Origin of the sequence: Burkholderia sp. MSMB1498, from assembly GCF_001526245.1 — a bacterium.
GTDB classification, from domain to species: Bacteria; Pseudomonadota; Gammaproteobacteria; order Burkholderiales; family Burkholderiaceae; genus Burkholderia; species Burkholderia savannae.
The window spans coordinates 1-41,408 of the sequence record NZ_LOYJ01000001.1 but is presented as its reverse complement, the minus strand read 5'-3'; the positions used below and the strand labels follow the sequence as shown (position 1 = coordinate 41,408).

Annotated in this window: 31 protein-coding genes and 2 pseudogenes; 23 read left to right on the top strand and 10 right to left on the bottom strand. The window is 65.3% G+C overall.

Features of this window, described 5'->3' with window-relative positions:
• The first annotated feature begins 576 nt into the window (after window positions 1–576).
• From WS91_RS00150 to WS91_RS00135, 4 genes are all read left to right on the top strand, one after another.
• Window positions 577–1,584, top strand: a complete 1,008-nt coding sequence (locus WS91_RS00150; protein ID WP_059574913.1) for an N-acetylmuramoyl-L-alanine amidase — start codon at window positions 577–579, stop codon at window positions 1,582–1,584.
• Window positions 1,585–1,847: 263 nt separating this feature from the next.
• A complete protein-coding gene (locus WS91_RS00145) occupies window positions 1,848–3,023 on the top strand; it encodes an autotransporter strand-loop-strand O-heptosyltransferase (protein WP_082717446.1) in 1,176 nt (391 codons plus the stop codon).
• 138 nt (window positions 3,024–3,161) lie between these two features.
• Window positions 3,162–4,532, top strand: a complete 1,371-nt coding sequence (locus tag WS91_RS37725) for a YadA-like family protein (protein WP_082758046.1) — start codon at window positions 3,162–3,164, stop codon at window positions 4,530–4,532.
• A 49-nt stretch (window positions 4,533–4,581) separates the two neighbouring features.
• Window positions 4,582–4,941, top strand: a complete 360-nt coding sequence (locus WS91_RS00135; protein WP_059574904.1) for a hypothetical protein — start codon at window positions 4,582–4,584, stop codon at window positions 4,939–4,941.
• A gap of 221 nt (window positions 4,942–5,162) precedes the next feature.
• Here the strand turns inward: WS91_RS00135 and tssA are convergent, their stop codons facing one another.
• From tssA to WS91_RS00120, 3 genes are read right to left on the bottom strand one after another with little or no spacing between them, the layout of a single operon-like run.
• Window positions 5,163–6,869, bottom strand: coding sequence for a type VI secretion system protein TssA (gene tssA / locus WS91_RS00130; protein WP_059574903.1), 1,707 nt, complete (start codon window positions 6,867–6,869; stop codon window positions 5,163–5,165).
• On the bottom strand, window positions 6,860–7,594 hold the full coding sequence (locus tag WS91_RS00125; protein WP_059669540.1) for a response regulator transcription factor: 735 nt from the start codon (window positions 7,592–7,594) through the stop codon (window positions 6,860–6,862). Before WS91_RS00125 ends, tssA begins: the two co-directional genes overlap by 10 nt.
• On the bottom strand, window positions 7,591–9,393 hold the full coding sequence (locus tag WS91_RS00120) for an ATP-binding protein (protein WP_059669539.1): 1,803 nt from the start codon (window positions 9,391–9,393) through the stop codon (window positions 7,591–7,593). The genes WS91_RS00125 and WS91_RS00120 overlap by 4 nt, the downstream gene beginning before the upstream one ends.
• A 279-nt stretch (window positions 9,394–9,672) precedes the next feature.
• Between WS91_RS00120 and tssB the strand changes: the two genes are divergently transcribed.
• The 17 genes from tssB to WS91_RS00035 all read left to right on the top strand — a co-directional run bounded on the left by tssB (window position 9,673) and on the right by WS91_RS00035 (window position 33,883).
• Entirely contained in the window at window positions 9,673–10,167 is a 495-nt protein-coding gene (gene tssB / locus WS91_RS00115) for a type VI secretion system contractile sheath small subunit (protein ID WP_059669538.1), read from the top strand.
• 23 nt (window positions 10,168–10,190) lie between these two features.
• Window positions 10,191–11,705: a type VI secretion system contractile sheath large subunit gene (gene tssC / locus WS91_RS00110; protein WP_082758047.1), complete on the top strand. Its 1,515-nt coding sequence runs from the start codon at window positions 10,191–10,193 to the stop codon at window positions 11,703–11,705.
• A 183-nt stretch (window positions 11,706–11,888) separates the two neighbouring features.
• On the top strand, window positions 11,889–12,377 hold the full coding sequence (locus WS91_RS00105) for an Hcp family type VI secretion system effector (protein WP_059574893.1): 489 nt from the start codon (window positions 11,889–11,891) through the stop codon (window positions 12,375–12,377).
• Window positions 12,356–12,826, top strand: a complete 471-nt coding sequence (gene tssE / locus WS91_RS00100) for a type VI secretion system baseplate subunit TssE (RefSeq protein ID WP_059574891.1) — start codon at window positions 12,356–12,358, stop codon at window positions 12,824–12,826. Before WS91_RS00105 ends, tssE begins: the two co-directional genes overlap by 22 nt.
• Window positions 12,827–12,851: 25 nt before the next feature.
• Window positions 12,852–14,585: a type VI secretion system baseplate subunit TssF gene (gene tssF / locus WS91_RS00095; protein ID WP_059574889.1), complete on the top strand. Its 1,734-nt coding sequence runs from the start codon at window positions 12,852–12,854 to the stop codon at window positions 14,583–14,585.
• Entirely contained in the window at window positions 14,573–15,592 is a 1,020-nt protein-coding gene (gene tssG / locus WS91_RS00090; protein ID WP_059669537.1) for a type VI secretion system baseplate subunit TssG, read from the top strand. Before tssF ends, tssG begins: the two co-directional genes overlap by 13 nt.
• Window positions 15,579–18,287, top strand: a complete 2,709-nt coding sequence (gene tssH / locus WS91_RS00085; RefSeq protein WP_059669543.1) for a type VI secretion system ATPase TssH — start codon at window positions 15,579–15,581, stop codon at window positions 18,285–18,287. Before tssG ends, tssH begins: the two co-directional genes overlap by 14 nt.
• A 26-nt stretch (window positions 18,288–18,313) precedes the next feature.
• Complete coding sequence (locus WS91_RS00080) at window positions 18,314–21,298, top strand: type VI secretion system Vgr family protein (RefSeq protein WP_059574886.1); 2,985 nt, start codon at window positions 18,314–18,316, stop codon at window positions 21,296–21,298.
• Between the two features lie 25 nt (window positions 21,299–21,323).
• Window positions 21,324–23,885 carry a type VI secretion system accessory protein TagAB-5 gene (locus WS91_RS00075; RefSeq protein ID WP_059669536.1) on the top strand — a complete coding sequence of 854 codons (2,562 nt, stop codon included), beginning with the start codon at window positions 21,324–21,326 and terminating at the stop codon, window positions 23,883–23,885.
• Between the two features lie 8 nt (window positions 23,886–23,893).
• Entirely contained in the window at window positions 23,894–24,958 is a 1,065-nt protein-coding gene (tagB-5, locus tag WS91_RS00070) for a type VI secretion system accessory protein TagB-5 (protein ID WP_059574881.1), read from the top strand.
• Window positions 24,937–25,677 carry a DUF3540 domain-containing protein gene (locus WS91_RS00065; RefSeq protein ID WP_059669535.1) on the top strand — a complete coding sequence of 247 codons (741 nt, stop codon included), beginning with the start codon at window positions 24,937–24,939 and terminating at the stop codon, window positions 25,675–25,677. The genes tagB-5 and WS91_RS00065 overlap by 22 nt, the downstream gene beginning before the upstream one ends.
• Window positions 25,678–25,705: 28 nt before the next feature.
• Window positions 25,706–26,098, top strand: coding sequence for a DUF4150 domain-containing protein (locus tag WS91_RS00060; protein WP_059574877.1), 393 nt, complete (start codon window positions 25,706–25,708; stop codon window positions 26,096–26,098).
• A 9-nt stretch (window positions 26,099–26,107) separates the two neighbouring features.
• Window positions 26,108–26,836, top strand: a complete 729-nt coding sequence (gene tssJ, locus WS91_RS00055) for a type VI secretion system lipoprotein TssJ (protein ID WP_059669534.1) — start codon at window positions 26,108–26,110, stop codon at window positions 26,834–26,836.
• A 23-nt stretch (window positions 26,837–26,859) separates the two neighbouring features.
• The gene (tssK, locus tag WS91_RS00050) at window positions 26,860–28,272 is read left to right on the top strand and encodes a type VI secretion system baseplate subunit TssK (protein ID WP_059574921.1); all 1,413 of its coding nucleotides are present in this window, start codon (window positions 26,860–26,862) and stop codon (window positions 28,270–28,272) included.
• Complete coding sequence (locus WS91_RS00045; protein WP_059574873.1) at window positions 28,269–28,934, top strand: DotU family type IV/VI secretion system protein; 666 nt, start codon at window positions 28,269–28,271, stop codon at window positions 28,932–28,934. Before tssK ends, WS91_RS00045 begins: the two co-directional genes overlap by 4 nt.
• 11 nt (window positions 28,935–28,945) lie before the next feature.
• Window positions 28,946–32,635, top strand: coding sequence for a type VI secretion protein IcmF/TssM N-terminal domain-containing protein (locus WS91_RS00040; RefSeq protein WP_059669542.1), 3,690 nt, complete (start codon window positions 28,946–28,948; stop codon window positions 32,633–32,635).
• Window positions 32,636–32,692: 57 nt separating this feature from the next.
• Complete coding sequence (locus WS91_RS00035; protein WP_082717443.1) at window positions 32,693–33,883, top strand: Ig-like domain-containing protein; 1,191 nt, start codon at window positions 32,693–32,695, stop codon at window positions 33,881–33,883.
• On the opposite strand, the gene WS91_RS00030 is transcribed toward WS91_RS00035, so the two are convergent.
• The 5 genes from WS91_RS00030 to bopA all read right to left on the bottom strand — a co-directional run bounded on the left by WS91_RS00030 (window position 33,874) and on the right by bopA (window position 38,834).
• Window positions 33,874–34,929: a helix-turn-helix transcriptional regulator gene (locus WS91_RS00030; RefSeq protein WP_059574868.1), complete on the bottom strand. Its 1,056-nt coding sequence runs from the start codon at window positions 34,927–34,929 to the stop codon at window positions 33,874–33,876. The genes WS91_RS00035 and WS91_RS00030 overlap by 10 nt on opposite strands.
• Window positions 34,930–35,253: 324 nt before the next feature.
• Window positions 35,254–35,667, bottom strand: a complete 414-nt coding sequence (locus tag WS91_RS00025) for a hypothetical protein (protein WP_059574919.1) — start codon at window positions 35,665–35,667, stop codon at window positions 35,254–35,256.
• Window positions 35,668–35,937: 270 nt separating this feature from the next.
• On the bottom strand, window positions 35,938–36,582 hold the full coding sequence (locus WS91_RS00020) for a LuxR C-terminal-related transcriptional regulator (RefSeq protein ID WP_059669541.1): 645 nt from the start codon (window positions 36,580–36,582) through the stop codon (window positions 35,938–35,940).
• A 154-nt stretch (window positions 36,583–36,736) separates the two neighbouring features.
• The gene (gene sicP, locus WS91_RS00015; protein ID WP_059574866.1) at window positions 36,737–37,216 is read right to left on the bottom strand and encodes a chaperone SicP; all 480 of its coding nucleotides are present in this window, start codon (window positions 37,214–37,216) and stop codon (window positions 36,737–36,739) included.
• 70 nt (window positions 37,217–37,286) lie between these two features.
• A complete protein-coding gene (bopA, locus tag WS91_RS00010; protein WP_059574863.1) occupies window positions 37,287–38,834 on the bottom strand; it encodes an autophagy evasion T3SS effector BopA in 1,548 nt (515 codons plus the stop codon).
• Here bopA and WS91_RS35325 point away from each other — a divergent pair.
• Together WS91_RS35325 and WS91_RS00005 are read left to right on the top strand one after the other, a co-directional pair.
• On the top strand, window positions 38,827–39,450 hold the full coding sequence (locus tag WS91_RS35325; protein ID WP_156432251.1) for a hypothetical protein: 624 nt from the start codon (window positions 38,827–38,829) through the stop codon (window positions 39,448–39,450). The two genes, bopA and WS91_RS35325, sit on opposite strands and share 8 nt — an antisense overlap.
• Window positions 39,408–40,190: a type III secretion protein BopE gene (locus tag WS91_RS00005; RefSeq protein ID WP_269434491.1), complete on the top strand. Its 783-nt coding sequence runs from the start codon at window positions 39,408–39,410 to the stop codon at window positions 40,188–40,190. Before WS91_RS35325 ends, WS91_RS00005 begins: the two co-directional genes overlap by 43 nt.
• Window positions 40,191–40,262: 72 nt before the next feature.
• Here WS91_RS00005 and WS91_RS37065 read toward each other — a convergent pair.
• Both WS91_RS37065 and WS91_RS38070 read right to left on the bottom strand, forming a co-directional pair.
• Window positions 40,263–40,511, bottom strand: a pseudogene (locus tag WS91_RS37065) (tyrosine-type recombinase/integrase); the annotation flags it as partial.
• Window positions 40,512–40,623: 112 nt separating this feature from the next.
• Window positions 40,624–40,896: pseudogene (locus WS91_RS38070) on the bottom strand (tyrosine-type recombinase/integrase); the annotation flags it as partial.
• Between the last annotated feature and the right edge of the window lie 512 nt (window positions 40,897–41,408).

Below are 41,408 nucleotides of genomic sequence, written 5' to 3'. Positions count from 1 at the left end.
GAAATCTCCCTCCGTCACCGGCGTCTTCGGCCCCATCCAGACCTCGTCAGAATTTGCAGGAAACACGCGTCAATATGACTGCACCTTGCAATTCCCACAACACCGCTTCAGCCCACGAGCCTTGCTGTATAAGCCTTGGCGGATTGTTCAGGGCCGACTATCCAGGCGCAGGACGCTCGCACTTTCACGTTCATTCTCTCCACGAACATGCGCGACCGAATCGGGAAAACACTTGATTTTCCGGGCGAGCGATTACGATTCACACCCCGTATACGCGGCCGGAGCCGGACATTGCACCCGATGCATCGACCTCGATCGTTAGTAGATGCCGTTCATTCCTGTTCCTTTCATTTGAACACGTTTCGACTTCGATCAAAGCGACGCCGCCGAATAGCCAAATATCGGTTGTTTCCCCGACGCCCGGACATCAATTGCCTGAAACAATTGTGCCTCTGAATCGCCTGCTGAATGACCTACTTCTGTCATCGAGGCTGCGCCGCACGCACTCTCCGATACGAACAACAGTCATCCAGGTATCCGAATCACTTCGGATGGTGGCAAAAAGGGACCTACTGCATGAGCAAACAACGTCAAGCGCCACGCAATGGCACCGCTAACGCGGAACGGCGCCATTTCCTTGCGCGCGCTCCGCTATTCGCCGCAGGCACGCTCGCGTTGCCCGCGGTCACTGCATATGCTGCTGGTGAGGACGCACGCAATGCACGTTACGCGATCGACAAGTCAATCTCGTCGCCGAATCAGGACTCGCGCGTACGCACGCTCGTGCTGCATTACACCGCACAATCGCTCGCGCGCTCCGTCGCGCTGCTGACAGATCCGGCGCGGCCGGTGAGCACGCACTATCTCGTGCCCGATGCGGCCGATGACGGCAAGCGCTTCGGTGTCTATGAACTCGTGCCGGAATCTGGCCGCGCGTGGCACGCCGGCGTCAGCTATTGGCAAGGCGAGCGACTGCTGAACGCGAGTTCCATCGGCATCGAGATCGTTAATATCGGATTCCCGGAAGATGATGAACATATCCCGCTGATGAAGCGGCGATGGTCTCCATATCCCAGCGCGCAGATTGTGGTGATCGGAGAACTCGCAGCCGATATCGTAGCGCGCCACCAAATACCTCCCCACCGGGTTGTCGGCCATGCGGACATCACTCCTGGGCGCAAGGTCGATCCGGGGCCGCGATTCCCGTGGAAAGTGCTGTACGAACAATACGGCGTGGGAGCATGGCCTGATGCGGAGGCCGTTGAGTACTACCGCAATCGCCGGCCATTCGACTGGAATTTCAGCGAACTACAGGCCAAGTTACTTGCGTACGGGTACGACACGCCGCAAAGCGGCATTTTCGACGCACAGACGAAGGATGTTGTCACAGCATTCCAGATGCACTTCCGCCCTACGCAATACGACGGTTTTCCTGATACCGAAACCGTCGCGATTCTCGATGCGCTCCTAGAAAAGTACTTCGGCCGCGACAACCCGCGATTGCGCGACACGATGGCGCCCGAGCCCAAATCAGGCGATCACCCCCTCGCGGGGAATTCGCAGGATGCGGGCCCGGCCGCCTAGCGCCTATCCAGCGCGCTGATGCCGCGAACGGGAAGTAGCGCATCGACGATTGCGGCGCGGACGTACCTGCTTCCGCCCGCGTTACGACACGCCACTGAGTAACAATTGTAATCATGCACTTATCCCCGTCGTATTCCGATGTAAATACCAAGCAAAACGCACACAACGTACCGAAAGTCACGTTCTCCGGTTCGTCACCGAAGCTGGATGGACAGGCGCCATCGGCACTCGACCCTCATCCACCTACACGTCAGCCGTCGGTCATGACGAACAAAGTGGACCCGCGGGGTTTCGTGGCGCCTCCAGACATGCCGACGTGGTCCGGCACCGAAGGTATGCATTTCGACTTCAACGACGGCTGCCGCGTGCTGCTGCCGGACGGTGACTGGACGGTCCGCCTGTGCGACATACACACTGATACGCCACTGTTCGACACGCAGATCGGCGCAGGCATCGTGACGAGCACGAGGAAGCACTTCGTACCGTTCCTGATCGAAATCGACTCGGGCGGCAAGCGCGTGTTCAAGCATCAGCTCGACGCGCACGGCAAGCCCGTGCTCATTCAGTTCGAAGCGGGCCGGCTCGGCGAAGCGCTCGGCTGGTTCGGCTATGCCGTGAAATTTCAACGGCAACATCGCTGCAAGCTGACGTGCTCGATGCACGCGTCGCTGATCTCGCTGCTGAAGCCCGGCTATCCGGACATCGAGTTCGTGACGCCCGACCTCGTCAAGCCCGAGTGCTACTACGCGACATACCGACTCGGGCGCTTCGTCGGCGACGAAGCGCGCGCGTACCAGCCGAGCGCACCGCAGCTCGTCGGAATGCACCGCAGCGCCGCATACATGCTAGGCGTCGATCCGCGCGAGGTGCCGCCACGCATCGAGTTGCTCGACGATAGCAGGCCCTTTGCAGGCCGCTATGTCTGCATCGCCGCGCAAAGCGCGCTGCGCTGCGCGCGCTGGGAGCGGCCTGGCGGCTGGCGGGAATTGCAACGGTTCCTGACGGCGACCGGCTACCGGATCGTCTGCGTCGACTCGCCTTCGCCGGATGTCGTCGACGAAAGCAGCGCGCTCGCGGATGTCGCGCATTGCCTGCCGCCCGACGCGCCGTGGACCGAGCGCGCGCGCTGGCTGCGCCACGCGGCCTGCCTGATCGGCGTGCCCGGCGATCTCTCGTGGCTCGCGTGGGCGGTCGGCACGCCAGTCGTGCTGATCAGCGGGTTCACGCATCCGGTCAGCGAGTTCGACACGCCGTACCGCGTGATCAACTTCCATGCATGCAATAGCTGCTGGAACGACGCGAGCGCGCGCTTCGACGATGCCGATGCGTCGTCGTGCCCGCGTCATGCGGGGACGTTGCGGCAGTTCGAATGTGCGCGGCTCGTGAGCGTCGAGCAGATCAAGCATGCGATTCGATCGATTCCTGGTATCGCCGGCTGATTCCGGCAACCGACAATCAGCCTCGCTCATTCCGTACATCCTCACCGTATGAAATATCACCGCCTTCCTCTCGCTCATTCTCGACAAGACGCCGGGCAAGCTGCATCGACTGTCCAATCTCGGCGATTCGCACGTTTGTTGTGCTCGTCCATCGCTCCGCTGGTGCTTGGATTTCCCACGGACGCATTCACCGCCGATGAAGCAGTGACTTCGCCTTTCAATCGAGACACGTCGAATGGTGCACGTGGAAATCTGCTCGATGAGATAAGGAGAGGCGTGCAGCTGAAACATGTTTCAGTCCCCGAACGAAATCCGAATGGCTCGGGCGGCTCGGCAATCGCGGAGATGATGAGGCGAGCGATGAACGCACGCTTCTCGGCATTCGAATTGTCACCGCCCCCCTCCCCATCACCCTCCACGCCATGGTCGGACGACGAGTCTTCCCCACCGACGCCGATCCCGACGCAACCGGTATCGCGCCTCGAGTCTGCGGTGATCACCCCGCATCATCCCTCGTTCCCGAGTTCGCCTCACGTTTCCGTCGAGTCGCCCTCGCCGCAACCGTCAAATGCGTCGTCTCCGCGAACGCCGCCATCTCCGCTCGCGATGTCTTCGCCATCGCGAGAATCGCCGGAGTCCGCATTCACGCACTGGCCAGATCCGCCGACACCGCTGCACGAAAGCCCGGAACGATCGCCGATTGCGTCGCCGCATGCCGCGTCGCCCGTCATGTACCCTGACCGAACGCAGCGAAGACCGTTCGCGTTGCAAAAGCCCCCGCAGGGGCCATCATGGCGTAAGAGAGCTGTGCCTGGAGCACACCCCGGTCCGCAATTGTCCGCTCAGCCGATACCGGCCCATCTCGCCGCGCCAGCTTCCGAATCCGCGAAATATGTCGCGATCAATTCCGTGTCGGCCGGCGCATCAGCAACAGGCACCAACGCGATTGCGATCGGTGCCGACGCACGAGCGCCAGGCCACGAATCGCTTGCGCACGGTCGGCGCGCGCAAGCTGGCGGCGCCCGTTCAGTCGCGATCGGCGTCGGAGCAATCGCATCCGGTCAAAACACCGTTGCGCTCGGCGCCGATTCCGTGGCGGACCGCGACGATACGGTATCCGTCGGCCAACGCGGCCGCGAACGCCAAATCGTCCACGTCGCGCCCGGCACCGAGCCCACCGACGCCGTCAACGTCACGCAACTCCGTGCGGCGATGTCGGATACGACCGCCTACACGAACCGGCGCATCGGCGACCTTCAGCAGAGCATCACCGACACCGCGCGCGACGCGTATTCCGGCGTCGCGGCCGCGACCGCGCTGACGATGATTCCAGACGTCGACCGCGACAAGACGTTGTCGATCGGCGTCGGCGGCGCAGTCTACAAGGGCCATCGCGCCGTCGCGCTCGGCGGCACCGCGCGCATCAGCGAAAACCTCAAGGTGCGGGCGGGCGTCGCGATGAGCGCGGGCGGCAATACGGTCGGCGTCGGCATGAGCTGGCAATGGTGAGCACCCTCCGGCGCGCACCGCACACATCGTCAAGGAGGCACACGACACGATGAAACTCCCAATCCGTCGTCTCAAAGCCCTCCTGGCGCTCGCGTTGTCGATTGCGAGCCTCAGCGGCTGCAATCGCGACGCCGAATCCATGCCCGCCGCGAATGTCGACGCCGGCGCGTCAGCCTCGCGAGGTTGGCCCATCTACATGGAGGAGTTCAACGAAAGCATCCGATCGATGAGCGGCGAGCACAAGACTGGCGTGTACATCAATCGCGGCTGGGGCGTCTTCAACACGGCCAAGACGGTGCCATCCACCGACTCGGCGCCCGCTCCGCCGACCGACGCAAGCGGCACTCACCTCACGCCCTTGCATGCGCATCGGTCGAATGCGCCGGCCGCCAATTCGCAGCTCCCCTGATCCGGTCGCGCCGTGACGTTCCGCCCGCGAGTAGTCGGGCCCGTCGCGGCGCGCTCTTCGCTCGCCGCTTGCGCAACGCATACCGTACAACGACTACCGCGCTCCCGTCTCGCACGATCGCCGTCCAACCGACACGCGAGCGACCGGAACGGGCTGGCGCCGGCATGCTCCGTGCATGTGCGCACGAGCACTACATCGCGTGTCGTTCCGCACACCTCGTTTCACGTCGACAACCGCATCGCCCGCGCCGCGTCGACGCTCGCGATATCGTCGAGCACCCCCTGCGCGTGCACCGAATCACGATCGCGCCGAATCAGCAGCGCGTATGCAGCCGACAGGCCGTCGAGCGCCAGCCCGGGATCCCACGCGAGCAAGTCGTGCCGGCGGATCGGATCGATCACGCCGCGCGCGAACGCTTCCGGGATCTCGTGCGCCCAATGATCGCGCACGAACTCGCACAATCGGATGCGCGCCTTCAGCCGGCATTCCGCGCTCGGTGCGCGATCGATCGCCTCCTGAATCGCATGCAGCGCGCGATCGAGCTGACCGTTTGCGGTGAGCGCACGTGCACGGTCGACGGCATCGTCGGCGCAAGTTTCGTGCGCGTCGCTCCGCGTACGATCCGGTTCCTCTGTCATCGGTGAAGACGACGGCGACGCCGCGTCCGCCGCGCCGATCGGCGCAGAAAGCCCGGCGAGCCACGCACGCGTGGCATCGTCGGCAAACGGCGTGCCGTCCGCGAATTTCAACGCGTCGAGGCCCGGCAGCCGTCCAAGCAGCGCTCGAACTGCCGTCTCCACTTCGCGTTGCGCATCAGCGCAGTCGCTGCCCGCGCGCGCGAGCGCGCACGCAGCGATCCGTTGCAAATCCAGCCAGAGCGGAAACGCCTGGGCGTGCTCTTCGGCGAAGCGAATTGCATCCGCGGGCTCGCCGTGCACGTCGATGCCTTTCGCCACGTCGACGATCTGCGCATTCGGCGCTGGGATCCGCGTCCGCCCGCCGTCCACTTCCGTATCCGGCAATGCGCGCACTTTCGACCAGCAGGCGAAGCGGCGCAGGCGGAAGCTGCGCGCGTCGGTCCAATCGGCTTGCGCGAACGCCATCGCGATGCGATGCAAATGCGCAAGCACATCGTCGAGCGCGCGCTCGCGGCCAGTCGCGTCGTTGAGCAACACCGGTTGCCTGGCGGCGTCCACGTTCGCGCGCCTCCCCGTGCGACCGGCCAACTCTGCCGATACATGCTCGGCAGAGGCATCCGCGATGTTCGCGGACGCTTCGTCCATCGCATCGAGCACGTTCGCTGCATCCGTTTCATCCGGATCGACAGGCAGCCGGTCCGCGAACGCGGTCACCGCGCGCATCGTCGGCGCATCGTCGTCGCGCTCGGCCAGCAGCGCGTCGATCCGCCGCGCGGCTGCACGCAATTGATCGATCAATTCGGTAGGGCAAGCACCGCCGCATGCGACGGTCCCCGCGTCCCGCATCGCGTCGAGGCGATCGAGCAGCCACTGCAGCGCCCCTCGCCTCGCCCGCATCCGTGACAAGGGCGGCGACATCGCATCCCAATGGCGTTCGATGAGATCGCCGACCACCTCGAGGCCGCAGCGCAGCCCGGCTGCGCCGCCGATCTGCAGCAGCGCTCCGGCCAGATAGCAGCCGACGAGCAAATCCTTGCCTCTGTCGCGAAGCAGTTCCGTCGCGACGTTCGCCACCGAGCTCCAGTCAACCCGCCCGCCCGCGCCCGGCGATGCGAGCCTCGCGACCTCCGTCTGCAGCGCGTCGAAGCGCGCGTCGTTGCGCACGTCGCCCCCCGTGGGCGCGTCCGGATCGACGTCCGTGCGCCCCAGCACTAAGAGCGCTTCGAAATCCACGTTCATACACGCGCCCGATGACGCACTCCCGAGCTGACGCCGTGCGCTCACGCCCATACCGTCTCCACGTCCTTTGCTGCGAAGTAGTACCCGACGCCGCGTTCGGTCTGAATCAGTTCGGGACGCTTCGGATCCTTCTCGATCTTTTTGCGCAACCGCCAAATCTGCACGTCGACCGCGCGATCGAACACGTCGTCGAATGCGCGAGTGCATTCGAGCAATTGCGCACGCGTGACGATGCGCGACGGCGAACCGAGAAAGAACGCAAGCAGATTGAATTCGCCGACCGTCAGCGGGACTTCGCGCGCGTCGCATGTCGATAGGCGACGCGTATTCATGTTCAGTGTCCAGCCGTCGAAACGGTATGCGCGCGGATGCCTGCCGCGCCGCACGGGGGCCGTCGACGGCTCGGCTCTACGCCACAGCGCACGCATCCGTGCAAGCACCTCGCGCAGTGAGTACGGCTTCACGACGTAGTCATCCGCGCCGAATTCTAGGCCTATGATGCGATCCGCCTCTTCGTTTCGGCCCGTCACGCAGATGAGCGGGAAGCGCTGCGAATCGCGCCAGCTCAACAGCACGTCGATGCCATCTCCGTCCGGCAGGCCGAGATCGAGCAGCACCATTTCGTATTCGCGCCGACCAACCGATTCGACGGCCGCCGCAGCCGTTCCTACGCCGTCCACGGACATACCGTGGCCCGACAAATAATTGCAAAGCACACGCCGCAACGGCTCGTCGTCCTCGACGACGAGCACCGCTGGCAATTTTGTCGTATTCATCGTTCCATCTCCTGTGCTGCGTCGCACGCGCCGATGTCGGTTTCGCCAGACGCACCTGTCCAGCGCGCCGCCGGCAACGTGAGTCGGAAGCGGCTACCCGCGCCGCGCTCAGTCGCGACGGCGATTTGTCCGCGATGCGCGATCGCTGCCCCCGCGACGATCGCGAGGCCGAGCCCCGTGCCCGGTGCGCCGCGCCGGTTCGAATAGAACGGCTCGAAAATGCGGTCGAGCGGTTCGACGTCGATACCGTCGCCGTCGTCGCTCACCTCGATCCATACGCCGTTCGACATCGACGGCTCGCCGATCGCGACATCGAATTCGTCTGGGGCCAGCGCGTGGCAATCGCTCGCGCCGATGCGCACGACGACCGTCCCACGCGCCGCGCGCACCGCATTACCGACGAGATTGAGGACCGCGCGCGCGATCTGACTGCGATCGGCAAATACGATGTGTCGCGCTTCACCACACAGGGCATCATCACACCTCGCGTCGCCGCATGCGTCATCGCCACACCGAACGATCTCGACGCCGCGCACGGCTGCCGCACGAGCCGAGCCAAGCGCCTCGTCAACGACCTCATCGACACTCACCCTCGTCAACACGGGTTCGCCGCGGCGCGCGGCAAGCTGGATCTGCGTCGTCAGATCGCGGCCACGTTCGACCACGCGATGAATTTCGTCTATCGATTCGTCCGCACCCACGCCAGCCGCGAGCCGATCGGAAGCGTATTCGGCATAGCAGTTGATCGTCGTCAGCACGTTATTGAAGTCGTGAACGATTCCGCCCGCGAAAAAACCGAGCGACTCGAAGCGGCGCGACCGCTCGATCTGCCTCGCGAGCCGTCTGCGCTCGCCGGTCGCGATCGCGATGCACATCGACAGGATCGCGACGCCGATCAGATCGACCTGTAGCGCCCATACGCCACGGCCATCGTAATGAAATGCATACGGGCCGCGACCACCAAGCGTCATCGCGATGAGGCTGATCGCCGCGCCCGCATTGAGCTGAGACGCGAGCACGAGCCCGCCTTCGAGCGCCGCCCAGCACAACGACAGCGCGAGCAACGCGCGCGCGACTTCGCCCTGGTCGCTCCAAATCGACGCGAAGCATAGCGAACCGAAAGCCGCGAGCGCGGGCAGCCAGTTGCGGTGCTGCGCCCATATCGTAAGGCAAGCGCGCGCTTGCCACGTGATGAGTGCGGGCAACAACGTGAGCAGTGCGAGCGCGTTTGCTGCATAGGCGCGCGACCATTCGTTCAACCACTCGCGATCGTTCATCCACATGGACAGAACCGCCGCGGCGAACGTCGCGTGCATTGCCGCCGCGCCAACCGGCAACAACAGCACGAACATCGCGAAGCCGCGCAGCGTATTCACGCCGCCGTCCGGCATCACGTAGCGCCGCACAAGCCACGCACCCACCACAGCCTCGACGACGTTGACGGCCGCGAACAGCGCGTCGACGCACCACGGCACCCAGTCGAGCGAGCCCGCGATCAGCAGCGTGACATACAGCGAAGCTGCGCCCAGCCATCGCGTCAGCGGTCGACGGCAATGCAACAGCAGCGCGATGCCCAGCACCGGCGCGGGCCACACGACGGCCGACAGCGCGTGATTGAGCGATGTGCACGCACCAGGCCGCGACAGCAGATGATTCGCGTAGAACAGCAACAATAACAGCGCCGCCGCATTCAGCGCACCGCCCTGCGTGAACGCGCGATCGGCGCGCCGCAAAGGCTGCGTGATGCGTGCGGGCCGGGCCTGTCGCGAAAGGCTGGCATCGATGAAATTTCCGTGCATAGGTCAGTCAGAAGTGGGCGAATACTAAATCGTCTTCGTTTCGGATATCAACCTATCTTAACGATGCAGCGCACGATTCCTTTCATCCGCAACGAAAGCGGCACGAGGCAACCAAAAATTGGAACCCCGCGACTAACGCCGGTTCCATCTTTCCTTCGATACTTGTCTCACTGATGTCATTTCTGAGCCTTTTCTGAGCGTTTCATGCGAAACGCCGAACGCATCCGTAACCCATACTCAGCCGTCGCTCGCGAGCGACAACGAAGAGGAGAACCCAACGTGACAACGAACGGATCCGTCGCACCGAAAGAGCGGGTCAACATCGTCTATCGCCCCGCGATCGGCAATGCAAAAGCGGAAGTCGAACTGCCGCTCAAGGTGCTTGTGCTCGGTGAATTCTCGACGGCTGACAACAAACCGCCGCTCGAGGAGCTTACCCCCGTCAACATCGACAAGGGCGACTTCAACAACGTGATGAAGGCGCAGAATCTACGACTCGCGATAGGCGTGCCGAACCTGCTCGACGATCAGGCTAGCGAAGACGATCATCTGCCCGTCACGCTCGGCTTCGATTCGATCGACGATTTCTCGCCCGACGCGATCGTCGAGAAGGTGCCCGAACTTAAACAGCTCATCGCACTACGCGACGCGTTGAAAGCGCTGAAAGGTCCACTCGGCAACATTCCGGGCTTTCGCAAGCGCATCCACGAGATCGTGACCGACAAGGCAGCGCGCAAGCAGTTGCTCGCCGAGCTCGGCCTCGACAACCAATGAACCGCGACGCAAAAGACATGATCATGGAAGGCGAACACTTGCAAACCCAGAAGGTCGCCGATGTGTCGGACGCGGCGAGTCCCGACGCCGCGACATCCGGCACACCCGCATCCCTGCTCGACGAACTGATCGAGGCCGCGCGCGTGAAGCGCGACGAGGACGCGTATTCGGTAACGCGTCACGGCATTCAGGCATTCATTGCACACTTGGCAACGCCCAAGCGCCCGATCGACACCGTGAGCCAGACGACTGTCGACGACATGATTGCCGAGATCGATCGCAAGCTGTGCCAGCAGGTAGACGCGATCCTGCATCATCCGAATTTTCAGCAACTCGAATCGACGTGGCGCTCGCTGAAATTCCTCGTCGAGCGCACAGATTTCCGCGAGAACATCAAGATTCAGTTCCTCGACGTCGCTAAGACCACGCTTCTCGACGATTTCGACGATTCGCCCGACATCACGAAATCCAGTCTATACCAGAAGGTTTACACGGCCGAGTACGGCCAGTTCGGCGGCCAGCCGATCGGCGCGATCGTCGCGAACTACACGTTTGGACCCGGCGCGCAAGACGTCAAGCTCCTGCAATTCGTCGCAAGCACGTCGGCGATGGCGCATACGCCGTTCATCGCGGCGGCGGAACCCGCGTTCTTCGGCATTGATTCGTTTGGCAAGCTGCCGAACGTGAAGGATCTGTCGTCGCTCTTCGAGGGGCCGCAATTCACGAAATGGAACGCGTTTCGCGAGAGCGAGGATGCTCGCTACGTCGGCCTCACGCTGCCGCGCTTCCTGCTGCGGCTGCCCTACGGTGCGAACACGACGCCCGTCAAGCGCTTCAACTACGACGAGCGCGTCGACGGCGGCGATACAGACTTCCTATGGGGCAACGCCGCGTTCGCGTTCGCGACACGGCTCACCGCGAGCTTCGCCGACTATCGCTGGTGCGCGAACGTGATCGGCCCGAAAGGCGGCGGCACGGTCGCCGATCTGCCGCTCTATGCATACGAGGCCATGGGCGAGATCCAGAACAAGATCCCGACCGACGTGCTGATTTCCGAGCGCCGCGAGTTCGAGCTCGCTGAGCAGGGCTTCATCGCACTCACGATGCGCAAGCACAGCGACAACGCCGCGTTCTTCTCCGCCAATTCGACGCAGAAGCCGAAATTCTTCGGCATTAGTAAGGAAGGCAAGGATGCCGAACTGAATTACCGGCTCGGCACCCAGCTTCCGTACATCTTCGTCGTCAACCGGCTCGCCCATTACATCAAGGTCATTCAGCGCGAGAACATCGGCACGTGGAAGGAGCGCGGCGATCTCGAGCAGGAGCTCAACCAGTGGATTCGCCAGTACGTCGCGGACATGGACAACCCCACCGAGGGCGTGCGTAGCCGCCGGCCGCTGCGCCAGGCGGAGATCTTCGTGTCGGACGTCGAGGGCGAGCCGGGCTGGTACCGCGTCGACATGAAGGTGCGGCCGCATTTCAAGTACATGGGCGCGTCGTTCACGCTGTCGCTCGTCGGCAAGCTCGAAAAGCGCTGACGGTGCGCGGCCGCCGGCGCACCGCACCGAATGTTTCATCCGAGATGTTCGAGCACTGCACCGAAACGGAAATCCATTCCGCGCCGCCAATAATCGTTTCACGTCAGCGGCCCCGCATAGGGCCGCGACGTTCGTCAATCCGGTGCGCCGCGCGGCGCGCCGCTACACCAGGAGGAATTCGCCATGCCGATGCCGTGCTATCTCACGCTCGAAGGGCAAACCCAGGGAAACATCGAGGGTTCCGTCGACATCCAGGGGCACGAGGGCAAGATTCTCATCCAGGCCGTCGAGCACACGATCGAGATCCCCAAAAGCCCGCAAACGGGTCTGCCGACGGGCAAGCGCATCCACGGACCGATGACGCTGACGAAGGAAATCGACAAGTCGTCGCCGAAGCTGTCGCAGGCGCTCGCGTCCGGTGAGCAGATGAAATCGGTCGCGCTCGAGTTCTACCGGATTCTGAAGGAGGGCAAAGAAGAGCACTACTACACGGTCAAGCTCGAGAATGCGATCCTGACGAGCATCCGCTCGTGGACGCCGAACTGCCTCGTGCTCGACAACAAGCAGCTCGGCCACATGGAAGACGTGTCGTTCACATACGAGAAGATCACATGGACCTACGTGCCGGACGGCATCGAGGCCGAGGACTCATGGCGCGCGCCGAAGGTATGACCGCTCGCACGCCTGCCCGCCCCCCGGCGGGCGAGCTCCGCCTGCTCGAGCGGATCACGGCCTGGGAAGCGGGTGGCGAGCACAGCTGCATCCCGCGCGCGGACGTGCTCGCGCGCTCGGTCATCGATCATCTGCGCCGCATCTTGAACACGCGGCAGGGCCACGTGCCGATCGATCCGGCCTTCGGCGTGCCGGACTTCACGAATCTCGCGGGCGGTTTTGCGCAAGGGTCCGCCCGCGAGATTGAAACGCAGATCGAACGCGTGATCAAGTGCTACGAACCTCGACTGAGATCGCCGCGCGTCGTGCTCGCCGAGCGTCCGCTCGATGCGGCGACGCTGCACTTCAGTCTCGACGCGCTGCTCGTGCTCGACACACATGAAGTGTCGGCACGCTTTCTGACAACCATCAGCGGCAACGGAAAGATCGATATTCAAACGACTTCCTGAATGCACGCGATTTCGCCGCGAGTCCATCATGACCACCACGCTGAATCGCTATTTCGAGGACGAGCTGCTCCGTCTGCGCGAACTCGCCTCCGAATTCGGCCGCGCACACCCGCTGCTCGCGCCAATGCTCGGCGCGCCGTCGGGCGACCCTGACGTTGAGCGGCTGCTCGAAGGCGTCGCGTTCCTGACGGGGCTCGCCCGGCAAAAGCTCGACGACGGCCTTCCGGAGCTCGTCCAGGGACTCGCGAACCTGCTGTTTCCGCACTCACTACGCCCGGTTCCGGCGGCAACACTGATCGCTTTCGAGCCGCGCGGCGCGCTGCGCGAGCGCGCGATCGTCGGGGCCGGCACCGAGATCGAATCGATGCCCGTCGACGGCACGGCCTGCCGGTTCCGCACGTGCGTCGACCTCGACATCGAGCCGATTGCACTCGCCGACTGCCGTTTCGTTCCGTCCGCGGGCGACGCACCCGCCCTGCGCCTCGACTTCGAGATGCTCGGCATCGACGCAAGCGAATGGGACGCGACGCGCATCCGCCTGTTCGTCGGTGGCGAGCGGCTGCACGCGAGTCGGCTGTTCACGCTGCTGATGCGAAACGTCGCATCGGTCGACATCACGTGCGGCCCTCCGGATCGACCTGGCCCGCGCATCGCACTCGGCGGCGGCACATTGCGGCCGGCGGGCTTCGACGACGCGCTGCTGCCCTGCCCCGACCGCGCGTTTCCGGGCTTCCGGCTGCTGCACGAATACTTCGCGTTCGCCGAGAAATTCCTGTTCGTCGAACTGACCGGCCTCGAGCGCTGGCGCGCCGCCCGCTCAGGCACGCAGTTCAGCGTGTGGCTCGCGCTCGACTGCGCGCCCGACTGGTTGTCGGGCGTCGATCGCGACAGCTTCCGGCTGAACGTCGCTGCCGCGCTGAACCTGTTTCCGCACGAGGCGGTGCCGATCCAGCACGAGCATCGTGCGACCGACTACCGGCTGCAGCCCGAAGGGGACGCACGCGGCCACTGCCGGATCTTTTCCGTCGATCGCGTGGTTGGCTATCGTCCGGGCCATCCGTGCGATCGGCATTACGTACCGTTCGGCGTCGTGGGCGACGCCGCAAGCTATCGGCTGATTCGCCGCACGGCGCTCGACGGGCGCAGACACAACGTCCATCTCGCGCTCGCCTATCCACCCGGCGAGGCACTCGCGACCGAGACACTGTCGGTCGACCTGTCGTGCACGAACGGCACGCTGCCCGCGAGCCTGAAGATTGGCGACGTGTGCCGCCCGACTGACAGTTCGCCCGAATGTTTCGCGTTCACCAACATCACGCCCGTGAGCCCGTCGATCGACCCGCCGCTCGGCGAGCCTCTTCTTTGGCGGACGATCGGTCTTCTCGCGCTGAATTTCCTGTCGCTTGGAAGCACCGACAGCCTGAAGCAGATGCTCGCGCTCCACGCGTTCGCCGAGTACCGCGAGGACGCGCGCGCGCAAGGCGATCGCCGCCGCATCGACGGGATCGAGTCAGTCGACGTACAGGCTGAGACGCGGATTGTCGGTGAGCGGATGCTAAGCGGCCAGCGCGTCGCGCTGCGCTGCCGCTCGGACGCGTTCGGCGGCACCGGAGAGCTGTATCTGTTCGGCTGCGTGCTCGAGCGCTTTCTGTCCGACTACGCGGCGATCAACACATACATGCGCGTCGAGATCGACGCGTCGCCCGACGGCGAGCGTTTCGCTTGGCCGCCGAGGATGGGAACGCAATGCCTGCTCTAGAACCTGTCCTGCTCGGCGAGGCGAAGCACTTCGCGTATTTCCAGGCGATCCGGCTGCTGCGTCGCATTGTCCGCGAACGGCGCGGCGACGCCATAGGTGGACCCGCCGCGCCGATGCCAATCCATACGCGGCCGAATCTCGCGCTGTCGTTTCCGGACACCGACGTCGAGCGCATCGACAAGGCTGAAGACGGCGGCTACCGGGTCATCGCGAACTTCTTCGGGCTGTACGGCGTATCGTCGCCACTGCCGACGTTCTATACCGAAGACCTGATTGACGAAGCGTCCAAAGGCCGCCACGCGGCGCGAAGCTTCCTCGACGTGCTGCATCGCGTGCTCTATCCGCTGCTGTTCGACGCATGGCTCAAGTACCGGCTGTCGCTGCGGATCGTCGAGGATCACGACGCGGCCGCGCTGCGTCCGCTCTATGCGCTCGCGGGCGTTGACGTGCGCACCGCGCGCGACGCGGGCCTGCACGAGCACGCGCTGCTGCGACACGTCGGGTTGCTGAGCCAGCGGCCGCGTTCGGCGGCCGGATTACGCGCGCTGCTCGCCGACGTGCTCGCGCCCTCGACGGTCGACATCGAGCAGTGTGTGCCGCAATGGCTGCCGATTCCCGTTGATCAGCGCACTCGCGTCGGCGCGAACGCGCATCGGCTCGGCGTCGATGCGCGCGTTGGCGAGCGAATGCGCGACGACGGCGGGCGGCTGCGCATCGTGCTCGGCGATGTGCCGGGCCCGCTGTTTCGCGAGCTAATGCCGGGCGGCGACGCGTTTCGCCGGCTCCGGTTCCTCGCTCGCCTCTATTTGACGCTACCGTTCGTCGTCGACGTCGAGGTACGCGTGCGTACGCGCGACGCGGGCCCCGCGCGCTGCGGCGGCGACGCATGGTCGCGCGTCGGACTCGACGCGTGGCTGGGCGGCCCTTCTGCCAAACACGCGACGTCGCCTGAATTCCGTCTTCCGACTTCCCCCTTTGATCAAGCGAGACCCCATCATGCTGGTTGACCTGAAGCCGTTGATCGAACAGCTCAACCCCTATTGCCGAACGTCGCTCGAAAACGCGATCGGCGCATGCGTCGCGCGCCGGCACGACGACGTCACCGTCGAGCACTTGCTCGCGCGGCTGTGCGACGAACCGTCGGCTGACGTCGCGCTGCTGCTGCGCGCGATCGGGGTCGACGCGGCGTGCCTGCGCCGGCAAGCCGACGCGGCGCTCGACGCACGGCAGGCGGGCGACGGCGGCCGCCCCGCGTTCGCGCCGTCGCTGCTCGCGCTGCTGCAAGACGCATGGCTGATCGCGTCGCTCGAGCTCGGCGAAACGCGAATCCGCTCGGCGGCGGTGCTTGCCGCCGCGGTCGCGCGCGCCGCGCGGCAGCCATCGCCCGGCTGCGACGACGTGTTGCAGTCGCTACGCAAGGACGCGCTTCTCGCGCACTTCACTGACACGTGCGCGCAATCGGTCGAATCGACACAAACGCGCGCGCGCGACGGCGCGCCGGGCGGTGCGCACGATGGGTCGAGCGCGATCGCCCGCTATTGCGAGGACTTCACCGCGAAGGCCCGCGCCGGCGGGATCGATCCCGTGTTCGGCCGTGACGCCGAAATCCGTCAGATCGTCGACATCCTCGCGCGGCGGCGCAAGAACAATCCAGTGTGCGTCGGCGAGCCGGGCGTCGGCAAGACGGCCGTCGTCGAGGGGCTCGCGCTGCGGATCGCCGAAGGCGACGTGCCGGCGACGCTGCGGCACGCGACGCTGCTCGGTCTCGATCTCGGGCTGCTTCAGGCGGGCGCGAGCGTCAAGGGCGAATTCGAGCAGCGGCTCAAGCGCGTGATCGCCGAAATTCGCGCGTCGCAAACGCCCGTTGTGCTATTCGTCGACGAGGCGCACACGCTGGTCGGCGCAGGCGGCCCGGCGGGCACATCCGATGCGGCGAGCCTGCTGAAGCCCGCGCTCGCGCGGGGCGAGCTGCGCACGATCGCGGCGACGACGTGGAGCGAATACAAGAAGTATTTCGAAAAGGATGCGGCGCTCGCCCGACGCTTTCAGCCAGTGAAGCTCGACAGCCCCGATGTCGCGACGTCGGTGATGATTCTGCGCGGCCTGAAGGACCGCTATCAGGACGCGCACGGCGTGACGATCCGCGACGACGCGCTCGTCGCGGCAGCCGAGCTGTCGGATCGCTACATCACGGGCCGGCAGTTGCCGGACAAGGCGATCGACCTGCTCGACACGGCCTGCGCACGCGTGAAAGTTCGCCTGCAGACGAAGCCCGCCGCGCTTGAGGACGCGGAGCGCGCGATCCAGGCGCTCGAGCGCGAGCGTCGCGCGCTGCGACAGGACCTCGCCGATCGTTGCGAGCCGGACACGCCGCGCGTCGCCGACATCGCGGACGAGCTCGTCGCGCAGTCCACGCGCGCCGACGCGTTACGGGACGCATGGGCGGCACAACGCGACGCGGCGCAAGCGCTCGTCGACGCGCGCCGCGCATGCTGTGCGATCGCGGATACCGCAGCGCATGCACGAACCGATTCGGATGTGCGCGCCGCTTCGAACGCCCAGGCCGATTCGAATTCGCATGCCGACGCGCGCGACCGCGCGAAGCGCGCGCTCGCCGACGCGACCCATCGCTTCAAGCACGCGCAGCGCGACGCCCAGCTCGTGCGGATCGACGTCGATCCGGACGCGATCGCCGACGTCGTGGCTGACTGGACCGGCATCGCGGCCGGCAAGCTGCGCCGCGACCGTGCGAACGTGATGCTGCGACTCGCCGACACGCTCAAGCGCCGCATCCGCGGCCAGGATCACGCGATCGAGCAGATCGCGGAAGCCGTCAAGACAAGCGCGGCCGGCGTGCATGATCCGCGTCGACCGCTCGGCGTGTTCCTGCTCGCGGGGCCGTCGGGCGTCGGCAAAACCGAAACCGCGATCGCCGTCGCCGACGCGCTGTTCGGCGACGAGCGCTCGATCGTCGTCGTCAACATGAGCGAGTTTCAGGAGCGGCACGAAGTCAGCCGTTTGATCGGCTCACCACCCGGCTACGTCGGCTACGGCGAAGGCGGGATGCTGACCGAGGCGGTGCGCCAGCGGCCCTATTCGGTCGTGCTGCTCGACGAAGTCGAGAAAGCCCACCCGGATGTGTTGAATCTGTTCTACCAGGTCTTCGATAAGGGCTCGCTGTCCGACGGCGAAGGCAAGGAAGTCGACTTTGCGAACACGGTGATCTTCCTGACGTCGAATCTCGGCGCGGGTGCAATCGCCAATCTAGTCGCGGACGGCGGCCGGCCAGACGCGGACGCGATGCGCGCGGCGATCCGGCCGACTCTGTCGCACCATTTCAAGCCCGCGCTGCTCGCGCGGATGGCCGTGATTCCGTATGCGACGCTCGCGCCCGACACGCTCGTGGACATCGCGCGGCTGAAGTTCGAACGCATTACGGCGCGCGTCGCTGCGCAGCATGGAACGCGCGTCGTCTGTGACGACGCCGTCGTCGCGCACGTCGCTGCGCACTGTACCGAAGTCGAATCGGGCGCGCGCAACGTCGACTTCGTCCTGCAACGTCACGTGCTGCCTGCGCTCGCGCAGCACATTCTCGTGCGCGCGTGCGATGCGACGCCTACATCCGCGATCCGCGTCGCGGTCGACGCCGACGGCTGCTTCGCTGTCTCGACCGACGAGCCGGCCACGTCCAACGCGTCCTGACGCCCCCCGCTGCCCAGGAGTTCCCGATGTCTTCGTCCCACCAACTGATAGCCGACGCGGCGTCCGCGAACGCGCGGCGCTTCGCATTCGTCAGCGACGCGTACGGCGACATGACGTTTGAAGTCGTCGACGTGACCGGGCGCGAGGCGATCTCGCAGCCGTACCGATTCGAGCTGACGCTCATAAGCGCGGAGCCCCAAATCGACTTCACAAAGATGCTGAGCCGCGCGGCGACGCTGACGATCCGCCCGCAGTATGGCAACGCCAACACGACGCGCTATTCCGGTGTGCTCGCCGAGTTCGACCAGCTGAACGGCTTTCGCAACCGTACCGTCTATCGTGCGGTACTCGTGCCGCGCCTCTGGCAGTTGTCGCAGTACAAAGTGTCCGACGTCTACCTGAACGAACAGACGATTCCGGACATCGTGAAGAGGGTGCTGCGCGCCGCGTCGTTCGGCGGCCGTGACTACCGGTTCCGGCACGGCGGCGCCTATCGGAAGCGCAGCTTCGTCTGCCAGTACGACGAAAGCCATCTCGATTTCGTGTCGCGCTGGATGGAAAAGGAAGGCATCTATTACTACTTCGAGCAGGACGGCGCGCGCGACACGCTCGTGATTGTCGACGAGCGCCGCCATCAGCCGGGCCCCGCCGACGATCTCGCACTCCGCTACCTGCCCCCGACGGATTTCGACACGGGCATCGACGCAAACCGCGTGCAGGCGTTCGCGTGCCGCGCGAAGCCGCTGCCACGCGAAGTTGTGCTACGCGATTTCAATCACCGAAAAGCGGAGCTACCGCTCGAAGTCCGCGAGAGCGTGTCACGCGACGGCGTCGGCGAACGGGTGTCAAGCGACGAGCATTTTCATACGAAGGAGGAAGGCCAGCGCTATGCGAAGCTGCGCGCCGAGGCGCTGATCTGCGAAGGCCGCCGATTCGCGGGCGAAGCGACCGCGACCGGGCTGCGCGCAGGCCGCTTCATCGCGCTCTCGGGCCACTATCGTACGGATTTCGACGGCCGCTATCTGGTGACGGCGGTCACGCACCGCGGCTCGCAGGCGTGCCTGCTGTTTCCCGATCTCGACACGCCGTTCGGCGCGACGCCGCGCGAAGTCGTCTACCGCAGCGAATTCGACGCGATTCCCGCGAACGTCCAGTACCGGCCACCGCGCACGACTCCGAAGCCGCAAGCGGCGGGCGTCGTCAGCGCGATCGTCGACGGCGAGGGCAGCGGCAAGCTCGCCGAGCTCGACGAATACGGGCAATACAAAGTGCGCTTTCCGTTTGCACATACCGCCCATCCGGCGAATAAGGGCTCCGCACGGATTCGGATGGCGACGCCGTATTCGGGCCGCGACCGTGGCATGCATCTGCCGCTCCTGAAGCAGACCGAGGTAAAGATCGCATTCGACGGCGGCGATCCCGACCGCCCCGTCATTGTCGGCGCGGTGCCCAATTCGTCGCACCACAGCGTCGTGACGCGCAAAAATCCCGCCGCGCACCGGATCATGACCGAACACAACCAGCTCTACATGAAGGACGGCAGCGACGCAGCGACGTGGTTGCACGCGCCGAACAACCATATCGGCATCGGCGCGGTCGGGCCGAGCGACGGGCTCGCGCTTCTCACGTCCGGCAACAAGTTCGATTTCTCGCTCGGCAACGCGTACAGCTTCTCGGGTGGACTCAAATGCAAAGTGTCGATGGGCGGCAACACCGACGTCTACGTCGGCGTGCGCAACAGTCTCGACATTAGCGCGAATTTCATGACGACGCTGCAAGGCAACCTGCACTGGATGCTGCCCGGCAGCCGGGCCTACGAGATCAACGACAGCGCGTCGACGCTGCTACAGACGCTCCACAAGCAGTCCGCAACGCGTGCTATCCGGCTGTCCGCGGGGCAGGACGCGTCTGCCGTGCTGCAAAAGCAGCTCGATAAGCTGAAAGGCACGGTCCGCAAGTTCATGATCGTGTCGGGCCTCGCGAATGTAGGGGCAGCAGCAGCCGCGGCAGCGCTCATCAAGGGCAGCGATGCAAGCGCCGATTTGCCATGGGAGAGCTTCGGCGTGTCTGCCGGACAGTTCGCCGGCGCGACTGCCGTCAGCGCCGGCCTAATGGCGACATCCCGCGCGCTGCTGATGAACATCGCAAAGCTGCAGGCGACGCTGCCGCTCATCGCCGACCTGTCGCTCGGCAAGCACGGCATCGCCCTCGCGGCGAAGAACCTGGCGCACGCGACCCGGATGTCGTTGACCGTAGACGGCGTCACGTGGTCAACGCACGGCAAAGGGCCGGGCGCAGCCGATGTCGCCATGAGCGTCGGCAAAGGCCATTGGGGCGTCGAATCGGCGAAACATGCGCACGTCCACGCGAACGACACGGTGCTGTTCGCGGTACCGGCCGATCCGGCGACCAAGCTCGACCTCAAGGACCTGATCGGGCTGCGTCAGAATCTCGACGCATGTCTGAAGGACATCGCCGATCTCGAAGCCGACATCTCGGAGCACCAAGTACTGTCGACCGATCAAAACGCGTTCGGCGTGAGTGCGCTCGTGCCGACGCCACCGTCGCCGGCCGACGCAGTCGAGGCGATCGCGATCAAGGCCAAAGAGGCGAAGCTCGTCGAGCTGAACGCAAAGCAGAAGCTGGTCGCGCTAAAGATCGACAACCTGCAGCAAAAATTCGTGAAGCACGTAAAGAATCTGAGCGCCGTGCGGATAAGCGCATCCGACGCGGAGCTCGGCTTCAAGGGCAACCGGCTCGTCGCGACAGCCGACGGCGTCACGCTCGCCCACGCGCAGGGCAAGGCGAAGCTCGACGTCAGTGAAACGAAGATCGGCGTCGAAGCGGGCAAATCGAGCGTCGAGGTCGACGAAGGAAAGATTGCGGCCGAGTGCGGCTCGACGGCGCTCAAGCTCGGCAGCGACGGCGCGATCAATGTGCGTGCGACGAACCTCAAGCTGAGCGGCAGCGCGTCGGTGAAGATCGACGGCCAACTGATCCAGCTCGGCTGATCTGATCACTCGTACGAATTCCTTCATGAAAATTGTCAAACCCAATACGCTTGCACTGCTCTACCGAACACTGCGCTTCGAAGGCGTCGACCGGCTGTCGATCGGCGCGCTCGCGCTCTTTCCGCTGCGCGCTGACGCACCTGTCGGCCCTGATGACCTCGCGACCGAGACAGAGCTCTGGCAAGTTGCACAACAGATGTTCGACGAACACGCACTGCTTGACGAAGGCTTTCCGAAGCCGGCAGGTGAATTTCTCGTCTACGGCAACGTGTATGCACCTGCGTGCGAACGCGGCGCGCGCACGTCTATCGCGGTACGCGCGCGCATCGGTGCGACGTGCAAGGAACGGCTCGTCGACGTGCGAGCGTCCGCGCCGCTTGCCGATTTCCGCGCGTTGCTGGCCTCGGATCGCGAGCGTGTGCGCCATCTCGGGCCATTGGACGCCCGCTGGCAGGCGAATCATTGGCCTCATCTCCCCCCCGGCACACGCGCCGAGTACTTCCACGCAGCGCCACGCGACCAACGGATCGCCGGATTCTGGCGCGGCGGCGAGAACATCGAGCTCGTCAATATGCATGCGGATCGGCCGATCATCGCGGGCGCGCTACCGCGTCTGCGGGCGCGCTGCTTCGTCGAGCGCATGGTCGGCGGCGTCGCGCGCGTTGACACGTGTCCAATGCGTGCGGAAACCGTCTGGCTGTTCCCCGGCGCGGTCTGCGGAATCATCCTGTATCGCGCGCTCGCTGCGATCGACGACGAAGACGGCGATGATGTCGTGCGCGTGATCGCCGGCTGGGAATGCGCCGACGCTCCGCCGCTGGCCGACGATGCTTACATCGGCCAGCCGATGATCGAAGATCGGCGTCCGCTCGCGAACGCCGCCGCGCTGGCAGAAAGCGTCGACGATGAAGCGCGCGCCAATACTGGCCCCGACGTGGACCGTATGGCGGCCGTGTCGGCCTCGCACACGAAACCGCCTGTACTGGACCTGTCCGAGCTCGAACGGGATGCGGCGGCACTCGCCGTACAAACCGACGCGTTGCTCGCCGAACACGGCCTGACCGAAGCCGATATCACGCGGCTACTGCCCGCGCGCGTCGCACCCACCGACCTGAACTTGGACGAACTCGCCGCGCTCGCAGCGGAACTCAACGCGCAGACCGAGCAATGGCAAACGCAGTGTTGCGCATCAGCGGTAGCCGGCGTGCAAAACGCCACTCCGCCGTCGTCATCGTCTCCTTGGTCGCCGGAATCGGACGACGCACCACTCGTCAAACTGCTCCGGCAAGCCGACGCGCAAGCCCGCGCGCTCGTCGAGCAGCTCGGCTTATCGCGCGCGCAGGTGCAGGCGGCTGCGCACGACCGGCCCGAGCTTGCCGCGCTCGTGGACGCGCTCGATGCACCGCTCGACCTCGGCGCGCTAACGACAGGCCTCGCGGCGCCCGGTAACCGCGAAGCGATTGCACCGGATGCGCTGGTCGCCCCCGAACAGCCGCCCGCCAATCAGCTCGACGATGCCGCGCTAGCGCTCCCCGCCGCTTCGCAGATCAGCGGTGCGGCGCCCGCGCCCCCGCTCACGCGCGAGTTGGTCATCGAACGCCACGCCCATGGGCTCGGCTTCGCCGGCCTCGATCTGAGCGATCTGGATCTCTCGTCGGCAGCGCTCGAGCACGCGGATTTCCGCGATGCACACCTCGAGCGAACCTGCTTCGCAGGCTGCAAGCTGTCCGGCGCGTCGTTCGAGCGCGCCCTGATGTCGCATGCGGACTTCTCGAACGCGGACCTGAGCGAGACGACGCTTGTACAAGCGTCCGCGCCCGATGCATCGTTCCGAGGCGCCACGCTCGACCGCGCGCGCCTCGACCGCACCGACTTCACCAACTGCGACTTCACGCGCGCGTCGCTCGTCGACAGCCGCTGCGTGGGAGCGCAATTCGATGCAAGCGCGATGTCTGCGCTCACCGCCGCGCGACTCGATGGCGCGCATGCGAGCTTTGCTGGCTGCACACTCGACGCCGCCGATTTCACGTCCGCGCGCTTGCCGCGCGCGAACTTCCAGCACGCAACGCTTACGGACGCAACGTTCGCGTCGGCGCAATGTGACGGCGTCGAATGGCATGCCGCGCAAGCGCCGCACGCTCGATTTCACGCGGCATCGCTGCGCGGATCGCGCGCGGACGCGGCGACGTCGTTCCGGCAGGCCAACCTGAGCAGGGCGTCGCTCGACGATGCGAACTGGGACGGCGCGGACCTGAGTCACGCGAATCTGCACAAGGCGACGCTCGATCGCGCGAGCCTCGTTCATGCGATCGCGAGCGGCACGCAACTGACCCTGACAAGCGCACGGCACGCCGATCTGGCAAAGGCCGATCTATCACACGCGGACATGCGCTTCTCGAACCTGTTCGGCACATCGCTACGCCGCACACGGCTCAACGGTGCCCAACTTCAATCGAGCAACCTGTACGGCGCCGATTGCTATGGCACGGCGCTCAGCCGATCACAGTTCGACGGCGCGAACGTCTATCGAACCCTGCTTGACGTGCCGGTCCACCTCTTAACAGAAATCGCCCGCCGATCCATTTGACGATACCGATGTCCGACATCCTTCAGGCGGCACTTGCCACCCTCGCCGACACCCGCACACTATCCGGCGTCGATCTTTCGTATGCCGATCTTTCGCGGCGCGACCTGTCCGTCTGCACATTCGACCGCGTGATCTTGCGCGGCGCGAACCTCTCGGGATCGCAGCTCGACACGACGTGCTGGCTGCATTGCGACCTGACGGGCGCACGCGTTGACGGCGCAACACTCGGCGGATCGAGCTGGCACGCGGTCGCGTTGCACGGCGCGAGCCTGTGCGCGACAACGGGAGACGCGTTTGCGATGACAGACGCCGATCTCGCCGAAGCGACGCTAACCGACACGCTTTGGGCGCGCTCGACGTTCGAGCGCTGCGACCTCACTGCCGCACAGTGCACAGGGGCAAAGCTGCAGCGTTGCGAAACCGTCGATTGCCGCTTCGAGCACACCAACTTCGCGAACGCCGAACTCGAGCGCTTCGCAGCGATGCACGCCGACCTGTCGACCGCCCGCTTTGACGCCACGCGTCTGACGAACGCGCTCCTCACTAACGCGGATCTGTGCGGGCAACGCTTCGACCACTGCGAACTAACAATGACGCATTTCAACGGCGCAAAGCTGTCCGGCAGTGATTTCAGCAGCGCATCGCTCGTGCAGACGATGTTCTTCGATGCCGACCTCGAATGCGCGACGCTCGCTGGTGCGCGCGGCCGCCATACTCGCTTCGCGGACGCGACGCTCGTTGGCGCCAACCTCACCGGGGCGGCATTCGACGAAACTGATTTCGCGCGCGCGCGCTTGTCTTCAGCAAACGCCCGTGGGTTGCGTGCACAGATGTCGCTCTTCGCGCATGCCGATTGCGCCGATGCCACGCTCGCGGGCGGCAGCTTCGTTTACTGCGATTTCTCGCACGCAAAGCTGTCGCGCGCTGACTGCACCGACGCCGATTTCTCGCATGCGAACCTACACGCCGTCGACGATCGCGCCGCCCGCTGGGCCGGCGCACGCAAGACAGGCGTGCGCCCGACCGATCCCACACTCGCGCAGGCCGAGCGATGGACCGCACCCGAACGATAACGCCTGGCTCTTACGCTCCGATGATGAACGTTCCTTCCTCTTCCGCTCCGTCGATCTCGCCACTTCCGTCCGTCGACATGCCACGCATACTCGGCGTGACGCTGCGCGCGTCGCACGTAACCGGCCGCGTCGGCGACTGGCTGCTGCTCGACGACCCGGTCGGTCGCGCGCGACGCGCCGACGGCTGCGTGCTCGCCCCCGACGTCGGCGACAGCGTGCTGATCTGGGCGTGCGCAGCCGACGACGCATCCGGCAGGCCGCCCGCTTATGTACTCACTGTGCTCGCGCGCGTCGGCGCGCCTCAGGCCGCGCTCGCGCTGCCCGGCGGCGTGGTGTTCGAAACCGGCATCGACGGGCTGCGCATCGACGCGCCGCGCATCGCGCTCGCGGCGCGCGACCGGATCGACGCCCGCGCGGCGCGTGTCGACCTGAGCGCGCATCGCGCATGCGTGCGCGCCGCGCATCTCGACGCGTGCGCGCAGTCGATAGACGGCCGCGCGCACGACGTGCGGCTCGTTGCGCGCCGCTTCACGTCGACGATCGGCCGCGCACTGCACACGCTCGGCGATTGCTTTCGCCGCGTGCGGGGCGTCGACGACACGCGCGCGAGCCGAGCGCGCTGGCAGATCGACGAGCGCGCGCATCTGCACGCGCGAGATGTCACGCTGCTCGCCGACCGTCACGTCGGCATCGACGGCGAACGCATCGACCTCGGCTGATTTTCTCTTCCCGATTCGGAGTTCAAACATGTTTGTCGTCACCACCGCGTCCGGCCTGTGCATGAGCCCCGCCGACGTCTGCAAAACGCCGACGCCGACCGGCCCGGTTCCCATCCCGTATCCGAACACCGGCGCGCCGATGATGGCCTCTTCGATCACGACAAAAGTACTCGTCTGCGGCATGCCCGCGCTCACGAAGAAATCGACGATTCCGATGACGAACGGCGATCAGCCCGGCACCGTCGGCGGCGTGATGTCCGGAAAGATCATGGGCAAAGTCGAATTCGCGGCGGGCAGCGCGAAGGTCAAGTTCGAAGGCAGCCCCGTCGTGCGGCTCTCGACGCCAACGAAGCACAACGACGGCAATGCGACCGGCGCCGTGCTGCAACCGAGCCAGCAAAAAGTGATGGCGATGAGCTGAGAATTCGACATGAACGATCAACGGATTTCCGCACGGACGACGGCGCGCCGCCTCGCGGCGCGCGCGTGCGCCGTCGCCGCACTCTCCGCACTCTCCGCGTTGACGGGCTGCGCGGCGGGCGTTACCGAAGAGCAGGCGCGCGCCGACGTGCGATGGGACTACGTGCCCGACGCGCTGCGCATCGATATCGATGCGTCGCCACGGCTGAACGAATACCTGAACGCGCCGCACACGCTGCTGCTCACGATTTTCCAGACCGCGGACGCGCAGGCGTTCCGCAACCTCGCCGACGATCCGGACCGCCTGCGCGCAACGCTCGCGGCAGGCGAGACGGCTACAGGCTTCATTCAGACCACACGCTACGTCGTCTCGCCGGGCGCGCGCGTCGCATTATCGATCGATCGTGTGCAGCAGGCTCGCTACTTCGGCATCGTCGCCGGCTACTACGACACCGACGGCCCGCGCTCCGTGCGGCTCTACGACGTACCGTTGCGGGTCGACAAGCGCGGCTGGCTCTCACCCACCTATCACGCCTCGCCACGAACGCTCGAATTGAAGCTACGACTCGGCGCGCAGAGCATCACCGACGCGCGCGAAGCGCGCCTGAGCCTGCCACCATCCGGCGCGCGCGCGTGGACGCAGCTCGACTTCGGCGCGAAATCCCTAACGCTGCCGCCCGACGACGTAGCTGAGGACAAGCACAACCGCGACGCGACCGGCGCGCAGCGCAAGCAATGACTCACGAACCCCAAATGAACAACATGGATAACGTCTATTGGCATCAGGGCATGCTCCTGCAGCCGCAACACTTCCAACTGGCCGAACTACAGCAGCAGTTCCGCGCCAAGCCGTGGCTCGCGTCTGGCCCCCCGCACTTCTGGGGCGTCGGCGCGCTTTCACTCGCGGAAACCGCGATCGATAATCGCGTGGTCGAGATCCGCTCCGCACACCTGCTGTTTTCCGACCGCAGTTACGTCGAGTACCCGGGCAATGCGGTCATCGCCGCGCGTGCGTTCGATCCCGCGTGGCTCGACGACGGCCGGGCGCTCGTCGCTCATGTCGCGCTGAAGCGGCTGGCGCGGGACGCGAACAACGTGACCGTCGCGGCCGCCGCCGATGCGCTGCCGAGCGTTGCAACGCGCTACGTAACGCTGCCGTCCGCCGACGACGTCAGCGATCTCCACTCGGACCACCCGCCCGCGCCGGTGCGCACGCTCAAGCACGTGCTGAAGATCGTCTTCGAGCACGAGCTTGACACATTCTCCGGGCACGAGACGGTCCCGTTCGCGCGCATCGTGCGCGACGGTGAGCGCCTGCGGCTAGACAACGAATTCGTGCCGCCTTGCTACGCGCTGTCCGGCTCGCGCGGGCTGCTCGACCGAATCCGCTGCATTCGCGACGAGCTCGCAGGCCGCGCGCGGCAACTGCAGCAGTACAAGAGCCCACGCGAGATGCAGCGCGACGAGTTCGACGCGAGCTATACGGCGTTCCTGCTCGCGCTGCGCTCGCTGAATCGCTTCGGCCCGCTGCTGTTCCATCTCACCGAATGCGATCAGTTGCATCCGTGGGAAATCTACGGCGCGCTGCGGCAACTCGTCGGCGAACTGAGCGTGTTCTCCGAGCGCTTCAACATGCTCGGCGAAGCGCTTGACGCGCGTGGGCTTGACGCGCGTGGCGGCCTACCGCCGTACGACCATCGCGATCTCGGCGGCTGCTTCTCACACGCGCATGCGCTGATCGGCCATCTGCTCGACGAAATCGCGGTCGGCCCCGACTGCGCTGCGACGTTCGAGCCCGACGGCCCGCAGCAGCCCGCGCAGTGGTCCGCACAACTGCCGCCTGACGTCTTTGGCGACCGCCATCTGTTCTATCTGGTGATCCGCAGCGAGCATGATCCGGACACAGTCGCGCAACGCTTTCTGCACGGCAGCCGTATTGCTGCGACCGACGAGATGCCCCAGCTTACCGCACTCGCGCTGCCGGGTGTCGAGCTGACCCGCCTGCCGGGCGCACCGCAGCGGTTGCCGCGCCGCAGTGGCACGCAGTACTTTCGGATCGAGCAGACCGGCCGCCAGTGGGACGCAATTAGGCGCGATGGGCACGTGTCGTTGCGCTGGCACGACGCGCCGGACGACCTGCAAGTGGAACTCGTCGCAGTAAGGCACAAATCATGAAACTGTCCGATTCCATGATGCCGCTCGTCGCATATGCGCGACAGTTCGCGCAACACCCACGCGGCGATGCCGCTGAAGTTGCGCTGCGGTTTGAATATCTGATCGAAAGCGCGCGTGATCACGCTGCGTGTGCCGGCGTATCCGAAATCGACGTCGACCATGCGCTGTTCGCCGTGTGCGCGTGGATCGACGAAGCATTACTGAACAGCGGCTGGGACAACGCCGATCGCTGGACGCTACGGCTTTTGCAGAAACACTACTTCGACACGTCGCACGCGGGCGTCGAATTCTTTGAGCGCCTCGAAACACTCGACGGCGAGCGCGCGGACGTGCTGGAGGTCTTTCTCCTCTGTCTACAACTCGGTTTTCGCGGCCGATACGGCTACGACGGCGGCAGCAGGCCGCTCGATGTGATCCGTCAACGCGCGATCGAAGCTCTGTCTGCGGAAGCGGCCTCGCGCGCCGAGGGCGAACCACTGTTTCCAGCCGCCTATACGGGCATCGAGTCGCACGCCACGGTGGCAAAAGCGCGCGCGCACCGCCGTATCCGGCTCGCGGGCCTGAACTTCGGAGTGCCGCTCGCGATCCTTTTGTCCCTTTATGTGATTTTTCACGTCGTCATCGCGCGGATGGTCGACTCGGTACTCCCCACATTGCAATGAAGATCATCGGTATGGTAATCGCGCGCATTGCGGCGTTAGTCGCACTCGTCGCGTTCAGTTGGGCGACAACGCTCTATTTCGACTGGCCGCTGTGGTGCGCACTCGCCGCGTTCTGCGCGGTACTCGCCGGATGGCTCCTGGCTCGGGTCGCGCGTCGCGCGCTGCGTGCAATGCGCGCGCGGGGGCAATTGGCGCAACTCGACGCGTCCGAGCGCCTGCCCTCCGATCGCGAGACGCCTGAAAAGAATGCCGCCGCGCGTTGGCGAGCCTCACTCACGGCGCTCGAGCGCGCAGTGCCCGCTCCTGGCCTACTCGGTCGGCCGCGGAACGCCCAGCCATGGTATCTCGTGATTGGCCGCTCCGGCTCGGGCAAGACGACCGCTCTGACTCGCGCGCGTGTCTCGTCGCCACTGCGGCGCGCGCGCCGCGATGCACCCGTCGAGCCGACCGAGGATTGCGATTGGTGGTGTTTCGACGACGCGGTCATGCTCGATCTCACGGGCCGCTTCGCCGAGCCCGACGCGACGGACGCCGACCGGCACGAGTGGAGCGCCATCCTTGACCGGCTCGGCCGCGCACGCGCGCGCAAAGGCATCAATGGCGTCGTCGTCGCGATCGATGCGCCGCGCCTCGTCGAAGCAGATCACGACGCGCTGACGATTGACGGCCGCGCCATCCGTGAACGACTCGAGCACCTGATCCGGTTGTTCGACCGGCGCTTCCCGGTCTACGTGCTCGTCACACAGTGCGATCGGCTCTATGGCTTCGAGGAATGGGCCAAGCAACTCGCTCCGCAAGACCGTGAGCGCGCGTTCGGCTATCTCGGTGATCACGACGCAAATGCGTTCGTCTCGCACGCGTTCGACAGCCTCGACGCGCGTCTGAGCGTGCTACGAACGGCGCTAACGGCGCGCGGCGAGCCGCCGTCGCCACGCGCACTGATGCTGCAGCACGAACTCGCACGTCTGCGGCCCGCGCTAGACGCGTTCGCGCGCGCGGCGTTCGGACCGAACGTCTATCAGGAGACGCCGTATCTGCGCGGTCTGCTGCTCGCGAGCGGCCGACAGACAGGTGGCGCGCATTCGCTGACGCTACCCGACTGGCTCGACGCCGCGCCAGCGCACGACCCCGACGACGCCGGCCTGTTCCTGTACGACGTATTCGCGCGCGTGCTGCCGAGCGATCGTGACGCGTCACGCCCCGTCGAGCGGCCGAGCCGCTCGCGGCTGACGCTGCGGCGTCTCGGGCTGGCCGCATGGCTGCTCGGCTGCGTCGCGGTCGGGCTGCTAATGACTGCGTCGTTCGTCGGCGACATGCGAACCGTCGAGCTGGTCCGCCGCGACTATCCCGCGCATCCGCGCTTCACAGGTGAGTTCCGGCACGATGCGGCAACGCTCGAACGGATCGGCCGCGCGATCGCCGACGTCGAGCAGCGCGACGATCGGCCGCCCGCTCGCACCATCGCCGATGCCACGCCCGTCGGCAGGCTCGAAGCGGAACTCAAGCGCCACTACGTCACGCATTATCGACGGTCGATCGAGCCTTCCGCCGACCGGCTGTTCTTCGGTGAGCCGGACGATGCAAGCGACGCGCGCGCGAACGGCAGCGGCGAAGTCGCCGCGCGCATCCGCAATCTGGTCCGCTACGTGAACCTGATGCAGGCACGCCAGCGCGGCGCGGACCGCAAAACGCTCACGCGAATGCCCGCGCTGAAGATCACCCGGGCGCCTAACAAAGACGAGGCAGACGACACACGCGATCGTGACGACGAAGCGTCGCCGCGCATCGACGCGCTCGCCGTCAACCAAATTGCCTGGAGCGCGCCGGACGACGGCGCGCTCGCAGCTCGAATCGCGGCGGCCCAAGCGCAGCTCGAACGGCTCGCGTACCGCGATCCCAACGGCGCATGGCTGCTCGACGCGCCCGACGCGTCTACGCCACACGACGTGACGCTCACCGACTTCTGGCCGGCCGCTGCAGCGCGCACGCTGCCTCCCGCGCTGCACGACGTGCGGGTGTCAGCCGTGCTGACGGCCGCACATCGTCCGGCAATCGATGCGTTCCTCGACGAAATGGCGCAGGCTGTGGCGAACCGGCCAACGTTCGCGTTCCATCGCGACGCGTTCTACGCCTGGTATCTCGCGCAGCGAATTGACGCGTGGCGCGACTTCGTCGCTCGCTTCCCGCAGGGCGAGAAATTGTTGACGAAAAAAGCGCAATGGCGCGTGGTGATCGACCGAATTCCCGACCGCCGCGATCCGTTCGCGGCGCTGCTCGCGCGCATCACGCGCGAATTCGAATCCGAGCACAACGATACGCTGCCACCCTGGCTGCGGTTCGTCCGGACGGCGTCACGCATGCTCGCGCCCGTATGGGCGCCCACGCCAAACAACGGCCTCGGCGCGCTGCTCGGCTCGATCTCGCGCAGCGGTGGCCGGGCCTTGCACGAAACGCTCGGCGGCGCGCCCGCGCAAGGACGGTTGACGCTCGAGCGCGACGCCGCGCTGCGCGACGCGCTCGTCGACTACGATCGGCGCGTCGCCGCACTCGCCGTCGACGCGCTCGCGGGCACAGGCGCCGCCTACCGACTCGCAGCCGACTTCCACGGGTTCGGCGCCGATGCATCAGTCGAAGCGTCCGCGATGCGGGCAGCCGACGACGCGCTACGGGGCGTCAAGCAACTCGCAGGCGATCGCGACGGCGGCGGAGACGTCGTCTGGAGCCTCATCGGCGGCTCACTGCATTCGGTATTCGCGTATGTCGAGCAGCAGGCATCGTGCGCACTGCAAAGCGACTGGGAGCGCGACGTGCTGTGGCCGCTCAAGCGCGCCGCAACGCAAGACGATGCGGACGACCGGCTGTACGGCCCGCAAGGAGCGATCTGGGCGTTCGTCAACGGTCCCGCGAAGCCGTTCGTGCGCGTCGGCGCGGCGCGTGCGTCGGTGGTCGACACGCTCGGCTACCGACTACCGTTCACCGACACGTTCCTGCCGCTTCTCGACGACGCGGCTGCCCGTCGCGTCGCGCAAGCGCGGCGCGACGCCGAGCGGCGCGCGCAACAGCAAGCAGCGGCGGAACTCGACGAGCAAATCGCGTCGCTCAGCCGACAGATCGACGCGCTACATGCGCAGACGATGCACATCGGGATCGTCGCGCAGCCAACCGACGTGAATCCGGATGCGCAGGCGAAGCCGTTCGAGACGATGCTGACACTACAATGCACACCGCAAGCGCGCACGCTAACGAACTACAACTTCCGCGTATCCGAGCAAATCGATTGGCGGCCTGATCAATGCGGCGACGCGACGCTACGCATCGCGCTCGGTGGCGTCACGCTCGTGCGTCGCTATACAGGGTCGCTTGGCGTCGCGCGCTTCGTGCAAGATTTCCGCTACGGCGTGCGCCGTTTCACGCCCGGCGATTTCCCCGACGCGAAAGCCCAGCTCGAACGACTCGGCGTGCGCTACGTCGACGTGCGATACGACTTCTCTGGGCAGGACGCGCTGCTCGCGCAAGTCGACCGGATCGACGAGCTCGAACAAACGCGTCGCGACAACATCGCGCGCCAGCGGCGCAACCCGATTCGGCAGAATGACGAAACGGCCGCGAGCGCCGCAGCGAACGCCGCGCTGCCTCCCCGCATTGGGGCGTGCTGGGGCGACCCGGCTCGCGACGGGCAAAACGCCGGACAAGGTGCGTAATCCGCGGTCCCTTCCGAACCGGCGGCGCACAGCGCCGCCGGTTCATCGAACCCGTTCATGTCCCTCTTCGATCTTGTCATGATGAAACGCACTTCGACACACCCTGACCATCCCAACGCGCCGCATTCGGCGCATCGTCTTATCCGCCCGGCCCGTACCGGCGCGGCCACAACGCGTCGTCGCCCGTGCCGCGTCAGTGCGGCGCTCGCGCTAGCCGTCGCGTCGTTCGCCGGATGCGGCGGAGGCGACGATTCAAACCAGTCCGCCACGAGCGTGCTCGCGCCGCCGACAGTGCAACTCTCGTATCCAGCGCAACCAGCGGCGCCGCAGCCGAATGTGCCCGCAGCACCCGCGCCGTCGACCGCGACTCCAACAACACCGCCCGCTGTCGTATCCGCCGGCGTCGCGCCGACGCACGCGGCATTGCGCCGCCCAACGATCATGCTCGAATTCGATCGTGCGATCGAACCGCGTTCGGTCAGCAACATCGCGCTACACGACGGAAATCGCGCAAGCGTTGCCATCGGCCCGTTGTCGTGGCTGAGCGATCGCCGGCTCACTTTCGCGCCACTTGTGTCGCTTAAGTCGAACAGCCGTTACGAAATCGTACTGCCGACCGGCATCGAAAGCGTGACGGGAGAACGGTCGGCGCACCGCATGACGGCCAGCTTCGACACTACGCCGACCACACCGCCGCGCGGATTGTCGAACCTCGGCAACACATGCTTCATCAATGTGGCGCTGCAACTGGCCGTCCATTCGACAGCGCTCGACGACATTCTGTCGAATGCCACCGTCGATTCCGCCGTGCGCGCGCTGCTCGACGGCTATGACGCTGCGCCAGCCAGTGAGCTCGAGAAACAGTGGCGCGCAGCAGTCGCCGCGATGCGCGCGCTGCCGCAGTTTCGCGGCGGCGGCATGGGATACACGTTTGATGTATTGAAGGCGCTGCAGATGCCGCTGCATTCGGCAGATAACGCGGACGCGATACGCTACGCGCCGCCGGAAGCAAAAGCGTTCTATCTGACCGGCATACCGCTCAGCTACGCGGAGCTGCCGAACCATGACCGGCTCGTCGCATTCGACTACAGCACGGGCGGCCATTACATCGCATATGTGAAGCGGGATTCGATCTGGTACCGCGTCAACGACGGCGTTGTAACCGAAGTCACGGAGCAGCAGTTGTCCGCCCTGCCGGCTCATAACCACCAAGGCGCCTTGGCGATCGAGCTCGCGATCTATCGCTGATCGGTCGGCACACGCAGCACGCCGACGCCGTACGCGGCGTCGAGCGGCTCAGCTTCGCTGCGGCGTCCCCGCGCCGCGCGCCGAACGTCGCCGGGCGTCTTACCGAAGCGCTGGCGAAACAGCTTGCCGAACGTCGACTGATCGGGGAAACCACACGCGTGCGCGATCTCGCCGATGCTAAGCGTGAGCCCTGGTTGCTCGAGGTAGCCGAGACTGCGGTTCAGCCTCGCATCACGAATCGCCGCCTTCACCGTCTGCGATTCGTGGCGGAACAAACGATAGAGCTGTGTGCGCGAGCAATGGATCGCGTCGGCAATTCGGTCGGGCGTCAGGGTTTGCAAGTGGAGATGCTGACCGATGAAGCGGTACGCGGCCTGCAGACGATCACCGCGCGCAGGCGCGGCGCGCGGCGCGCGCGCCGATAGCGCCGCCTGCAGCAGCATGCGACCGAGGTCGGCCGTGCGCGCGAGCGTGTAATCGAGTTCGCCGGACGACAGCGCCGGGCCGCGCCCACCGATGAGCGCCAGCTCCGCCGCAAGAAACGGCGCGAGCCGGCCCGCCTGCAACGAAACTGCGGGTTGCGACGCGTCCATCGCCACTTGGCCAAGTGTCCGCCCCACTGACGAACGCGGCAATCTGAGTGCGCTGAAGCACGGTTCTTCCCAGTGCACATGCATCGGACGACCGCCGTCGAGCATGAACAGTTCGTTCGCACAAAAGCGCGCGGCCGGCGAGCCGGGCGCCTCGACCACGCATTTGCCCGCGTGCAGCGCGCAAATCGTCACGTGCGTGTCGGTCGTCGCAGCCTTCAGCCACCCTTCGGTGATCCGCGCATCGAGCGATGCTCCGCGAAAACGGACGAACCGGGCGCGCTCGCACCTGCACAAAAAACCGTGTCCATGAAACGTCCGCGCCCGTTCCGCACGCACTTCCTCGCACTGAAACACGTGCGCGCTCCAGAACGCCGTTCCGTGCACAAGCGGCATGTCGTCGGTGGAAAAGAACTGCAGCAGCGTGCCGCTGCCAAGCGCGTGCATCTTCGCCATGATGAAGCCCGGTGAAATGTGCGACTGGAAGACGCGCCGTGCGTGTCGCATTGCATGTGTTGCGCGGCGTAGGTCACGTGTCATGCGACACAAAATCGGAACCCGCTGCGTGCATCGCGCGATATGGGGCGTGCACTGTGTTACATGAGCGGATGCGGCGCATCAAGATGCCCGGCGGGCGCGGCCGCGTTCCCGCCACACCGCGCACGGGGTGACAGGCTTGCGCGACATCCGCCGCCCGCTCCGCTGCGTCACCGGCCCACGTGCGCATTCATCCTGACGCGAGTCGTCTGCCCGGCCGCGCCGCGCGGGCGCGGCATGCGTTCACAGTGTCGGACTCTGCGTGCGCGTTGGCAAGACTTTGTACTTGCAGTCCTCGGGCCGGTCGCCGATGTGCCGATTAACGAACGCATGGAGTTCTCTCAGCTTGCGCCGTTCGAAATACAGGCCGCGGTGTGCGACGCATTTGACCGCTTCGATCGTCTTGCCGAACAGCCCTTTCCTGGCAAGCTTTTTGCCGACCTCGTCGATGTTAATGGTAATTCGCTTTTGTTTCGCGAGCAGCACCGGTTGGCTGACAGCGCTGTTGAAGCGGATCTCCCTGAGCACATCCATTCTGATGGCCTTGATCTCGCTCTTCAGCGCCCGACCGCGCTCGTCGCGGTTCTGTTTCGCATGTTTTTCAACTACGACATGTTGAGGTTTCAAAATCGCGGGGGACATCCCAATCGTTTTCATGATCTGTTTCCTTTTCCTGAACATTAGCGAGCGTTCATTCTCCGCCGCAGATTGGCTCGGCACTTTCACGAATCGCTCGCCCGGCTACACGGCGTAGCCTCGCTTGCTTCGTCGCACGAATCGCACAAGCTGCGCGAACAGCGCGAGTCGCGGAACGCAAGCGCGTACGACGCCCACAATCGCGTCGCGCTGATTAAACCGCACAGCAAACGGATCCGCCGAAGTGTCGTACGCACGCGCCATAGAGCGCGAACCCGCGCCGGTCGCGCGCTACGTCAGCGGCGCGCACGCATTCGCGTATCCGTATCGATACGCCCACTGAATCACGTTCGCCACGTTGCGCGCGCCGAGCTTCTGCATCAGCCGCTGCCGATGGCAATCGACCGTCTTCGGGCTGATGTTGAGCCGCGACGCGATCTCTCGGTTGCGCATCCCGTCGGCGATCAATTTCAGCACCTGCTTCTCGCGCCGCGTCAGTTCGTCGACAGGCGTGGAAAACGAGCGGCCATTGACCGAGGACGCGATTCTCGCGCCGTCGAGCGCCGGGTCGATATAAACTTGCCCAGACATCACGCGCCTAACCGCATGCAAAATGCCTTCCAGGCTGCACCACTTCAGCAAGTAGCCCGACGCACCGAAGCGGATCGCATCCGCCGCGCGCGTCTCAGATCCGAGCGCGGTGAAGACGATAAACCTGACGTTTGGATGCTCGCACAGGAGCTCGCCCATTGCTGGCAGCGGATCATCGCCCGGTAGCATCACCTCCATAAACACGAGGTCCGGCCTGTCGCGACGGCATCGGTCCCTCGCCTCAATCATGTCGGTGGCCCCGCGCACCTCGATTCCCGCATACGCCCTGCCGAGTACGACCTCAATGCCATCGCGCACGATAGGGTGACTGTCAATGACGAGCACCCTTTCACACTTACTCTTTTCGACCATAATTGATTCTCCGTTGCTCCGATGCGCCCCTCTTCCGTAAGCCCACGTGATGCGCCGCCTAGACGGCCCATGCCGCACGCTACGCACGCGCTTTTTTAACATAGTGCCCGCACGTCACCGAAATATTTCAGATCCATTTCATTAGTTCGCCGTTCAGCGATCCCAATTGCACGCAGGCCGTGCGTGACTCCGCCGGTGCGTCCCACGTGCGCGCGTCGTAGGCGCCCATCCGTGCGAACGCGTCGATCAGGCCTTCGAGGCGAGACGCAAACACTGCGAGTGCGTCGACGAATTCTCGGCTCTCGAGATTCGCCGTTGCAATGCGCTCGATCAGCATCACTGCTCCCGCTTCATCGTCGAGTCCGAGGCCGCTACCCGATTCGGACAAGTCGAGATTGACGACGAGCATCCGTCGCCAGAAGTCCGCAGGCGCATGCGGCGGAAATTCACCGACCATCCCATACAGCACGAGCGCGTCGGACCGGTCGCGAATCGAGATCATCAGTTGCTCATCCAGCAGCAGGAAACACTGCCCTTTCTCGTCGAAGCCAAGCGTCACGCCCGTCGCTTTGCTCAGCGCATTCAACAATTCGGTGTGTGCATTCATAGTTTGAGGTACTCCATCGGATTCGAATCGGTCGGTCGCGCGCCGCCAACCGACGAGCGGAGGGCATGCGTCATGCGGCGATCGCGGTCGACATGAACGCCTCGATTTGCCCGATCATCGCGTGCGCGGCCAGCATCCGCAGCGCGGACCGGTCGTCCGGCGGCGGCGCATCGAGATGCCGGCCGAGCGCCTCGACAAAGGTTCTCGCCTTGCGCGTCAACGCCGCGACGTCGTCGCGCACCGATGGTGCGCAGCGCTTCATCGCCTCGGCGAGATCCGCGTCCGCCCGATCGCGATGCTTGACGGATCGCGCGGCGGACAGCTCGTCGAAATACGCGCCGATCCGCTCGACTTCGAGCGCGTGACCGTCGAGGCGCGCTTGCCGCGGCGCGCCCGTGTGCGCGGGAACGCGACCGCGGCCGGCTTCGCCCGCGAGCACGCCCCGCACCGCTTGGCCGGGCTCCGAGAACGCGCGCCACGCCTCTCGCACGGGCGCGCTGTTGCACAGCCGATCGCAGTGGCGCGCGATATCAGCGCGCTGCTGGTTCAGCGTGTCGATCCTCGCCTGCACGGCCTGCGCATACGCATGCGCGCGATTCGGATCTTCGGAGATCCATGCGGCCGTATACGGCACGAAATGCTCGGCGCCGCCGGAGCGCAACACACGCAGCGCCATCGACGCGCAGTTTTCCTTCTTGCTGATCATCTGGTACTTGAGCTCGCCCGTCGTCGCAGCGTGCTTCACGGCACGCGCGTCGCGCAACATCGCCGCCTCGTTCAGGCCGAACAGCACGAACGCGTCCCGGCCGGCCGCCTCGCGCTTGTCGCGGTTCAATCCGATCGCCGGAAAATACACCTTGCGCGCGCTCAGCCCCCATCGCCACTCCTCATCCCGTTTCTGCCCCGCTCTCGGGAAAAAACGCGCGGCGCGAAAATCCGCTTCGTCAAGAAGATGGTTGGCTTCCTTCTCGATCTTTTCTCTCGCGATCTCGCCTCGCCGCAGATTGCGCACTGTTTCCTTGCCGATTTCCGATCGCTTGTCCTGCCGATATCGGCTCAGCGCCTTCGCTTCGACACGCCCGAATTCCTTGCTGTCGAGAGGTTTGAGCGGCCACCAACTAACGTGCTCGTACACATGCCGGCCGGCGTCGGCGTCCGCCTGATTCTTGATCGTCAGCGACGCGTGTCCCGGATGATCGAGACCTCGGCATTCCCATGACCGGAACACGATCTGGCGGGCGAGCGGCTTCGCATCGCCCGTCCCGTGAAAATGCTCGGCGATCGACATCATGTTGCGCACGAGCCGCCGATCGAGCGGCGCGTCGTCGCGGCGCGCGCCGTAGTCGAGCGCCGCCGTCGCGCCCTCCGGGCCGTATCGCTTCGACAACGCGCCCAGGAACACCGCGAGCGTGCGGCAGTTTTCCGTGCGGACCCGCTCGGCGTAGCGCCGCACCGCATCGCAGTGCTTGAGCAGCGGGACGTGCGCGAGAAACGCGAACAGCCGCTCCTTCATACCCAACCTCGCGACCGACACCGCCGGGCCGCGCGCGCCGTCACCGACGACGACACGCCCCCCCCACGGCAGCGCATGCGCAACGAATGCATCGACATTGATCATCAGGTCCTCCCATCGACTACGAGATATTCCGATACGACGCGGCAGCCGCGCAGGCCGCCGCACGTTGCTGTCGGACGGGCCGTCGCGCGCCGGGCATGCAAGCGAGACCGGCGCACGGCGCTTCAACCCGGTCGACATCGATACCGATGCTAAAGACATTCGTCCCGCGTCGCTTTCAGATTCCGCTCAGGCCGCCGCGTACATGTCGGCGCCGCCGGCAAACGATGCGACGTCACGGGCGAAGGATGCGCTCGTCCGCATGTGCGGCTCGCGCGGCCGTCCGGCGTCGATCCGACTTCGCAGCGTCGCACACAAGCGGATCCGGCCAAACGGGACAACTCGCGCCGATCCGTGCCAATCCATGCCGATTCGTCCCGCTTCGCTCCGACGTCGCCCATGGCTGCAAATGGTCAAAAATTGCCGTGCATGGCCGCCCGTCGCCGGCACGCATGAGCACTTTATGGAATCGGACCACGCGACTCGCCCCATAAAATCGAATCTATTCAGAAGCCTGTTCCCGCGCGCGCCGTTGTCGATCGAAATCGAAACCGAAATCGCCGCGCGGATGCGGGCGTGCCGGATCCCGCCATTCCACTCAATCGAGAGCACGACATGATTTCCAACCTGAGAATTAACAGATCCACGCACGTCAAGAAAGCGTCGTTCGACGTTCACGTCAAGCGCTGCGAAGCGCGACCGCGCACGTTGTTTGCCCAGCAGATCAAGCGCATCTTCAGCAAGATCGGCGAGACGCTCGGGCCGCTGTTCCGCCGCTGTGCGCCGGACAGCGCGCCCACGCGGGTCAAGCTGCAGGGCATTCGCTACGTCAGCAGCTATCGGCCCACCGGCGACCGGAAACAGGCGATCCGGCATTTCGTCGACGAGGCGGTCAAGCAGGTCGCCCACACGCGTACCCCCGAGATCCAGCAAGACGCCGAATTCGGCCGGCAGGTCTACGAAGCGACGCTCTGCGCGATCTTCAGCGAAGCGAAGGACCGGTTCTGCATGGATCCGGCCACCCGCGCGGGCAACGCGCGGCCGGCGTTCGTCGCGGCGCTCGGCGATGCGGCGCGCGCAACCGGGCTGCCCGGCACCGACAAGCAAGGCGTCTTCACGCCAAGCGGCGCCGGCACGAATCCGCTCTATACCGAAATCCGGCAGTACGCCGACAGGCTGATGGACGCAGAACTAGCCGCGTGCCCGGAATACCGGGAGCTTCAGCCGTATGCGAGACAACAGGCGATCGACCTCGTCGCAAATGCAGTGTCGAATGAGCGCAAGAACACGCTCAAAAATTTCCAGACGACGACGCAAGAGCTCGATGTCCTCCACCGCGGTGCAACGGGCACCGTATAACGAAGGCGGGTGCCGGCCGCGATGACTGGGAAACGCGATCGGCGTGCGGGTGCGCTCCAGTTCATGGAACCAAGTCTTCAATACCTGGGCCGTGTTTGACCACATCGGGATGCTTCGTTCCTTGCGGCCCTTGCCCATCAGGTTGATCAGCGTGCTGCCGCTGAACTGGACCTGCTCCTGTCGGAGCGCGATGATTTCGGAAACGCGCGCTCCGGTGTTGTACATCGTCAGCAGCAGTGCATAGTCGCGACGACCGCGCCATAGAGACCGGTCGGGAGCAGCAAGCAGCGCATCGATTTCGACTCGGGTGAGCGCCTGCACCAGCAGTCGATCGGTCCGCTTCAACGGAATCGCAAGTACGCGGGTACGGTTCCCGCGTACTCAGGAAAACTGCTCTGCAAGCACTGGCGGGGCGTTCGCGTTGAAGATAGGCGCACAATGCTTCGCCGACCTCGCAAGGCAACGGCAGTCTCCGTTCGCGGTGAGACTTTCCAGGACGAACGCGCACGCAGCCCTCGACCCAGTCGATGTCGTCGAGCATCAAATGCGTGAGCTCGCAGGCCCGTACGCCCATTCTCGCCAGGACCAGCAACATCGCCCGATTGCGCAACTCGTGAGCGCTGCCGTCGAGCGCTGCTCCGAGCACGCGCTCGGTCTCCTCTGTGGTGAGACGAACCGGCAGAGAGGCGTACTTCCACTGGAGCATCGAGGGAATCGCGGCTTCGAGCTCACGGCCCGCCATGCCGCAGAACATCAGATACCGGAGCCAAGCTCGCAGTGCAGTACCTGGCTTCTTGCGCGAGTGTCCGTGAAGACGTGCAGCCTCTTGGCGAACAAAGGCGGTGCGCCATTCCGCGCGAGGCACCCACTGGTCACGGGCGATTGCCGGGCAGTACTCCGCCAGGAACCGCCGGACAAAGAAGCGATATTGGCGGCGGGACGCGGATGCAAGCCCCACAACCTGCGAGAGATGGCGATCGAAATCGCCGACCCAGCTGTTCTGTTCGTCGGGCAGCGCTGCCTGCGCCAAACGCTTGCCGTTACCTCGTGATCGAGTTGCGGACGAAGTCGGAGACGGTGTGTTGTTCATGAGTCGGCCCTGAACAATTCACTTTGAACGACGACGGCGTTACGCGCCGCGCGTCATCATCAGGTTCCCGCCAATGACGCGCGCCAGAATCAGAGCGCAAAGAAGCCGCAGCTTCCTGAGGATCATCC

Excerpts from the sequence above, each read along its gene's own strand:
- WS91_RS00150 (WP_059574913.1), top strand. The coding sequence starts at position 577 with ATGAGCAAACAACGTCAAGCGCCACGCAATGGCACCGCTAACGCGGAA.
- WS91_RS00145 (WP_082717446.1), top strand. The coding sequence starts at position 1,848 with ATGACGAACAAAGTGGACCCGCGGGGTTTCGTGGCGCCTCCAGACATG.
- WS91_RS00135 (WP_059574904.1), top strand. The coding sequence starts at position 4,582 with ATGAAACTCCCAATCCGTCGTCTCAAAGCCCTCCTGGCGCTCGCGTTG.
- tssA (WP_059574903.1), bottom strand. The coding sequence starts at position 6,869 with ATGGGCGTGAGCGCACGGCGTCAGCTCGGGAGTGCGTCATCGGGCGCG.
- WS91_RS00125 (WP_059669540.1), bottom strand. The coding sequence starts at position 7,594 with ATGAATACGACAAAATTGCCAGCGGTGCTCGTCGTCGAGGACGACGAG.
- WS91_RS00120 (WP_059669539.1), bottom strand. The coding sequence starts at position 9,393 with ATGCACGGAAATTTCATCGATGCCAGCCTTTCGCGACAGGCCCGGCCC.
- tssC (WP_082758047.1), top strand. The coding sequence starts at position 10,191 with ATGGAAGGCGAACACTTGCAAACCCAGAAGGTCGCCGATGTGTCGGAC.
- WS91_RS00105 (WP_059574893.1), top strand. The coding sequence starts at position 11,889 with ATGCCGATGCCGTGCTATCTCACGCTCGAAGGGCAAACCCAGGGAAAC.
- tssE (WP_059574891.1), top strand. The coding sequence starts at position 12,356 with ATGGCGCGCGCCGAAGGTATGACCGCTCGCACGCCTGCCCGCCCCCCG.
- tssG (WP_059669537.1), top strand. The coding sequence starts at position 14,573 with ATGCCTGCTCTAGAACCTGTCCTGCTCGGCGAGGCGAAGCACTTCGCG.
- WS91_RS00080 (WP_059574886.1), top strand. The coding sequence starts at position 18,314 with ATGTCTTCGTCCCACCAACTGATAGCCGACGCGGCGTCCGCGAACGCG.
- WS91_RS00075 (WP_059669536.1), top strand. The coding sequence starts at position 21,324 with ATGAAAATTGTCAAACCCAATACGCTTGCACTGCTCTACCGAACACTG.
- tagB-5 (WP_059574881.1), top strand. The coding sequence starts at position 23,894 with ATGTCCGACATCCTTCAGGCGGCACTTGCCACCCTCGCCGACACCCGC.
- WS91_RS00065 (WP_059669535.1), top strand. The coding sequence starts at position 24,937 with ATGGACCGCACCCGAACGATAACGCCTGGCTCTTACGCTCCGATGATG.
- WS91_RS00060 (WP_059574877.1), top strand. The coding sequence starts at position 25,706 with ATGTTTGTCGTCACCACCGCGTCCGGCCTGTGCATGAGCCCCGCCGAC.
- tssJ (WP_059669534.1), top strand. The coding sequence starts at position 26,108 with ATGAACGATCAACGGATTTCCGCACGGACGACGGCGCGCCGCCTCGCG.
- tssK (WP_059574921.1), top strand. The coding sequence starts at position 26,860 with ATGGATAACGTCTATTGGCATCAGGGCATGCTCCTGCAGCCGCAACAC.
- WS91_RS00045 (WP_059574873.1), top strand. The coding sequence starts at position 28,269 with ATGAAACTGTCCGATTCCATGATGCCGCTCGTCGCATATGCGCGACAG.
- WS91_RS00040 (WP_059669542.1), top strand. The coding sequence starts at position 28,946 with ATGGTAATCGCGCGCATTGCGGCGTTAGTCGCACTCGTCGCGTTCAGT.
- WS91_RS00035 (WP_082717443.1), top strand. The coding sequence starts at position 32,693 with ATGTCCCTCTTCGATCTTGTCATGATGAAACGCACTTCGACACACCCT.
- WS91_RS00030 (WP_059574868.1), bottom strand. The coding sequence starts at position 34,929 with ATGGCGAAGATGCACGCGCTTGGCAGCGGCACGCTGCTGCAGTTCTTT.
- WS91_RS00025 (WP_059574919.1), bottom strand. The coding sequence starts at position 35,667 with ATGAAAACGATTGGGATGTCCCCCGCGATTTTGAAACCTCAACATGTC.
- sicP (WP_059574866.1), bottom strand. The coding sequence starts at position 37,216 with ATGAATGCACACACCGAATTGTTGAATGCGCTGAGCAAAGCGACGGGC.
- bopA (WP_059574863.1), bottom strand. The coding sequence starts at position 38,834 with ATGATCAATGTCGATGCATTCGTTGCGCATGCGCTGCCGTGGGGGGGG.